The organism is Actinomadura sp. NPDC048955, assembly GCF_040649435.1.
GTDB lineage: Bacteria > Actinomycetota > Actinomycetes > Streptosporangiales > Streptosporangiaceae > Spirillospora > Spirillospora luteofluorescens.
The window spans coordinates 1-56,170 of record NZ_JBEZJI010000014.1 but is presented as its reverse complement, the minus strand read 5'-3'; the positions used below and the strand labels follow the sequence as shown (position 1 = coordinate 56,170).

Below are 56,170 nucleotides of genomic sequence, written 5' to 3'. Positions count from 1 at the left end.
CCTCCTTCAGCGGCGCGAGCCGCAGTTCGGCGACGGCGCGGACCAGTTCCTCGTCCTTGAAGACGACGAGCGCCGGCATGTGCTCGGCGCAGCGGATCAGCCGGTCGGACGGCAGGACGCCGCGGCGCGCGAGCGGCAGCGCCTCCCGGGCCCAGCGCAGCGACCTGGCCGCGTCCTCGGTGCGGACGGTGGGGCCGAGCGCGGCGACCCAGTCGCGCAGCGCCGACTCCAGCATCCGGCCGCGTCCCGGGCCCTCCGGGTCGGGCACGAGGAGGCAGGGTTCGCGGCGGTTGACGTCCGCGAGCACGTCGGGCGGCAGGGACGGGTGCGAGAACGGCTGCCGTCCCCGCTCGTACAGGACGACGGCGGCGACCGTGCGCGGGACGCGCCACTGGGCGAGGCGGGCCAGGTCGGCGACGGCCTGCGGCGCGGCGGGCGGTTCGGCGAGCAGCAGGTCGAGCAGCCTGCGGCGGCGGTGCTCCAGCTCGCCGGCCTCCTGCTCACGGGCCTTGGTGTAGCCCTCGGTGGCGGCGCGGGCGATCTCGTCCAGGAACGCGAAGATCGCCTCGGCGATGCCGGCGAGGGTGCGGCGGGAGACGTCGTAGCGCTCGGACTCGGCGGCGAGCCGCCGCCAGGCGACGCGGGCGCCGAGCCGCAGCGAGGTCTGCAGGATGTCCAGGTTGCGGCCCTCGCGCGCCTCCGCCCAGCCGATCTCCCGGTAGACGGCGGCAACCGGCTCCCAGGAGCTCTCCGGGTCCATGATGAGGTCGACGAACTGGCGCAGCGCGCCCTCGACGGCCAGCCGGACGAGCCGCGCGTACTCCTCGTCCTGCGGGCGGGAGTACTCGGGGATCCCGGCGAGGATCTCCTCGATCATCTCCTCGGCGAGGGCGTCCAGGTGCGGGCGGAACACGGCGGACAGCTCGCGGGGGACGCCGGCCCAGGGTTTCAGCGGCGAGCGCTGCTCAAGGCTCGTGGTCACCGTTCGCACCTCCCGATCCGGAAGCTACCGACGACCGGCCGGGCGGGCTGCACGACGCGATACGCATTGCGCCGCGCCACTTGTAAGCGAATTGACAAACCCACCGCGCCCGGGAGCGCCGGGCGAGTCGGGCATCCCGCACCGCTACGCGCGGCGGGCGCTCGGGGCGGCGAATGCGGCCGCCGCGCCGAGAGCGAGGTAGATCAGCCCGGTCGCGTACCGCTGCCGCCGCGCGAACGCGGGGCGGGCCCGCAGCCACGCGCCGATCGAGCCGGCGGCGACCGCGTACACGATGTCGCTGGCCAGCCCGATCAGCGCCGTCACGGCCCCCAGCACCACGATCTGCAGCGGCACCGCACCCGCGTCCTGGTCGACGAACTGGGGCAGGAACGCGAGGAAGAACAGCACGACCTTCGGGTTGAGGACGTTGACGAGGACGCCGTCCAGGTAGACGCGGTGAAGCGGCCGCGGTTCGAGGCCGGGCCCGCCGGTGTGGTCGCGGCCGCGCAGCGTCCGGTACGCGAGGTAGACGAGGTACGCGGCGCCCGCGTAGCGCAGGAACCCGAACGCGGTCGCGGACGCGGCGACGACCGCGGACAGCCCGGCCGCGGCCGCGGCGATGTGGACGAGCGTGCCCGTCTCGACACCGAGCGCGGACGCGATCCCTGCGCGGCGGCCCTCACCGACGCTGCGCGTGGTGATGTAGAGGTGGTTCGGGCCCGGGATGGCGACGAGCGTCAGGGCGGCCAGCAGGAACAGCAGCGGGTGGGTCATGGGAGCACGCTAGGACCGCAATGGTTCGGTTCCCAGGTCCAATCGGTGCCGAGCGGAGTGGACCAGATCAGGCCTGGGTGGGCGCGGCGAAGGCGCCGGCCAGCACCAGCCGCCCGGCGGTGCGGACCATCGCGGCGACCTCCTCGGCCGGCTGGCGCAGCGACGCCAGGCTGATCAGCGCGGCGAGCAGGATGTGCCCGAGGACGATCTCGACGTCGTCCCGCTCGGGCACCGGGTCGCCGATCGCCGTCGAGAGCCGGTCGCGCAGGAACAGGAACAGCACGGTGCGGGCGTCGTCGACGCTGGAGTCGTCCGAGGTCACGGCCTGGATGATCGCCGACGTCAGGGTCGGCTCGGCCGCCGCCACGTACACGATGCGCTCCAGCAGCGCGGTGAGCCGCTCCTGCGGGGTGTCGCCGACGGCGAGCGCGTCGACGTCGTCGGTGACGCGGTGCGCCCACGTCGCCGCGACCTCGGTGAGCAGGTGGTCCTTGGTGGCGAAGTACCGGTAGACGGTGGCGCGGGCGACGCCGGCGCGGTCGGCCACGTCGTGCATGGTGACGGCCGGGTAGCCGCCCTCCAGCGCGAGCTCGCGGGCCGAGTCGATCAGCCGCTCGCGCCGCGCCTGCTGATCCTTGCTCAGCGTCCGCGTGACGGTGAACCGCGCATCGCCGCTCAATTCGCCCTGCCTTTCCGCATGGCCCGCCTCGCCGTGACCGTCCCCCATTCTTCCGTACATCACCCCCGAACGCTCCCATCCCCGGGCGTATACCCCTTTACCGGCAGCCCGTCCGGAGCCACGATAGACCTACCGCTTGCTTGGGTGAGACGCTAGTCTCGACTCACGTCTCCCTCTCCTGGACCCGGAGGAGCGAGCCCATGGCCATCGACCTTCTCGACGGCGAGATGTACGCCACCGACCCCTGGTCCGTCTACGCGAGGCTGCGCGCCGAGTCACCCGTCCACCACGACGAGGAGAACGGCCTGTGGGGCGTCTCACGGCACGCCGACGTCTTCGCTGTCGAGCGCAATCCCAAGGTGTGGACGAACTCGGGCGGCTACCGCCCGCAGTTGCCGTCCGACCCGTCGATGATCGGGCAGGACGACCCCGAGCACGCGCACCGGCGCCGCATGGTCTACCAGCGCTTCACCCCGCGCGGCGTCTCCCGCTACGCCGACCGCATCCGGTCGACCGCCGTCGACTGCATCGCCACGGCCCTGGAGAAGGGGACCGTGGACGCCGTCCCGGCCCTGGCGGCGCCCCTGCCCGCCCGCGTCATCGGCTGGCTGCTCGGTTTCCCGGAGGACATGTGGCCGCGCCTCGTCCACTGGTCGGCGACGGCCGTGTACGCGGGCGGCGGCCTCCGCTACATCACCGACGACGCGACGATCGCCGCCGGGGAGTACGCCCTCGCGGTCCTGGAGATGGCCGCGGACCGCCGCGCCTGCCCGACCGACGACCTGCTGTCGGTCTGGTCGAACGCGAGCCCTGACCAGCCCGCCTACGACGACGAGCACCTCGCGCACGAGGCCCTGCTCCTCCTGGTCGGCGGCGCGGAGACGACCCGGACGGTCATCGCGACCGCCCTGGACGCCCTGATCCGGCACCCGGCCCAATGGCGGAAACTGCGCGACGACCCGTCCCTCATTCCGGACGCCGTCGAGGAGTTCGTCCGCTGGACGACCCCGATCCTCAACATGTGCCGAGTGGCCGCGCGCGACGCCGAGATCGCAGGCGTGGAGATTCCGGCGGGCGGCCAGATCCTGCTGATGTACGGGTCCGCCAACCGCGACGAGGCCGTCTTCGAGGACCCGGACGTCTTCGACGTGACCCGCCGCCCAGGCGACCACATTGCCTTCGGCCTGGGCCCCCACTTCTGCCTGGGCGCCTCTCTCGCCCGCCTGGAACTCCAGATCTTCTTCGAGGAGTTCATCGCCCGCGTGGACACGGCGGAATGGGCGGACGACGAAGGCCCCCGAATCCTCCGCAACGCCTTCGTCAGAGGCGTCACCGAATTCCCGGTGACTCTCACACCCAGGTGACCGCCGAGGTCGGAAGGGCTATTGGCGAAGCTGCAATGTTCTGCCGAGGACCGCGCGGATGTGCTCCGGATCGGCCTCGGCGTCGTTGAGGAGGAGGGACGTGCACAGGCCGTCGGAGACGGCGACGAAGGCTTCGACCGCGTCCGGGTCGTCCGTTCGCGTTCGGGCGAGTTCCGCGACGTTGTCGCGCCAGCGTCGCGCCACCGGCCGCAGGGCGGGGCGGCGGGCCGCCAGGGTCGACAGCTCCCGTTCGGCGAGGGCGCGCTCCCGGCCCGGGCCCGCGGATTCGGCGATGAGCCGCGCGAGGCCGTCGAGCGGGTCGTCCTCGGACTCGATGAGCCGGCGGATGCGCTCGGTGTACTCCTCCGTGACGCTGCTCAGGGCCGCGATCAGGAGGTCGTCCAGGGTCGCGAAGTAGTAGAGGGTGAGGCTCGTGGTGATCCCCGCCTCCTTCGCGACGCTGCGATGGGTGACACCGGCGGCGCCGTCGCGGAGGACGACCGCCAGCGTCGCCTCGATGATCTGGGCCCGGCGGCGTTCACCGCGTGCCCGCCGCCCGTCGGCGGTGCCGTGCTCGGCCGCCATCCCCTTGCTCACCCGTCGCCGCCGCTCATGCTCGCCGAGGCTATCGGCTCCGCCTCACGGCCGGCGTCGCCGAGGGGCCGGAGACGGCGCAGTGCCGTGAAGCTGAGCAGCGAAGCGGCCGCCACGGCGATGCCCGCCACCGCGGCGGCGGTGTTGAGCCCGCTGGTGAACGCGGTTCTTGCGGCGTCGAACGCCGAGGGCGGCAACCGGTCCGCGAGGGACCAGGCTCCGGAGAGGCTGTCGTTGTAGGCATCGGCCGCGGACGGCGTCAGCCCGGAAGGGGCCTCGACTTCCCTCCGGTAGAGCACGGTGGTGAGGCTTCCCAGGAGCGCGACCCCCACCGCGACGCCGAGTTCCTGGACGGTCTCGGAGAGCGCGGCCGCTGATCCGGACTTCTCCGGTGGCGCCGCACCCACGACGATGTCGGTGCCGAGCGCGGCGATGACCCCGAGCCCGAGGTACACGAACGCGAATCCAGCGATCACGCCCGGCTTGCCGTCCGTCCCCGCGAGGGCGAGCAGCACGTAGCCGATTAGCGACAGGGCCAGGGCGGCCGACATGACGACGCCGGGCGACACCCGGCCCGCCACGAGCGGGGCACCGAGGGCGCCGACGAGCATCGCCAGCGCGGGCGGCCCCATCCACAGCCCCGCCGCCATCGGGGAGAGGCCCTCGACGAACTGCAGGTACTGGGTGACCAGGAACATCACTCCGCCGAAACCGACCAGGCCGATCAGCAGGACGGACAGTGCCGCGCGGAAGGCCCGGCCGGTGAAGAGCTTCATGTCCAGCAGCGGCTCGCTCAGGCGCAGCTGCCGGCGGACGAACACGACCGCGGCGCCACCGCCGGCGAGGGCGGCGGCCGACGCCCGGGCGTCGAGGCCGTGGGCCGCCGCGTGCTTGAGCGCGAAGGTGATCAGCAGCATCGCCGCGAGGGACGACCCGACGCTCAGCAGGTCCGGACGGCCGCCGGGGTTCCGGTACTCCGGCAGCAGTGCCGGCGCGGCGGCCAGCACCAGCACGGCGACCGGCACGGCGATGAGGAAGGCCGCACCCCACCAGAAGCCGGCGACCAGCGCGCCGCCCGCGACCGGGCCCGCCGCCATCCCCAGGGCGAACATCGTCGCCCACACTCCGATCGCCAGCGCCCGCTGCCGGACGTCGGTGAACATGGTGCCGATCAGCGACAGCGTCGACGGCATGAGCGTCGCGCCGGCCACTCCGAGCAGTGCCCGCGCCACGATCAGCCAGGGGGCGCTGGGAGCGAACGCCGCGAAGACCGAGGCCGCGCCGAACGCCGCCATGCCGATCATCAGCATCCGGCGCCGCCCGACCCGGTCCCCCCACGACCCCATCGTGATCAGGAAGCCCGCGATGAGGAAGCCGTAGGCGTCCATGATCCACAGCGTCTCCGTCGCGGACGGATCCAGGTCCGCGGCCAGGCTCGGAACGACGAGGTAGAGCGCCGTCACGTCCAGCCCCAGCAGCATCGTCGGCAGCGCGAGCAACGCGAGCCCCGTCCACTCGCGCCACCCGGCGCGCCCCGGCCGCTCCATGTCCATCACACCTCGCCGTCAAAAGTTGAACGAACGTACTACTTGTACCATGGTTCAACTTATGTCGGCCGAGCGCACCTCCTGGAGCGCGGGGAAGGGCGCAGGCGGACCCTCGCCCGTTCGCCGGCTGGACGGGTCGGCGGGGCCGATGGCATGTCGCAGCCACGTCCCACCACAGGCCATCCCGACTGCGAGGCGACACCGCAGGTCACCACGCCCGGACCGGGGTTTCGGCTCCCGAATGGCCGAAAACGGCTGACGAAGATATCGACTACAGCACGGAGTCGCTATATATAGTGCAAGTGTTTAGCCTCCGGGCGACCGGCAGCCTCGGCTCGCGCGGCACTGTCACCGGCCGGCCGCCCGAACCCGAGGAGGAAGCGCGTGCGTTCAAGACTCGATGTTCGACGAGCGCTGGCCCTGGTGGCCGTGCTCATCCTCGCCACGGGTGGCGCCGTCGCGGATCCCTCCCGCCACCCGAGTGCCGCGGCGAGCGTGATCCGCGTCGGTTCGAGCGTCGTCGGCAGCGACGGCGTCCGGCACTCGGTGACCAACCATCTCGTCAGGACGCGGACTCGCACGAATCGCCACACGCGGCGGGAGTACGTCCTCGCCTGGGCCGGAGCCGCCGATCCGGGCACGGAGGGCTCGCCCAACCCGGACTTTCTGGCGGTCATCGACGCCACCGCCGGCACCCCCGACTACGGGAAAGTGGTCAACACCGTAACGATCGACAATTCGACCGGCAACGAGCCCCACCACATGCAGTACATGTGGCACAAGGGTCAGAAGATCTATGCAGGCGGCATCCTGTCGGACACGGTCTTCGTGTTCGACGCGACGCGGCTGCCGCAGATCGGTTTGAGCGGCGTGGTCCAAGCCTCCGACACTCCGTGTGGATCCGCGCCCGACGCTTTCCAGGTCCTCTCCGACGGAACCGCGTACATGAGCGCCGTGGGCGGTCCGGACGTGACCGGACCGTGCCGCTATTCCGGGGGGCAGGTCCGCGAAGGAAACGGTTTCGCGGGTTCGCCGGGCGAAATAGTCCGCATCGGCCCGAACGGCAAGGTCCTCAGTGAGGCACCCGCCGCGACCAAGGAGGGCGAAGACCCGAAGCTGTGCCCCAACGTCCCGGCGCTCCCTCAGCCGAGTTGCGCCAACCCGCACGGCCTCCAGGTGCGCGAAGATCTCAATCGGCTGATCACCAGCGATTTCGTCGAACTTCGGACTCCGATCGTGGACAACCCGAATCTGGCACGCGACACCGTGCGGATCTTCGACATCTCCGATCGCAACGCGCCTCGCCTGCTGTCGGTGTCACGCCTGCCGGCCGGCCCTCGACACGACGCCGACCTCAACACCGCCGAACCGCGCGGGGCGATGGAGACGGGAGTGACGCACCAACCCCGGCACCGGGGCGCCTTCGTCGCCACCAGCGGCGGCGGCGTGATCTACTACACCCCCGACATCACGGCGAAGAAGCCGCGGTGGCGGGAGGTCTTCGACGACGCCACGGCGTTCAAGTCGCTGTTCCCGAAAGACGCCCCGACCTCCGATGGGGACGCCGGGAGCTGGGTGCAGGTCAGCCCGGACGATCGATTTCTCTTCCACGTCGTGGTCTCGGGCGGTTACACGTCACCCGGAGAACGTGAGACCGGAATGCTGTACGTCCTCGATCTGCGACGACTCCTCGCCGCGGGCGATCGCACACGGTGCTCGATAGATTCTCCCGCGGAAGTCACCGCCGGAGGTGCCGAGCCCGACTGCCCGTCCCTGATCGGCGCCGTTCCGATTCGCGATGTCACCTCAGGTGGTGCGCACTGGGGCTCGTTGGACAACTTCGCGCTCGGCCGTGACGGCTTCTACCACGAGACGGCACAGATTCGCCGGGTGGTGACGTCGAACTACTTCGTCGCGTTCACCGGCGTCGACGGGAACCATCAGATCTGCGTCAGCCAGGTGAGCCCGAGCGGAAAGCCGTCGCTTGACACAGGCTTCGTGGACGAGAACACCCATGCTCCCTGTGTCGAATTCAACCGTGACAAGTGGCCGCACGGCGACCACGGGCCGGCCAGGCCGCACGGAGTGGTGTTCGCGGTCGCCGACGCCGATCTGCGCTGAACGCCGACCCCCTCAAACCAGTTCGGCAGGCGCGTGCAGCCGACTGCTCCGGCGGGGGGCCGCACTCGCAGCCGGTGAGCGAGGCTGCCCCTATCCGAGTCGAGCAACTTAAGTAACCTGTAGTAGCGCATTCGTTAGGCGAGGTGGGGAATGGCGCTCGTCACGTTGCTCCTGACCGCTCCCGGCTGGGACGGGAGCCACACCCACCACACTCCGGCCTCGCCGCCCGTCACAGTCCTGGCCGCTTTCCGTCACCTTGCGGTCGTGGCGATCGCGGTGGCCGCCGGGAGCGCCCTGCTGCGGCCGCTCGCCGGTGCGCCCACGCCGGGTTGCCGGAATCTGACCCGCATGGCGGCGGCCGTGGCCGCCGTCTCCCCGGTGATGGCGATCGGAATCGGAGGCGCCCTGCCGCCGGCGCTCGCGGGGATGGCGGTGCTGACGCTCGCGCTGCCGCCACTGCTCTCGCGCGCTGCCGCGAGTGCCGCCGCGGGCGCCTTGTCCACCGCCGCCCTCGCGACGTACCTGGCCACCACCCTGTCGACCGGAAGCGCCTCGGGTGCCCGCGGCGTCGTCGACGCCGCCGCGGTGCTCCTCCAGGGGGTGGCCGCGGCCGTGTGGACAGGTTCGGCGGGTCACCTGGCGACGGCGCGGGCCGAGGACCGAGACCGGACCGCACGGCGGCTGCTGCCGGCGATCCTGGCAGCCACGGCGGCGCTGACCGCGGCCACGACGGCGCGACTGGCGAACGACGGCCCGCCATCGTCCAGTGCCACCTGGACGGCCGTCCTCGCCGCCGATGCGATCCTTGCCGCGGGCTGTGCCGCAGCCGTGACGGTGGTCTGGCTCAGGCGCTCCGGCCGCCCGATGACGCGGGCGCCGGCCCGTTCGGCGAGCACGGCGGTGGGCCTCGCCCTCACGGGCTTCGCCGGAGCGGCGCTCGTGGCCATGCCGCCGCCGGCCGTACCGCCCGCGCCGGGGGTTCCGTTCATGGACGGTATCGACGCCGGCGGGCGGCTGATACCGGTTCTCGTCACGCCTGCCCGGCCCGGCTGGAACCTCGTCCATGTCGGTGCCGACCGCGCGTACGTCGGGGCCGGGCGCGGCCGGCTCACTGCCGCGGCCGCCCGGCCCGGCACCGGGAACATCTGGGCGCAGGTATGGCTTCCCGCCGGGCGCAGCCGGCTGTGGGTCAAGGTCATGGGCACCCTGAAAGCCGTGGAGGTCGACACCGGCCCCCGTGACGGTGGTGCTCCCGATCTTCGTGGATCGGACGGGCCGGAGTGTGCCAGCGTCGCCCTGGGCCGGATCCTCGCGGGGGCGGCCGGCCCGCTCCGGTCCTGCCCGGCCGACCGGCTCACGGCCGCCGACGCCGCCGCGCTGAGGGCCACGGTCCGGTTCGTGGCCGGCCGCGGTGCGCGCACGTTGGGCCTGGTCGCGGACTCCGCACCCCGCAGCCGGCAGGCGGCCACGATCGTCCGAGCCGCGGCGCGGCGCGAGCACATCACCGTCGCCGCCCCGGGCCGGGCGCGGATTCCACTCATGATCGTGGCGGGCTGGGGGACCGCCTACGGAGTGGTACGTGACGTCGGCACGGGGCACACGGCCTCCCAGGGCACCTACCTCGCGCCCTGGCTGCTCAACACGTCGCTGCTCGTACCGCCGGCCGGTCAGTTGCTACCGCTGCGGTTCCCCACCGGTGATCCGGCGGCGGTGAGGTACATCGCCGAGTTGAGCCGCCGTTTCCCCGGCGAACCGGCATCCGCCGCGGGGTACACCGCGTGGCTGAAGACCGCCCGCGAGGGGCCGGTACGGCTCTACGCGGCCTCGCCGCTTCTCGTACCCGGCGTCCCGGACCATCGTCACCCCACCGGCGCGTGGCTGCCGCACGGCAGCATCACCGCGATCACGAGCGCGCTCGCGGAGTGAGCCGGCACGACGCGTACCGCCGACTCTGTTACGACATCTGAGCACGTGTTCGAGACCGGGACGTCGCGCCCGCGGTCAGAACGTGGCGATCGGGTTGACCGGGCTGCCGGACGTCCCGGCGAAGCGGACCGGGGCGACGGCGAGCTGGAAGTCCCACTGGCCGAGGTCGGCGGCCGTCGTCGCGCACGCCTCCAGGTCGCAGTTGTCGAGCAGCCACAGGCCCATCGCGACGAGACCCACGGCGTGGACCGGCATCAGTACGTCCTCGTACCCCGACGGCTGGACGTCCTGCGGGGTGTCGGCGCCGATCAGCGCGACTCCCCGTTCGTGCAGCCACGGCAGGCAGGACGCGTGCCAGCCCGCCTGCGTGATACCGCCGCTCGCACCGGACCCGTGCCGGGCGCGGCCGTAACCGGTCCGCAGGAGCACCGCGTCGCCGGGGCGCACCCGCACGCCCTGGCGACGCTCGGCCTCTTCGAGATCGTCGGGAGTCACGCCCTGCCCCGGTTCCAGCCATGGCACGTCGCGGACCCTCGCGACGTCCAGCAGGACACCTCGCGTGACGATCCCGTTCGCCGCCGCCGTGACGGCCGCCCACGCCGACCCCGTGGCGGCGTCGACCAGCGAGTGCGGCCGCCCGTTGTACATCGTGCCGTCCCAGTAGATGTGGCACGGCGAGTCGACGTGGGTGAGGGTGTTGCCGTGGAACGTGATGCCGAGCCGCTCGGACGAGTAGCCCCAGCGCCGGTCGTCGTGGAACGCCTTCGGCATGTGCTCGGCGCCCGGCATGTCGGCGGCGCACGGGCACGTCGTCGTCGACCGCTCCATGTCGTCCGGCACGGCGACCTCCCACGCGCACGACACGCTCCGGCCGTGCCGCACGGCCCGCGCCGCCGCCAGCCGGACGTCGTCGGTGATGTGGTTCAGCGTGCCGAGCTCGTCGTCGTCGCCCCACCGCCCCCAGTTCGACAGCGTGTCGAAGTACCCGAGCACGTCGTCCTGAGTCGGCATCGGCCGCCCTGCCGTCATCGATCCTCCGGTCACGCTCTCCCAGGCACCAGGGCCCGCTGGACTGGCATCACCCTAGATCAGAGGTCGGACACCTGGACGGGCTGGCGCAGGACGGTCCTGAACTTGGCGGGCTCGGTGCGGCGGTGGTCGCCGAGGTAGATCTCGTGATGGTGCCCGGACATGCGCAGGCCGTTGGCGGCGAGGTACTCGTGGTGGAGCCTGGCGAGCGCGGGGCCTTCGTCGTCGTAGGGGCCGACGTGCAGGAGCTGGGCGCAGGTGCCCTCGTCCAACGTCTCGCGGCGGACCTCGGCGATGGCGGGAAGGCCCTTCTTCTCCAGTGCCGTCTTCCTGGCCTCGTCGATGAGGTCCTCGGTGATCCAGTCGGGCTGGCTGATGAGCATGCGCCACTGCCAGGCGTCCTTGACGCGGGTGACGAACACCTCCGGGTCGTCGGACCACCACAGCCCTTCGAGCGGCCCGACGACGAAGTCCCGGTCGAGGGCCTTGCTCGCGAACTTGATCGTGTAGGCGACGGCGTAGAGCGCCTCGACGGCGCGGGCGTAGTCGGCGCTGGTGTTGGGGTCGCCGCTGCCCTCCACGGCGATGAACTGCTGCGCGGGCACCTCGACCAGCGCCCAGTCGGTGTTCTTGGGCGCGTAGCACTGCTTGAGCTCGCGCTTGACGTCATAGCGGGTCACGGTCGTCTGCCTTCCGGCCGGAGGGGTTGGTAGGAGATTGGTCGCCGACTTCGGCCGCCCGGTAGTCGTCCAGCCATTGCTGTTCGGCCGCGAGCTGGCCCAGCGAGTAGTCGAAGGTGGCGCGGACGAACCCGGGCGCGTCGGGTTGCGCGTCGCGGGCCGCGCTGACGGCCGCGATCTTTTCCGCCAGCGCCGCGGCCCGCCGGTCGAGCGCGGCCCGCAGGCGGTCGGGCGGTATGACCGGCTGGTTGGCCAGGCCGACCAGCAGAGGCGGGAACACCGGCCGGAGCTCGGCCACCGCGGCCTCGGCCGCCCGCGCGCACACCCGGTACCCCTCGGACGTCGGCCCGTACACCCGCCGGGCCTTCCCCCGCCCACCGCGCGGCGCGTCGACCTCGGCGATCAGCCCACGGTCCCGCAGCCGCGTGAGCAGGTAGTAGATCGAACTGAACCCGATCTCAGTCCACTCCCGCATCCCCCGGCCGTCGATGACTTCGTCCAGCTCATACCCATGCCTGGGCCTCTCCACGAGCAGCCCGAGCAACGTCAGCTCAGCAGGCGTCAGATCAGCAGCCACAGCATTACTCTAGCGCTAGAATAAAGCACCGCACGCAACCACCACTCGCCGAGGCCGCGACCACCTTCGCGATGCGGGCGGCCAGACCCTCGGATCGGCGGGACGGCGGCGGGCGGTGTTCCGTGAGGTGCGGACATCACCCCGTCGTCGCGGACGAGGCATCCGGGACGCCTGCGCGAACCTCAGGCTTGGAAGCCCGTCCACGCGAGCGGGCAAGCGGTCAGGGGCTTCACCGTCGCGGACGACGGCCATCTCCACAGGTAACGGCAGTTTCATGCGGCAACAAAACCATCAGTCTGAGATTCCACAACCGGCTCCTATCGCCCCACCCAGGAAGCCGGATCACTCCTTTGACCAGTGACGGGTCAAAGTTTCTTGAGCGCGGCGGCGAAGCGCCAGAAATCACCGTGGCCGATGACGAGCATGGGACCATCGGGGTCTTTGCTGTCGCGAATGGCCACAGCTCCCGTGATGTCAGCTACCTCGACACACGCACCGCCGTTTTCGCCACTCTTCGTCGCCTTGCGCCACGCGGCGCCACTCAAGTCCATTTCTCCTCGGCCACCTTTCGTATCAAGTCCCGCGACATGTTCGCCGGCAGTGCCCTGCTTCCCAATGCCCTCAGCGTGCGGGCCAACCCGGCGAGATCATTCTCATCGTCGGTGGTGATGCCACGCACCGTCGTGTCAAGGTACGCCACCTCACTCCGGTCTCTCATCGTCGCGACAATGAAGGCTCCGCCAGTCGCGACCGGAACACCGTCATCGTTCACGACCACCTGGATCGTCACGTTCGGCAACTCGCTCACCACCATCAGATGTTCGAGCTGCTCTCGCATGACTTCTTTCGAGCCGATGAAGTTGGTGAGCACACGCTCGCTGATGTACGCGATCAAGCAGACGGGAGCGGGAACCTCGCGAGTGAGGATCTCCTGGCGTGCCATGCGGGCGGCCACGGCCTCGTCGGCGGCAAGAAAGGCGCGAGCATAGCTCTCCTTCTGCAGAAGCCCCGGAATGACCGAGTGCTCCCACCAGGTCAGCACGTCGGCCTCGCCCTCCACATCGGGCCAGTCGAACCACGTCGGGAAGCCCAGCCCTCCGTCACCGTTCAGGTCGTCATAGAGGTTCAGGAGGACGCCTCCCGCCCTGAACTCCGGATCCATGATCTCGACAAAGTCGCGCCTGCACCGTTTCTTCCCGCTTTCGACCTGGGAGACGAAGGACGCGGTCTTGCCGGTGCGCTGCGCCACCCTGGCCTGACTTAACCCTGCGCGCTCTCGGTGGCGCCTGAACTGCCGCCCGAATGCCGCCAGCGCGGGCGACGTCATCGCACGTCGTCGGGGGGACGTCATGATCACCATTCCTTAACCAGGGAGGACGATCATCAACCCTTACTCGCAGATCAACATCGAGTTGTTTCTTCTTTCCGAAGGTTAACAGTAACTCCATGTTCTCGGGGTGCTTACTGGGAGCTACGAGGACCGGACACGAATGGAGGTCAGGCGGATGTCAGGAATCGTTCTTGCGCCAGAGGCCCCGGCGCTCGTTCTGGAGCCGAACAAGGAGGCACCCAGGCGAGCGCGCCGCTATCTCACCGAGCGCTTCACGGCCCTCGGGCACGCTGACGACTTCGTCGGGCGGCTCGTGGTTACCGAGCTGGTTACCAACAGCTACAAGCACGTGGGGGTCGGGCACATCGTCGTGCGGATCTTCCCCGACGTCCGTGAGCCGCTCACCGTCATCGAGGTGTGGGACGAGAGCAGGGCCCTTCCCGTCGTCCAGGGCGAGGACGACGACGCCGAGGGCGGGCGCGGGTTACTCCTGCTGTCCGAGCTCGTCCACGACTGGGGCGTCCGGCCGCTCAACGAGGAGGGAAAGGTCGTATGGGCCCGCTGCGCCCGCTGATCGTCCAGACGAGAGGCCACCTGACGTGGTGGCGGACCCGGCTGAGCCGCGCAACGGCGATCCTCTACCTGGAGCTGCTCGCCGCCGCGATCGAGTCCAAGGGCTACCGCTGCATCAAGCACTACCAGGCCGACGACCTCCCCACCTGGCGGCCGCTCCTCCTGATCCTCGCGTTCAGCCCCGACGACCACGTCCGCCTGACCGTGAGCGTCCGCCCCACACCCGGACGAAACTGGGCCTACTACCAGGTCGGACGCGGCAAGAACGGCTATCTCTCCCCCTGCGACAACACCGAACAGGCCGCCGCCGAGGTAGACACCCTCCTCAAACACCGCATGTTCCCCTCCACCTGGTAACAGCAAGCGTCACCCACAGATAGGCGATGACCCGCCTTCTCGGGGGACACTCCACTAGGCCCCGGCCCACTCGCACAATTTCAGATCGGGCGTGTTGGGTCGACTCGCCTCTACCCCAGGCTATCCATGCGCTTTTGTCCGACCGATGGCCGAACCTCGGGCCGGTCAACGCCCCTGCCCCCACCTCTTTGCAGGCAGCACGCCAAACGAGCACTTCGCCTTAAGCGAGACATCACGCCACAAGCTGCGGTTTCCGGAAGGTGGGTGTGCTTCGACACGACGAATGATTTCCGGTCGCTACGATCGAGGAACGGCAGCACTGTCCGGCCTGCGAGGAGGCGGTATCACCCGGCGGCCTCTTCGGACCTGTTCCATTCTTCGCCCTTTTGCCTCTTCGATCACGTTGGGTCAGGAGTCCCCATGGCATCACGGCAGTTCGACCCCCCGTCCGGCACCCGCGACTTCCTCGCCGGTGTCCTGCGCACCCGCGAGCGTGTGTTCACGCAGATCCGCGAGGTGTTCGAACGCTATGGATTCGAGCCGTTGCAGACGCCGGCGTTCGAGCGGCTGGAGACTCTGACCGGCAAGTACGGCGACGAGGGCGACAAACTGATCTTCAAGATCCTTCGACGTGGTGAGCACGAGGCCACGGGTGAGGCCGATCTCGCGCTGCGCTACGACATGACCGTGCCGCTCGCCCGTGTCGTCGCGAATTACGGGTCCCAGTTGCCCACCCCGTACAAGCGGTATGCGATGGGGCCGGTGTGGCGGGCGGACCGCCCGGGCAAGGGCCGCTTCCGGGAGTTCGCACAATGCGACGTGGACGTGGTCGGGTCGGCATCTCCTCTCGCCGATGCCGAGGTGGTGTGCGCCCTCACCGACGCGCTGGACGCGGTCGGCGTGCGGAACTACCAGGTTCTGGTGAACTCACGCCAGGCGCTGTCCGGACTGCTGGAGGTCTACGGTGTTCCGCCAGAGCTGGGCGGCGGCGTGCTGATCACCTTGGACAAGCTCGACAAACTCGCTCCGGAAAGGGTCGCCGCCGAGCTGGTGGAGGCGCGGTCTCTCCCAGCGCATATCGCCGAGGCGTTGGTGAACGACCTGACCGCCGCCGATGCGGTGGAACGGATGAACACCACGCTGAAGGACAGCGAAGCCGGGCGGGCCGGCCTTGAGGAGATCACTGGGCTGCTGGAACTGGCCGCCGGGAAGGTGGGGCGTGAACGGATCGCCTTCACTCCGAGCCTCGTGCGGGGGCTCGACTACTACACCGGCGTGATCTTCGAGGTGACGGCGGAGGGAATGCCGGGCTCGATCGCCAGCGGCGGCCGCTACGACGGGCTGATCTCCGCGCTCGGCGGCCCGGACGTCCCCGCCTGCGGCGGTTCCCTCGGCATCGAGCGGATCATCGGCCTGCTGAGCGACCACGAAGGCGACGTCCATCGACTCGACGTGGCGGCGACAGTGATCGCCGAAGACACCGCGGCAGAGTTGGCGGGCTTCGCCGCGCGGCTGAGAGACGCCGGGCTGAGCACCGAGATCTATCTGGCCGCAAGCCGCAAGCTCGCCAAACAGCTCAAATGGGCTGCCGACCGCCATGCCCGCTTCGCGCTGATCTACGGCGCGTCCGACAAGGAGGCCGGAGTGGTCACCGTCCGGGACATGGACTCGGGCGAGCAGGCGCAGATCCCGACCAACGAACTCGCCGCGCACCTCATCAGGAGATGCGCGCCGTCAAGGTGACTTCAGAAGGAGCCGAACATGGGTGTCCAAGGAGATCGCATCTTCGCCGCGATCAAGGAGCGGGGGTTTCCGGACCCCTGGTCGGCGTTCGGGGAATGCCTGTCCTGGGAATCGGCCTACGCGGTACTGCTCAAGCAGGCCATCGACGACGCACGGAAGGGCTCGGACGGTTTAGTCCGCGCCACCGTCTCAGACCTCTTCGAGAAGAAGACCGGCAATCTCGCCGCAGCCCGTCGTCTCCTCACTGGAACACTGACGGAATATGACCGGAGCGGCATGTGGCGGCTCCTCGACGAACGCGCTTCCCGCCTTGACATCGACGACGTCTCCGAGCGTTGGGCCCGCGGCCTGGTCGAGCACCCGTTCCCTATCGCGCTGCTGTCCCTCCAGTTCAACTGGCGCTATATGAAAGAACACGGCGTCCGCGCCTTCTACGAGATGACGGCAGGCTACCTCGACGGTCTCAGCGCGAACACGCGCCGCTGGGCGGAAGCCTGGGCTGCCGAAGAGGAAACCGGCGTCGTCGACCGCGTCACCACCGTCGAGTGCGACCTCGCCTCTGAGGAGGCCCCTATGCACTGCGACATCTGCAAAAAGACCATCACGGCACTTCTATACCTGGACGTGTAGGCGTCCAACGAGCTCATCCCAAGCCTCCGGCGTGAAGAGGCTCTCACTCGGTGCCCTGTTCACCGTCTCCGATGAGTTCGTGCGGCTGGGCCCGGCCGGCGCGCAGGCTCCGGATCGAGGAGGCGAGATGACGGGCGTTGGCCGGAATGCCGAGCAGACCTTCGGGGCGTGTTGGTCAGGGCGCAGGCAGGATGCCGTGCTCCAGGGCGACCATCACCGCCGCCGTGCGGTCGGAGACGCCGAGTTTGCCGAAGATGCGCAGGAGGTGGGTCTTCACGGTCGCCTGGCCGATGTAGAGGCGCGCGCCGATCTCGGCGTTGGTGAGGCCCTCCGCGACCAGGGCGAGCACCTGCGACTCCCGCGCCGACAGGACGGGCGGCCGCGCCTCGCCCGCCGCCGCCAACCGCGCGGACACCTCCGGCGACAGCACCCGCCGGCCGGCCGCGACGTCCCTGACCGCCGCGGCGAGGTCGGCCCGCGAGGCGTCCTTGAGCAGGTACCCGGCGGCGCCGGCCTCGATCGCCCGGACGATGCCGGCGTCCTCCTGGAACGTCGTCAGCACGAGGATCCGGTGGCCCGGCAACCGCTCGATCGCGCTCACCCCGTCCCCGGACGGCATCCGCAGATCCATCAAGATGACGTCCGGGCCGACGGACGGCACCACCGCGACGGCCTCGTCTCCGGACGCGGCCTCCGCCGCCACCTCGATGTCCGTCTCCGCCGCGAGCATCCCCCGCAGCCCCTCCCGGACGATCGGATGATCGTCGACGATCATGACGCGGAGCACGGCACCGCCACCTCGACCCTCGTACCCCGCCCTCCCGCGACGGTGAACGTCCCGCCGGCCTGCTCGACCCGGCTCCGCATCCCGCGCAGCCCGAATCCGCGGCCGGCCCGCCCCGGCTCGAACCCGCACCCGTCGTCGGCGACGGTCAGCCGCACCGGATCGCCGTAGACCAGCGACACCCGCACCGACTCCGCCCCCGCATGCTTCCGGACGTTCGCGAGCGCCTCCTGCGTCACCCGCAGCAGGACGACCTCCACCGCGTCCAGCGACCGCGGTTCCCCGTCCACGACCAGATCGACGGGAACGTCGAAGTCGCGGGCCAGCTTCCGCAGCGCCTCCACGAGCGAGCCGCCGTCCAGCGCGGGCGGCGCCAGCGCCGCGACCAGGCCCCGCGTCTCGGCCAGGTTCTCCCTCGCCGCCCGGGCGGCGAGCTCCAGATGCCGGTTCGGGCCGACCTCCGCCTCCGCCGCCTGCAGCAGCATCGTGATGGACGTGAACCCCTGGGCGATCGTGTCGTGGATGTCGCGGGCCAGCCGCTCCCGCTCGGCGAGCACCCCCGCCTCCCGGCTCACCCCGGCCAGCTCGTCCCGCGTCCGGTCCAACTCCTCGATCAGGCGCATCCGCTCGCGGTTCTGACGGCCGAGCCGTCCGATGAACACGGCGAGCAGCACGCTGCACGCGAGCGCCGCCGTGATGATCACGACCGCCACCGCCCGGCCCGCCCCGGACCTCGCCAGCCCGAGCCCGACCGGCCCGGAGAAAAGCGCGACCATCAGCGCGAAGCCGCGGGCCGTCCCGTACATCATGTAGACCTGCGGCGCCAGCGCGGCCAGCCCCGTCGCCGCCACCGGCGCGAGCAGCGTCGCGGGGACGAACATGCAGATCAGCGCGACCGCGTAGGTCCTGCACCAGGGCCGCGGCACCTCCTGCGACCGCAGCGCCTTCCGCCCGGCCGCCGCGTACGCCAGGCTCAGCAGGACGAGCAACCCGATCGCCGCGGCCCGCCTGCCCGGCGGCACCGCGTCGGCGGCCGTCGCGGCGATGGTCCCGACCAGCACCATCGCGAAGTAGGCGTCCCAGAGCGGATACGAGCTCTGCCAGGCGTTCTCCGCCCGCGCCACCCCAGGATCACCGGTCACGCCCCGATCCCCCGCCCGCCCCGCTGTCCACCGACCGGTGGATAGTACTGCCCTCCCAGTCACAGGATCATCGTGACCATGAACAAGAACCCCATCCGGCAGGCCCTCTTCGTCCTCACCATCGTTTACGGCCTCGTCATCGGGCTCCTCGCCGTCCTCGACGTGAACGCCCTCGGCCTCATCGCGGCCGCGGGCGCGGTCCTCCTCGGCCTCGGCTGGGGCTTCTCCGGCATGCTCACCCGCCACAAGCCTCAGAACTGACCAGGGCCGACTCCGCTTGCGTCCGGCCCCCCACCGAGCCCGACCGGCTCGCCGCGCACACAAGCCCGCAACGGACCCAGAACCCGGAAACTCACCTGCCGTCCCGTGGGCGGGCGGTCAGGAGGTAGAGGGCCGCGGTGGCCGTGCCGAACAGCGCCTGGGCGGGGAGCAGGACGGTTCCCGGGCCGTTCAGGGCCAGCAGGAAGGGCGCGCAGCCCAGCGAGGCCAGGTCGGCGCCGGTCAGTGCCCAGATGACCGGGCCCGTCGGCAGAGCGCCGAAGGGCGTGGCGACGACCGGCATCGAATGGTCGATGGGGCGGCGCCGCGCCATGCGCAGTGCGCCGGCGGCGACCGCCGGTGCGCAGGCCGGGCCGAACAGCCACCACGGGCCCGCGCCGAGCACGCCCGTCGCCGACAGGCCCGCCAGCGCCAGGGCCAGCCAGCCACCGCCCACCAGCGCGGGCAGCAGCGACCGGGCGGCCAGCAGGGAGCGGCCCCCGGCGGCCGACAGCCGCATCAGGCTCGGATCCTGGACGTCCCGCCGGGCACCGGACGTGCAGGCCGCCGCCGCGGCGAGCGTTCCGGCGGCGACCGCGACCGACACGACCGGTGTGAGGCCATCGCCCGCGCGGGCCGCCAGTGCGGGCAGCGCGGTACTCGCGGCCAGCAGCGCCGCCCGGCCCGGGCGCCGCACCAGACCGCGCCACTCGGCCCACGCGAGCGTCGGCGAGCCGCGCAACCAGCGCGGCAGCGGCCGCGAACGCAGGATGCGGCGCCGCCAGTGGGCGTCTTCCGCGATCCAGCTCAGCGCGCCGGGATCCAGGACGACCGCCGCGGCCACCACGGTGCCCGTCCGCGTCGAGGCTGCCAGGATCCGGTGCGCCGGGACGTGCCCGAGCGCCGTCCACGCACACCGCACCAGCACGGCGGCGGCGGTCGCCGCCGCGACCGCCGCGGCGGCCCACGCGTCCGCGGAACCTCCCGCCGCGGCGGCGAGCGGCGACGCCCGGCCGCCGACCTGGAGAGCCGCCAGCACCGCGAGGACCGCCACCACGACGATCGCGGCGACCAGCCAGGCGTCCCAGATCTGGGACGCCTGCGCCCTGACGGCCACCGCCATGCCCCCGACGCCCGCCGAGACGCCCAGCACGGCGGCGGCCAGTAGCCGCGGCGCGAACTGGTCGCGCACGCCGACCGCCGACAGCAGGCCCAGGGCGACCGCCAGGCCGGCCGCCAACGACACCGCCGCCAGAACCGCGACCGTCTTGCGCAGCACGTTCCGGCGCGGCAACGGCGACAGCACCAGCCACGCCGCGTCGGCCGCGGACACGGCGACGGGCCCGAACGATCGGGCCAGCGCCAGATAGCCCGCATAAGCCAGCGCGACCAAGGCGACACCGGCCCCCGCTCTGGGCGCGGACACCCGCTCCGGCAGGTTCGCCAGGACCGTGCCCGACAGGGGGGCCAGCAGCACCAGCGCCATCACCGCGCCGAACGCCGCGGAGTACCGGTCCGACCATGACTTCACGTCCCGCTCGCCTCTCCCGCGGGCGCGGCGCCCGCCCGAACGCGGCCCTGTCACGCGGCCTCCAACGTCACCGGACGGGCGCGGGCGGCATCGACGAGCGACAGATCGTGCGTCGCCATCACCACCGTTCCCCCGCCCGCCGCGTACGCGCGGATGCCCGCCGCGAGCCGCTCCCTGAAGTCCGGGTCGAGCCCGCGCTCCGGCTCGTCCAGCAACAGCAGCCGGCTCGGCCTGACCAGCGCCATCGCCAGAGACAGCCGCTGCCGCTGCCCGGTGGACATCGCCGGCGGCGCCATGTCCGCCCGCCCGTCCAGGCCGAACGCCTCAAGGGCCACGCCGATCTCCATCCGCGCCCCGCCGTGCACCGCCGGCATCAGCTCCAGATGCTCCCGGACGGTCAGGCCCGGATACCACGCGGGCTCCTCGGCGACGCACGCGACATCGCGCCAGAACCACGCCGCGTCCACCGGCGCCCGACGGAAGATCCGGATCTGTCCCGCCACGCCGGGTTGGAGACCCGCCAGGCAGCGCAGCAAGGTCGACTTGCCCGCGCCGTTCTCCCCGAGCACGGCCACGATCTCGCCCCGCTCCGCCCGGAGGCCCACCCCGCGCAGAACCGGGCCGCCCCCCAGCGCGATCCTCACGTCCACGGCCTCGACGACCGGTTCAAGCGCCATGCCCCCAGTTTTCCGCATTCGCTGTCGCGATCGGGCGGCCCCCGTTCCCGGTGCGCGGAACGCGGCATGCCGGCTCCGCGGGATGGACTTGCGGAGTCCTGGTTAATATTGCTAACTTCTGGTTATTCCAATTAACCAAGGGGAGAGACGATGACCTCCATCGCCGCCGCGCCACGCCGCGGACCGCTGAACCTTCCGACCGTCGCCGGAGCCGGTTTCCTGGTCGCATGGGTGGCCGGGCTGTCGGTTCCGGTGCCCACGCCCGGGTTCGGGGCGAGCGGCGGCGAGATCGTCGCGGCCTACGCGGGCCACGAAAGCGCGGCGGCCGTGCAGTTCCTGCTCACCGAGGGCCTGCCCCCGGCTGCGCTCGCCCTCGTCCCGCTCGCGCTCGCCCGCGCTGCCGGGTGGTCGCGTGCCGGCCGGGTCGCGGCGGTCGCCGGGCTGGCGGCGGCGGTCGTCTCGTTGGCCCAGTTCCTGTTCGGGATGGCGCTGGTCGCCGCGTCGTCGCCCGGGGCCGCGCACGGCTGGCTGGAGGCGCTCAACCGCGCGGACGGCGTCAAGATGTTCCTGCTCGCCACCGTCGGGGTCGCGGGCGCCCTCGCGGGGGCGCTCCCGCGCTGGCTCGCCGCCACCGGGCTCGCTCTGGCCGTCGCGATCGCCGGGTCCGGCATCGGGTACGCGCTCCTGCTCACCGGCGTCGCTACGCTGGCCTACGTGTCGCTGCCCCTGCTGATCCTTTTCATCACCGGCGCCGGCATCGCCCTCGGCCGGAAGGCGGGGCAGCCGTGCCGCGCGCGGGGCTGACCCCCGAGCGGGTCGTCCGGGCGGCCGCGGACGTGGCCGACGTGGCGGGGCCGGAGAAGCTGACCCTCGCGGCCGTGGCGCGGCGGTGCGGGGTGTCGCTGCCCGGCCTCTACAAGCACGTCGACGGCCTGGACGCGGTCAGGCGCGGCATCGGGATGCTGGCCGTCGAAGAACTGACGGCGCGGCTGGCGGCGGCCGTCGCGGGCGTGGCCGGACGCGAGGCGCTGGTGGAGCTGTCGGCCGCCTACCGCGGCTACGCCGCCGAGCACCCCGGACGGTACGCCCTGAGCGTCCGGGCGCCGGCGCCCGGCGACACCGAGCACGAGGCGGTCTCCGACCGGGCCGTCGCCGTCGTCGCGTCCGCGTTCAAGGGCTACCGGCTCGACGACGGCGGCCTGGTCCACGCGATCCGCATGTGGCGGATCGCCTGCCACGGGTTCGTGACGCTGGAACGGGACACCGCGTTCGGGCTGCCGGAGTCGCTCGACGAGACCTTCGACCGCCTCGTCGACGCGCTCGACCAGGCATTCCGCGAGGCGGCTCCTTAACGGGCGGCGAGCCCGAACGGCCCGCACGGGGCCGACGACCGCGCCGCCCGCAGTGAAGGGCATCTTCACGATGTGTGACTCGTTTGCGGCGGCGCTCATGCTCCCGAGGCGGGGAGGCGGCGGATGACTCGTTTGGTGCCTATCAGGGTGCGGTAGCGCGGGCGGTCCTTGAAGTCTTGCCAGCTCCAAACGGCGGGGTGTCCTACCTCGGCGCACAGGTGCAGGATCTGATCTTCGCCGGCGCAGATTCCCACGTGGGCGCCCCAGGGGTTCTGGGTGGCGTTGAACAGGACCAGGTCGCAGGGGCGGGCCGCATCTACCCGCTCGGTGAACTCGGCATCAGCCCAGAGCTCGCTCGACCGCAGGTCGGGCGGGTCGAATCCGAACCATCTGAGCACCTCGTAGGCGAACAGCTGGCAGTTGGCCCCTTCGGCGAGCCCGGGCGTGGCGGCCACCTGCGGCGAGCCCGGAAAGCGAGCGCCGACATACCGGGTGGCCCAAAGGCCGTCCGGCAGGTTCTCCAGCACGGCCCCCTCCGCTGGCGTCATCGGGTGAGGGTGTTCGACTCGCGGGCTTCGAGGAGTTCGTCCCAGTGCTCCTCCACCCAGGCGCAGGCGAACGCGATCGGTTCGAGCATGCTGCGGCCCAGGGGCGTCAGCTCGTACTCCACGTGCGGGGTGGCCTCGGCGTAGACGGTGCGCTTGACCAGGCCGTCGCGTTCGAGGGACCGCAGCGACTGGGTCAGGACCTTGGGGGTGACGCGGCTGAGCGGCACGCGCAGCTCGGAGTACCGGCGGGGCCCTTGCTCCAGGCAGCGGATGATGAGCCCGGCCCACTTGTCGCCGAACCGGATCGGGTTGAGCGAGGACGGGCACAGCTCGTCGAACATGTCGGCGGGCAGGGGTTCCCTCATGGCCCCAGATTAACCGGTATCCCGGCGGTAACCACGGCCCCTTATAGCGTCCGCACAGCGGTCGGGAATCGGGTTCCGGCCCTGGCGAGAAGGGGTCTCTTCATGAACATCGTGGTCTTCGGCGCGGGTGGACGGGCCGGGCGGCAGGCCGTCGCGGAGGCGCGCCGGCGCGGGCACCAGGTCACCGCCGTGGTGCGCGCCCCAGGGCGTCACGGCGACCTGGCCGACGTGGGTGTGGTGGCGGGCGACGTCACGGACGCGGTGAGCATCGAGCAGGTGGCCGCCGGGCACGACGCCGCCGTCAGCGCCGCCGTGGACCTGTCGGTGCCGCCGCACGACTTCTTCACCGCGTCGTCTCGCGCCCTGGCCACCGGCCTGGCGAAGGCGGGCGTGAGCCGCCTCGTGGTGGTCGGCCTCGCATCGATCATGCCCGGGGCCTCCGGTGCTCCCCTGATGGACGAGCCCGGCTACCCCACCGAGTACCGCTCCTTCTACCTCGGCCACGCGGCGGGCCTGGACGAGCTCGGAACCTCCGGCCTCGACTGGGCGTACGTGGCCCCCGCGGGCGACTTCGACCATGACGGGACGCCCACCGGCCGGTACCGGGTCGCCGACCATGGCGACCCGGCCAGCCGGATCACGTACGCGGACTTCGCGATCGCGCTCCTCGACGAGATCGAGGCGCCCCGCCACCACCGCGCCGCGGCCAGCGTCCGGGAGGCGTGAGGTCCGCGGCGGATCCTTTCCCGGACGTGGAGATGATCTTCACTCTGGCATCGCCGGCGGTTGGCGCGGTGATCGTCACGCTGAGGTGATCACTGATCACCTCAGCGTGGGGAGAGATCCATGCACCGCCGGTCCGTCGCTCGCACGTTAATCGCCGCCCTGCCCGTCTCGGCCGCGCTCCTGGTCGCGCCCGCCGCCGCGCAGACGCCGCCGCGGGTCGTGCTGCCGCCGCCCCCGCCGGACGGGGCCATCGCCCGCGTCCATCTCGGCGAGATCAGGACGGCGCCGGAGGGCTCCATGGAGGGGTACTCCCGCGAGCAGTTCCCCCACTGGGCCACGGTGCAGGGGACGTGCGACACCCGCGAGTGGGTCCTCAGGCGCGACGGCCAGGACGTGGTGACCGACTCCGCCTGCCGGGCCACCTCCGGCCGGTGGGAGAGCCCCTACGACGGCGGAGTGTGGACCGACCGCCAAGATCTCGACATCGATCACATGGTCCCCCTCGCCCAGGCCTGGCGTTCGGGCGCCGACGCGTGGACGACCGCTCGCCGCCGGCAGTTCGCCAACGATCTGGAGAGCAGCCAGCTCTGGACCGTGACCGACAACGTCAACCAGTCCAAGGGCGACAAGGACCCCGCCCGGTGGAAACCGCCCCTGGCCTCCTTCCACTGCACGTACGCCCGGAGCTGGGTGGACGTGAAGTGGCGGTACGGGCTGAGCGCGGACGAGGCGGAGAAGAGGGCCCTGACCGACATGCTCGCGACCTGCTGAACGGCCGGGCGGCTCACCTGAGGAGCCATTTGAATCATAACCCGGCCAGGGCAGAAATACATCAGCATGGAAGTTGATTTCAACGGACGCCCTTGTCTCTAGGTTTGTTCTCGTCCACCAATGCACCATTCACCAGTACGGGGAAGTGGATGAGAAAAGCGTGTTTCATCGGCAAAAATCACCATTTAGGGGCGGCGTTGGTTCTCGCGCCCGTCCTCGCCGCGGGGGTCGGGGGCGTCGCGCCCGCCAGGGCGAACGGGGCGACGGCGGCGACGCCGCGTCCGGGCGCGGCGCATGTGGTGCCTCCGCGCGGGCCCGCTCAGGCGTTCGGCCCCGGTCGTCTCGCGGTGGGGTTCAATCCCACCGTGGGACGCCTGGAGTTCGACGATCCCGTCACCCATGAGCACGGCCTCTGCACGGGGGCCGTGGTCAAGAGCAACAACAGGAACCTGGTCATCACCGCCGGGCACTGCATGTCGAAGGGCGGTGAGAGCCGCAAGTACGAGAACTTCAAGTTCCGGCCCGGCGCCTCCAAGGACGAACCGGCGCCGTTCGGCGTCTTCGAAGGCTTCCGGGCCAACAGCGTCAAACAGTGGGGCGTGGAAGGCGACCCCCGCTACGACTTCGGCTTCGTCAACGTCAAGCCGAATCAGCAGGGCAGACGGCTCGGCGACATGGTCGGCGAGAACGGAATCGCCATCAACGAGTCCTACGCCGCGCCGCGGACGGTCATCTCCTATCTGGGACCGCTCCTCACCCAGAAGGAGTGCTTCGGGGAGACGCGGCTCTTCCTGCCGGCGCCCGAGAGCAGGGTCAGGATCGACTGCGACTACCCCCGTGGGAGCAGCGGCGGTCCGTGGCTGAAGGACTACGACGCGAGCACGCGTCTGGGCCTCATCAACGGCGTCCTCAGCCACATCGTCCACGACCCCACCTACAACCTGTCCCCCTATTTCGACGACGGGGTCTGGGCGCAGTACCAGCGCTCCGCCACCTACTGAGACGCGGTCCGTCCGGTCGCCCCAGCGGAAGTACGGGCGACCGGACGGACCGGTGGGGGCGGGTCAGGCCACGTCGAGGCCGCGGCGGCGGTCGGCCCACTGGAGGGAGTGGCGGATGGCGTCCTCGACGGTGTACTCGGGCTTCCAGGCGAGCAGCTCCCAGGCCTTGGCCGGGTCGACGTAGGCGCCGACCACGTCGCCCGGGCGGGCGGGGGCGTCCTCGGCTCGGAAGGAGTCGCCGACGACCTCGCGGAAGGCGGCGACGAGTTCGCGGACGGTGACGCCGTCGCCGGTGCCGAGGTTGATCACCTCGTAGCGGGCGTGGTCGCCGGCCGGCGGGATGATCGCGTCGAAGCGGGCGGCGGCCTCGTGGAAGGCGCGGGCGATGTCCCAGACGTGGATGTAGTCGCGGATCGCGGTGCCGTCGCGGGTCTCCCAGTCCACCCCGGTGATCTTGAAGGGCACGCCCGTCGCGTAGCACTCGATCATCTTGCCGAGGGCGTGGGTGGGCTTGCTGTTCTGCAGGCCGGTGCGCAGGCGCGGATCGGCGCCGATCGGGTTGAGGTAGCGCAGCGAGATGACGCGCAGCCCGTACGCCTCGCAGAAGTCCTGCAAGAGCAGCTCCGCCATCATCTTCGAGCGGGTGTAGGGGTTCTGCGGTTCGAGCTCGGACGTCTCGGTGACCGACAGGTCGGCCTCCGGGCGGTACATCCCCGCGGTGGACGCGAAGATCATCCGATCGCAGCCGTTGCGGACGAGGTGGCCCGCGAGATCGAGGGTCCTGGACAGGTTGACCCGGTAGTAGCGCAGCGGGTCCGTCATCGAGTCGGGCACCACGATCAGCGCGGCGCAGTGCACGGTGAGCGCGATGTCGGGATGGTCGCGGAAGATCTCGTCGACCAGGTCCCCGTCCCCGATGTCGCCCTGGTAGAAGACCTTGCCGTCGGCGAACTCCCGCCGTCCGGTGATGAGGCTGTCGAGCACCACGGGAGTGGCGCCGCGCTCGGTGAAGGCGGAGGCGATCGTGCTGCCGATGAAGCCGGCTCCCCCTGTGATCAGCACTTTCATGTGGCATCCCTGCAGGCCAGTGCGTCCCCTGAAGTTCCAGCCACAGGATGAGCAGGCGGCGGCGGGCGGTCAATGTCCCGCGTTCGAGGTGACCGGGTCCGGACTCGCGTGAACCGGCCGGGCCCGGCCGCGTCCGCGCACGAGCCTTCTCCGGAGCCTTCGTCCTGCGAGGTCGCAAATCGGGTTCCGGCAATCGGACGGCCGAAACGAAGTACAGCGTTTGCAGGATCCGCCGGGCCCGCGCAGCGGTCATCGTCGGTGCATGGAACCGATCCGTGTCCTCATCGTGGACGATCACGCGCTCTTCGCCGAGGCCCTCGCGGCCCGGCTGGGGCGCGAGCCCGACCTGGTGATCCTCCCGATCGCCGCCGACGTGCGGCGCGCGCTGGCGCTGACCGCCGCCGAGCGCCCGCGGGTCCTCGTCCTCGACATGACGCTGGACACGGAGAACGGGCTGGACGTCCTGGAGCGGGTCCGCAAGCGGTACCCCCACGTCCGGGTCGTCATGCTGACCGCGATGAGCGACGTGGACGCGATGGTGCGGGCGGTCCGGACCGGCGCCGTCGGCTGGGTGGAGAAGACCGAGAGCGCCGACCTCGTCGCCCGGGTGATCCGGTCCGCGGCGCGGCAGGGCGGCTGGATCCCCCCGGACGTGCTCGGCGAGGTGCTGCGCAGGCTGACGGAGGGCGGCGGCGACGGGCTGATCGCCGAGCTGACGCCGCGGGAGCGCGAGGTCCTGCAGTGCATGGTGGACGGCCTCGGCCGCGCGGAGATCGCCGAGCGGCTGGGCCTGTCGGCGAACACCGTCCGCACCCACACGCAGAACCTGCTGGCCAAGCTCGACCTGCACTCCGCCCTGGAGGCCATCACCCTCGCGATGCGCGCCGGCATGCGGCCGACCTCGGACGACTACTGAGCGTGGGGCGCGCTCTGGTGCAAACGGCGTAGAGCGGGGTCGTCATTTGGGTGATTCCTCCGGACAGGCGGCTTCTTACGCTCGGCCATGACGGAGCCGGAGGGGGGATCGTGGAGATCGACGAAGTCGCCGCGCGAGTGGTCCGGAGTTACTGGGCGCTCCTGCTGGTCATGACGCTCCTCCCCCTGGTGCTGGTGGGCCTGGCCATGAACGGGCGGGAGCCGCCGTACACGGCCGCGACGCGGTTGCAGGCGAGCAGCAGGGCGACCGACGCGGCGCCCGGGGACGCGGGCGTGTCCATCGTGGTCAGCCAGGTGAAGGCGTTCGCGACCAGCGAGAACCTGCTGAGCGGGGTCCTGCGGCAGCAGCACGCCGACCGGTCGACGGTGAAGACGGCGAAGGCGATCGGGGTGACCGGTCTCGGGACGTCCACCGTGGTGGAGCTGTCGGTGAAGGACCGCGACCCGGGCGTGGCGCGGCGGCTGGCCGACGCGCTCGGCGCCGCGGTCGTCAAGGAGATCAACGAGTCCAACCAGGGCTCGATCCGGCAGCAGATGGACGACATCGACAAGCGCGTCCGGACGCTGGAGAAGCGTCTCGGCCCGCTGTCGCGGCGGGCGGGCGCCCAGCCGAACCCCGACATCGGCGCCGCCAACGAGCGCGAGCGGGTGCAGGCGGAGCTCACCGACCTGCGGTCGAACCGGTCGGACCTGCAGACGCAGCTGTCGTCGGCCGGGACGGCGTCGGTGGTGCAGCCGGCGGTCCTGGCGCCGCGCACGAACCCGGTCGTGATGACGGCGGCCATCGCGGGGCTGGTCGGGCTGGTCGGCGGCATCCTGATCGCGGTGGTGACGGAGACGGCCCGTCCCACGATCCCGGGGCAGCGGAGGGTCGCGCGGCGGCTCGGGGTTCCGCTGCTCGGCTGGGCCGACCGGGGGCCCGAGCAGCTCGCCGACCTCGGGCGGCGCGTCCGGCTCGCGGTGAAGAAGGAGGGGGTCGGACGGGTCGCGCTGGTCGGTGCGCCCGGCCCGCTGCCGGCCGGCGTGGTGTCGTCGGTCGCGTCCGCCGTCTACGGGGACGGCACGAAGGTCGTCACGGCCCGCCCCGGAGACGACGCCCCGGACGGCGAAGGCGACGGCAAGGGCGGGACGCCGCCGGCCGGCGGCGGGTCCGGCAAGGGGAAGAGCAGCACGTCGGTGGTCCGCGCCGGCACCGCCGTGATGGCGAAGAAGGCGGTCCCGGCGCTCCGGCTCTGCCAGGTGCACGCGTTCGAGGAGATCGATCCGGGTTCGGACGACCTGGTCGGCGTGGTCGTGGTGGTCGGTCCGGTGACGAGGGCGGCGGGGCTGGAGACCGTCCGCGACCTGGTCGCCGCGTCCGGCTGGCCGCTGCTCGGCGTCGTCGCCGCGTCCCGGAAGATCAAGGGGTGACCAGATGAGTACGTCCGTTCCGTTCACGGTTCCGTCGGTGTCCGGTGAGGTGGCCGACGCCGTCGTCAAGGTGCTCGACTCGGGTTGGATCACGACGGGGCCGCAGACGGCCGCGTTCGAGCAGGAGTTCGCCGATCATCTGGGCGCCGCGCACGTCGTCGCGGTGTCCTCGTGCACGGCCGCGCTGGAGCTGTGCCTGCGGGCGCTGGACCTCCCCCCGGGCTCGGTGGTGCTGACGCCGAGCCTGACGTTCTGCGGCGCGATCAACGCGATCCTGCACGCGGGGCACCGGCCCGTGCTGGTCGACATCGACGAGGACACGCTGGTCCCGAGCCCCGCGACGATCGCGGCGGCGGCCCGCCGCGCCGTTCCCGCGGCGATGGTCGTCCAGAACCAGGGCGGCTACCCGGTGGACGTCGCGGCGCTCGCCGCGGCGGCGGGCCTCGACCGGACGAAGGTCGTCGAGGACGCGGCGCACGGGCCCGGCGCCGGACGCGGCGGCCGGCCGGTCGGATCGGAGTCGTTCGCGGCGTGCTTCTCCTTCTACGCCACCAAGAACATGCCGATCGGCGAGGGCGGCGCGGTGGCGTCGAGCGACGGGGAGTTCGCCGACCGGGTCCGCGCGATGCGGATGCACGGGATGAGCAAGGACTCGTGGAAGCGGTACCTGCCCGGCGGCAGCTGGCGGTACGACGTGAAGACGGTCGGGCTGAAGGCCAACATGACCGACGTCCAGGCGGCGATCGGGCGAGCGCAGCTCGCGGCGCTGCCGGGCTGGCAGCGGGACCGCGCCGCGATCACGGCCCGCTACGACGCGGAGCTCGCGGGCCTGCCCGGTCTCGTCCTGCCGCAGCGCGACCTGGACGGCGTGCAGCACGCCTGGCACCTCTACCAGGTCCGGGTGCCGGACCGGGACGCGGTCAGCGCCGAACTGGAGGCGGCGGGCGTCGCGACGTCCGTGCACTTCATCCCGGCGAACCAGATGACGGCGTACCAGCGGATCCTGGGCAATGAAGAGTGCGCTCAGGTGCCGGTGACCGACCGGGTCGGTGAAGAGTTGCTGTCGCTTCCGCTGTACCCGGGGCTGACGGCCGACGGCGTCGAACGCGTCGTCGCCGCGCTCTCCACGGCGCTGCGGAGCCGGAGCGCGTGAGCACCTCGAGGAAGCTCCGAGTCGCGACGGTGATCACCCGGTTCAACGGGGGCGCCGGCCAGGTCGCGCTGAACGGCGCGCTGGCTCTGCCGGACGGCGGCTACCAGCGCACGATCGTCACCGGCGGCGTCGGCATGGACAGCACGGCCTCCTCCACCGGCGACGGCGTCCTCTACGGGGAGGAGGCCGTCGCGAACGCCGCCGCCGGCGACCTCACCGGGCGGGCGCACGCGGCCGGGATGGAGATCGTCCAGGTGGGGCCGCTGGTACCGCAGGTGTCACCGCGCGACGACCTCGCCGCGCTGAGGACGCTGACCGGCGTCCTGGCGGAGGGACGGTACGACGTCGTCCACACCCACAGCGCGAAGGGCGGCGTGCTCGGACGGATCGCGGCGGCCCGCGCGGGCGTCCCCCGCATCGTCCACACGTGGCACGGGTTCCCGTTCAACGAGTTCCAGTCGCGGGCGCGGCGGCACCTCTACATCCGCCTCGAACAGATCGCGGCGAAGCGCACCGACGCGTTCCTCGCGATCGGGTCGGAGACGGTGACGACGGCGCTGCGGCTCGGGCTGACCACGCCGGAGCGGGTCCGGCTGTCCTGGCCGGCCGTGGACGTGGACGCCTACGCGGCCGCGCCCGGCTCCCGCGCCCAGGCCCGCCGCCGCCTCGGCCTGCCGCTCGGCGTGAAGGTCGTCGGGTCGGTCGGGCGGCTGACGTTCCAGAAGGGACCGGAGATCTTCGCCAGGGCGATCGCCCGGCTCCCGGACGACGTGTTCGGCCTGTGGGTCGGCGGCGGCCCGATGGCGGGCGAGATGGAGAGGCTCACCGCCGGGCTCGGCATCGGCGAGCGGATGCGCTGGCTCGGGCACCGCGGCGACGTCGCCGACGTGCTGCCCGCCTTCGACGTGATGGCGATGGCGAGCCGCTGGGAGGGCCTCCCGTGCGTGCTGGTCGAGGCGATCGGGGCGGGGATCCCGCTGGTCGCGACGGCCGTCCCGTCCAACCAGGACCTCGTGCTCGCCGGGGAGACCGGCGTGCTCGTCCCGCCCGGGGAGCCCGCCGGGCTCGCCGCCGGGGTGTCGGCGCTGCTGAACGACCCGGCCGCCGCCGCGCGGATGGCGGAGCGGGCCCGGGCCAGGGTCGGCGAATGGTTCTCGCCCGGATACCTCGGGACCGTCCTGGACGAGACCTACCGAGGCGACTCCCGCCGGCCATGACCACGGTGATCGAGGCCCCGCCCGCGCCGCCGCCGCTGAAGCGCGGCCCGCGGCCGGCGGCCGCCGTGCTCGTCGCGGGCATCGCCTCGCTGCCGATGCTGATGCCGGCCGGGCTCCCGCCGGGCCCCGGCAACACCGGGCTGCCCGACCTGGCGCTGGTCGGCCTCATCGCGACGACGCTGGTGTGGGCGGGCACCCGCGCGCACCCGGTCCGGTGGCCGTTCCTCGTCCCGACCCTGCTGACGATCATCGCGGGCGGGATCGCCGCCATCGTCAACGAGGCGGGCGCGCTCACCCTGCTCAAGGACATGTTCGTGCTGCTGTGGGCGGTGAGCGTCGCCAACCTCGGCCGCGACCCGGCGCTGCTGAGGGTCGCGCTCCGCGCGTTCGTGTGGATCGGGACGAGCTACGCCGCCGTCATGATCGCCGGTTTCGTGCTGGGCATCGAGGCGCTGTCCGGCAAGCAGGTCGACGGCGAGCGCGCGATGTTCACGTTCGGCGACGCGAACTACGCCTCCAACTGGTTCATCTGCGTCTTCTTCATCGCCCGCGCGACCCGGTATCCAGGGGCCAGGGGGAAGAGGTGGGCGGTCTGCGGGATCCTGCTCGCCGCCGAGATCCTCACCGGCTCCAACGGCGGGCTGCTCGCGCTCTGCGTCGCGGTCCTGCTCGGCCACCTGTTCCGGCTGTTCCGCGAGGGCAGGGCGCACCACGCGCTGGCCGTCGGCCTGTTCGCCGTGTTCGTCGGCGGGGCCGGCGTCGCGGTCGTCACCCAGGTCGACGTCCAGCCGTACCTGGACCAGGCCAGCCAGGCGTCCCCGATCCTGCGCGACTCCATCGGGCGGACGACCGGGGAGAGCACGAACTCGCGCGGCACGGTCCTCAGCACCACCCTCCAGATGATCGACGACCAGACGCACCCGTGGGGCATCGGACCCGGCCAGACCGAGCGGCAGATGCTGGTGCGGCAGGAGACCTACGTCCGGGAGGCGCACAACGACTACGTCGCCGCCGTCCTGGAGCGCGGCTTCCTCGGGGGCGTCGCGCTGGTCGCGCTGGTCTTCGTCCTGCTGCTGAAGTGCGTGCGGATCGCCCGCCGGAACGCCCTGACCGGCGAGTACGCGCGGCTCGTCCCGCGTCCCGAGCTGTTCGGCGCGCTCGTCGCCGTCTTCCTCGTCTCCGGCCTGTTCTACGAGACGCTCCACTACCGCCACGGCTGGGCGATCTTCGGGCTGATCGCCGCGCTCGACCTCTTCGGACGCCGCGGCGACGCACCCGCCCGGCGGCGCCCCCGGCCGCGGGCGAGCACGCCCGCCGTTTCCTCGGCCATGCCCGGTCCCCCGGCGAACCGGAACGGTGCGGCGGTCGCCGTGCCGCCGCCCCGGGCGCCCGAGCCCGAGGGCGGCGGGGGCGGCGGACGAAACGCGCGGCGCAGGTTGCTGGCGCTGGTCGCCGGGAACGTGGCGGGACGGGTCGGCGCGCTCGCCTCGCTCGGCGTGGCGACGATCCTGGTGGCGCGGATCGGCGGGCCCGAGCTCGTCGGCGCGTTCACGCTCGTCCGGATCCTGCCGGGACTGCTGTGCCAGCTGTCCAGCGCCGGGCTGCCGGGCGCGGCGCCGTACTTCCTCGCCCGGAGCGACTACGACCAGAGCCGGGTGCGGCCCACGCTGGCGTGGCTGACCGTGATCGGCGCGACGATCTCCAGTGCGGGCTGGCTGGCCCTCAGCCCGCTGGTCTACCTGGTGTTCTTCAAGTCGTTCGGACCGTGGGTCGCGGTCGCCGCCGCCGCGCCGTCCTTCACGCAGGGCTTCGTCTCGGTCGGCAAGGGCCTGCTGCAGGGGACCGGCGACCAGCCGGGCGCGAGCCTCGCCATCGCCGTCGAGGAGTTCGTGTTCCTGCCGATCTACCTCGTGCTCCTCACCGGCTGGTACGGGCCCGGCGCGCTGATCACCGGTCTGGTGCTCGCCGACGTCGCCGCCGCCGCGTGGATCGCCCGGCGGCTCGCGCGGCGCGGGTTCTTCGCCGGGTGGGGGCGCCCCGACCGGCGGCTCGGCGGCTCCATCGCCGGGTACGGGCTCCGCGGCTACCTCGGCCAGCTCATCGACCTGCTGCAACTGCGGTTCGACATGGCGCTGCTCGGCGCGCTCGCCGGGCCGAAGGTGCTCGGCGTGTACACGGTCGCGAGCAAGTTCGCCGAGCTCGTGCAGCTTCCCGGGCTCGCGGTCAACTACATCCTGTATCCGGACTTCGCCAAGGACGACCGGGACACCGCGGTGCGACGGACGGCCCGCCTGATCCTGCCCGCGCTCGCCGTGTCGGCCCTGACCGCGCTGCCGCTCGCCCTCATCGCCGGGACCGCGCTGCCGTGGATCTTCGGCGACGTGTTCGACGACGCGGTCGTGCCCACCTACATCCGGCTCGCGGGCGTCGTGACGTTCGGGGTCACCGGGCTCGTCATGGCCTGCCTGTACGGGGTCGGGCGGCCGGGCGCCGCGTCCGCCGGGCAGGGCATCGGGCTCGCGGTCGTCGTCGCCCTCGGCGCGGTGCTGATCCCCGCGCACGGCGCGGTCGGCGCCGCGGTCGCCACGTCCGTCTCCTTCGTCGCCACGACGGCGGCGCTGCTCGTCCTGTTCCGGCGCGTCGGGAAGTCCGCGCCCGCGTCCCCCGCACCCGCGTCCCCCGCGCCTGTATCCCCCGCACCCGAAGACAAGGGGTGATCATGTCCGAGTTCGCGAGCCGTCCCGTCGACACGTCCGACGGCGTCCCTCCGTCCACGGCGCGCCGCGTGCTGGACGTCGCCGGAGCGGCCGCCGGGCTGCTGCTCCTCAGCGTCCCGCTGCTGGTCGTCTACCTGCTGGTGCGGCTGTCCAGCCCGGGGCCGGGCGTGTTCCGGCAGACGCGGGTCGGGCAGGGCGGGAGGCCGTTCACCATGTACAAGTTCCGGACGATGCGGCAGGGCGTCGGCGGCCTCGCCGTCACCGCCAACTGCGACCCGCGCCTGACGCGGACCGGGATGATCCTGCGCCGGTGGTCGCTGGACGAGCTGCCGCAGCTGGTGAACGTCCTGCGCGGCCAGATGACGCTCGTCGGGCCGCGCCCGGAGACCTACGACCTCGCCGTCCACTACGACGGTCGGCACCGCTGGATCTTCGACCACCGGCCCGGCCTGACGGGCGTGTCGGAGGTCCGGTTCCGCGACTTCGACGTGCTCGGCCCGGGCGAGGAGGTCGACCTCGCCGGCTACATCGAGCGGATCGTCCCGGCGCGGGTCGCGGTCGACGCCGTCTACCTGCGGGACCCGTCGATGCGGGCCACGTTCGGCGCGCTCTGGGACACCGTCCGGCACCTTCTCGGTTTCACGGTCCCGCCCCTGCGGGTGGACGCCGCCGGGGCCGTGCACGAGACCGCCGCCGAGGAGGCGCGGGACATGCCGGCGCTCGCCGCCGAGGAGCCCGGTTCCGCCGCCTGACCATCGCCTTCGGGGAGTGACGCGGGATGGACGTCCAGGACGCCCGATTCAAGATCGCGGCCGTCGCCACGGCGGTCGTGCTGGCGGCCGGATTCCTCTTCCACCTGCACCGGCGGGCGCCGGACCAGCGGCCGTACCGGGGGCCGTCGGCCACGCCGGGGACGCCCGCCACCGGGCCCGGGCAGACCCGCCGGATCGCGCTGAACACCCGGCCGTCGGACTATCCACGGCTCCGGGAGCTCGGCTACGACCTGGTGGACGTCGAGGCGGACCCGTCGCTCGTCGCCGGGGTCCCCGCCGGGATGCGGGCGCTGCTGTGGGTCGGCAACTTCACCTGCGGCGGCTTCCAGCTCGGCTGGGACGGGTTCCAGCGCGCCGTCCAGCGGTTCGGGCGCGACCCGAAGGTGTACGGGTGGTACCTGTCGGACGAGCCGAACACCGGCGACTGCCCAGAGGTCGCCGGTGAGATCCGCCGCCGCGCCCGCTACATCGAGCGGAACGCGCCCGGGCAGGTCTCGTTCATCTCGCTGACCGACTGGCCGATGGGACCGCTCACGCCGCGGCGCGTCGGCGTCGACCTGGTCGGCCTGGACCCCTACCCCTGCAAGGGCTCCCCGAAGGCCCGCGAGCACTGCGACATCGGGGCGATCGACCGGATGGTCCGGATGGCGGACGCCGCCGGCATCCCGCGTGCCAAGGTCGCGCCCGTGCTGCAGACGTTCGGGCAGGGCTGCACCGAGGGCGACAAGCAGTACTGGCTGCCGACGCGGGCCCAGTTCCGCGCGATCCTCGCGCGCTGGGACCGGCTCGCGCCGCGGCCGCCGCTGGAGATCTCCTACTCCTGGGGGCACCAGGAGAAGTGGGCCTGCCCCACCCTCGCGGACGCCTCCGGCGGCGCCCATCCCGACCTGCAGAGCCTCATGCGGGCGCGCAACACGGCGCGCTGAGAGGCCTGAACGGGCGCGGAGGTCAGTTCCCGCCGGGCTGGTCGGCGACGGCCGGATGCCGCGACTTCGACGGAACCTGGAACTCCAGCGATCCGAGCCTCAGGGCCAGGACCTCCATCACACCGACGGCCAGAATCAACGCGACGGCCACCAGGCCGAGCTTCCTGCGGTTCAACCGCGCACCCCTTTGAAACCCCCGAACGAGCAGGTCAAGAACTTAACATGCAGTGATCTTTCTTCTGTTCCGGAACTGCCCGTTTCTAACCCTTTGTAACGCCTTTGTGATCCTGTGCAGCCCTGCCCCGCCCCCCGCCCCGTCCCCCCCCGCGCCGTCCCCCGCGCCCCCCGAGGCGCCCCCGCGGCGCGGTCAGAGGGCCCGGCTGGTGAGGTTGGCGGCGCGGGCGTTGAGGCACTCGCCGGTGGCGAGGTCGAAGGCAAAGTTGTGGGCCAGGCAGTGGATCTGCCCGTCCCGGACGACCGCCCCGACCGACAGGTCCTCACCGGCGTGCGGGCAGTAGCGCGGGATGTCGTAGCGGGCGCCGGCGTCGGCGACGACGATGCGCTCGCTCTCGTCCCGCCCGGTCTCGTACGCCTCGACGGCGTTCAGCGCCGGCGCGTTCGCGTGCTTGAGCAGCCCGACCAGGTGGTCGTTGTAGACGTCGGGGTCGCGGTAGAGGCTGAGCCGGAACGAGATGAGCAGGTCCTCCCACGCCATCCGGCCCGTCAGCACGCCGTCCAGCCAGCGGGCCGCGGTGGTGATCCGGTAGTGCGGGCGGACGTCCGGTGACGCCTGCGCCACCGTGAGGCCGCCGGGCGAGAAGTCGACGTCCCAGCAGCCGCCGTTCGGACCGGTGACGTCGAACCGGACGATCATCGAGATCCGCCGGAGGAAGTAGTCGCTGAGCCCGCCGAGGCGCGCGAAGTGGGCGGTGAACCGGTCGAACAGGTCCGGGCCCGGCTCGGGGTGCTCCGCCAGCACGCCGGCGATGGCGCCGGCCCGGTCGGCGGCGTACCGCCTGAGGTAGCCGGCCCGGGCGTCGTCGGCGAAGGAGAACTCCGCCGAGACCGGGTCACGGGTGATCTCCCCGGTGTCCAGGTCGACGGCGTCGCCCGGCTTGAAGCACTCCCAGCGCTGCCCCGGCAGATGCTCGCGCAGCCAGCCGGTGGCGACCTCCGGGTCGCAGAACGCGCCGTCCGCCTGGTCGAGCACCCTGTTGAGGTGCTCGACCTCGGCGTCCAGGAAGCACGGCGGCCCGGCGAACGGGGCCGCCAGCACGGGCTCGGTCTGCCGGACGAGCCGCTGCGCCGCGCGCAGCTTGGAGACGCGCTTGGCCGCCGAGACCTCGGCCATCTCGGCGGCGGAGTACTCGTAGCAGATCGGGTGCCAGGACGCCCCGGACGTCTGGAGCGCCATCAGGTCGAGCCGGCCTCCCGCCATGTGCTTGGCCCGGCGGGCCTGCGCGGCGGTGAGCCTGGCGTCGTTGCAGTGCAGGATCGAGCGGCCGTCCGCCACGATCAGAAAGGCGGCGTCATGGCACATGGGCGACAGTTCCGGAATGACGGTGATCCAGGCGCCGCGATTGTCGAGCGTGAATTTCTCCCACGGCCGTATTTCGATTACCTGACGCCCGCCCGCGGCGGCCGTGATGCGTTCCCGGAAGGCGGGTCCGGGATAACACGGAATGAGGATCCGGGTCCGCACGGGAAGGCGCTCGATGACCCACGGGTCGAAATGGTCGAGATGCTCGTGCGAGACCGCCACCCAGTCCGCGTCGAGCAACGGAGCGAGATCCAGATGATCGTTTCTCGGGTACTGGTGCCAGGCGCCGAGAAAGGCCCCGGTTGGAGCGAGCCACGGGTCCGCGAGCAGATGGAACGCGGCCGCGTCCACCGACACCCCCGCATGTCCGATAAATGTGACAGTCGGCATGTCCAGACTGTCGCTCTCCGGCCCCGCCGGCACACCCGCCGGAGTGCGTAAAGCGGCTACGCCGTCAGCATGAAAGCGATATTTGCACGGTCTTGATAGGTCGGTGGAGACGCCCGGAAACAGATCGAGTTTACGCTCTGCCGGGCAATGACCGCTTCTGGACAAAAGGTACATATCGCGGACGATCTACTGGACATCCGCGGGGCCGCCGGGCGATCGTCGGCTGGGGTGCTGGAATAGCGGGCGGTGGTCGTCATGAACAACGGGCGGGCTCGGTCTTCCCGAGCGGACACTGCCGCGGGCGCGCGAGCGCTCGCGGGCACGGGCGTCCGGGAGGGCGTGCGTCACGAACACCGCGACCGGACGGGGGCGTCCGAGCGCGGCGGGCGGCAGCTGTGGCGCAGGCGGCTGCGGCACGACATCCGCCACGAACTCGGCACGATCATCATGCTGGCCTCGGCCGTCGCCGTCGCGGACGACATCGGCGAGACCAGCCGGGCCCGCATCGACCAGCTGCTCGGCGAGACCCGTTGGCTCGACCACCTGCTGCGCCGGCTCGACGAGGACGACGACCGCCCGGCGCCCGCCCCCGAGCGGATCCGGGTGGACGACCTCACCGCCGAGGTCGTCACCGGGATGCGGCTCGTCACCCCGCACGAGTTACGCCTCACCACCGGGGAGGCGTGGGCGCACATGGATCCGGTGTCGTTATGGCGCGCGGTGCGGAACGTCCTGGAGAACGCGTGCCGCGTCGCGGAGGGACGCGTGGACGTGCACGTCGAGGCCGCGCAGGGCCGGCTCGTCATCCAGGTCGACGACGACGGCCCGGGGTTCGGCGCGGGCCTGGGGGCACCGGCGGGGCGAGGACCGGCCCGGCCCGGCCTGGCGTCCTTGGGGCTCGGCATCGTGCACGACCTCATCTCCGGGTACGGCGGGAGCCTGGAGATCCGTACCAGCGAGATGGGCGGCGCGCGCGTCCGCATGCTGCTGCCCGCGGCGCCGCCCCCGGAGGACCGCGCGGCCGGCGCCCTCGCCGACGCCTGCTCCGACGACTGGCGGCCCTACCCATGAGGATGGTGATCTGCGACGACCACGCGGTCTTCGCCGAGTCGCTGTCCCTGGTGCTGGCGAACGCCGGGCACAGCGTCGTGGACGTGACCTACTCCCCCGCCGAGGCGCTGCCCGTGCTCCGGGCGGGGCGGCCCGACCTGTGCCTCATCGACCTGCACTTCCCGTCCGGCACCGCGCTCGAATGGATGCCGCGGCTGCGCGGCTCGTCCCCGCGGACGAGGTTCGTGGTGCTGACCGGCTTCCTGGAGCGGCCCGTGCTGGAGGCGGGCCTCGCGGCCGGCGTCCGCGGGTTCGCGCACAAGGGGCAGCAGGCCGGCGACATCCTCGCCGTGCTGCGCCGCGTCGCGGACGACGAGATCGTCGTCGACCAGGAGATCCGCCGCGGTGACACCCGGGGACGAGACCAGGCGCGCAGGTTCGCCCGGTTCCTCACGCCCCGGGAACGCGAGGTGCTGACCCGGCTGGCGCGCGGCGAGTCCACGCAGACGCTCGCCCGGGCGATGGGGGTGACGCGCAGCACGGCGCGCAGCCACGTCCAGAGCGTGCTCAGCAAGCTGGGGGTGCACTCGCAGCGCGAGGCGGTGATCGAGGCCGCCCGGCACGGTCTGGTCAGCGTGGAGACCGGAGAGTGGCTCGCGGGATAGCCGCCGCGTGTTTCGGCGGGATTCTCGGCGGGGACGGCCGAACCTGGCCCTTCAACGGGCGACCGTGACGCGTTAGCGTCTGCCTGGTAGAGGAGGTTCCCATGCCTCAACGGCGAGGCACGCCGCCCATCTCCGACACGGGGGTTCTCGACTGCCCGGACGCCTACGCGCGCGGGGTCCCCCACGACAGGCTCGAACGGCTCCGGACGCGGACGCCGGTGGTGTGGCTGGACGGGCGCACGGCGGGACGGCCGGGCGCCTGGGCCGTGCTGCGCCACCGCGACGTCCGGTACGCGCTCGCGCATCCCGAGCTGTTCTCCCCGCAGGTGGACGGCGTCGTGCACGGGCCGCTGAGCGCGGACGAGCCGCCGGGCGAGGCCGCGCTGATCGACATGGATCCTCCGGTGGAGGCGATGCTCGCGCGGATCCCGCCGCGGGAGAAGGTCGACTTCGTCCGCGACGTCGCCCGCGACCTTCCCGAGACGCTGCGCAACACCCTCGCCGGCGGCCTGCACGCGCTGCTGCGCCACCCCGCCGAGTACGCCCGGCTCCGCGAGGGGCGGTGGGACGAGCGGCTCCTCGACAGCGCGGTCGAGGAGATGCTGCGCTGGTGGACGCCGGTCCTGAACGTCCGGCGCACGGTGCAGCGCGACACGGTCGTGGCCGACGTGCCGCTGCTCGCGGGCGAGGAGGTCATGCTGTGGCTGGTCTCCGCGAACCACGATGACGGGGTCTTCACCGAGCCGGGGCGCTTCGTCCCCGACCGGTTCCTGGGGGACGCCCCGCCCCATCTGTGCTTCGGGTTCGGCCACCGCGCCTGCCTGGGCGCGCGGCTCGCGCGGGTGCACCTGCGCGCGCTGCTCACCGCACTGCTCCAGCGGCCCGGCCTGCCGCGGCCCGCGGGCGAGCCGGTGATGCTGCGGTCGAGCGCCCGGCACGGGTTCGCGCGCCTTCCCGTCCGCTGGACGCGCTGAACTTTTTCCGCCCCTCGGTCGTAGTAGATGCGTGGGACTCACGAGCGCGGGGACGCTGAGCCTGCTCTTCCTGCTGGCCTTCGGCTGCATGGCCGCGACCGTGCGCGCCTGGCCGCGTGCCGCGGCGCCCGGACCGCGCGCCGTGGGAGCCCGCGCGCTGATGCTGCTGGGCTGCCAGTTATCCGTCCTGCTCGCGCTGGTCACGGCCCTGAACGCGCACTACCTGTTCTACGGGTCGTGGACGGACCTGCTGAGCGCCGCCGGCGGAGGCGCCCAGGCGCACCGGCCGGCCGGAGGGAACGCGGCCGCCGCGACGAGGGTCGTCCGGACGGTGCAGGCGGGCCTGGACCCCGGACCGCGCGCCGAGCACGTCCCGGCGAAGGACGGCCAGGTCGAGCGCCTCGACATCCGCGGCGTCCGGACGGGTCTGTCGTCGCAGGCGTACGTGTACCTGCCGCCGCAGTACTTCCAGCGCGCCCACGCCGCCCGCCGCTTCCCGGTGGTGATCCTGCTGGCCGGGTACCCGGCGGCCGACCGGCTCGTGTGGATCCACCAGGGGCACGTCCCCGAGGACGCGGCGCGGGCGCAGGCGCGGGGGCGGATCCAGCCGATGATCTACGTGATGATGCGGCCGACCGTGGTGCGGGGCTGGGACACCGAGTGCGCCGACGTGCCCGGCGGGCCCCAGGTCGAGACGTTCTTCGCCCAGGACGTCCCCGAGGCGGTCGCCGAGACCTACCGGGTGCCGCGCGGCCGGGACGGATGGGCGCTCGCCGGGTACTCCACCGGCGGGTTCTGCGCCGCGAAGCTGGCGATGCTGCATTCCGACCGGTTCTCCGCCGCCGTCAGCATGGCCGGGCACTTCGACGCGCTGATGGATCCGACGACCCGCGACCTGTACGGCGGGAGCCGGGCCGTGCGGATGGGCGACGACCTGGTCTGGCGGCTGCGGCACCTTCCCGCGCCGCCGGTGTCGATCCTGGTGGCGTCGGCGGACGCGGGCGAGAAGACGTTCCCGTCGGCGCAGCGGTTCATGAGAGCGGCGCGCCCTCCGCTGGTCGTGGACAAGGTGCTGCTGCGCAGCGGCGGCCACAACTTCAAGACGTTCCGCAAGTACATCCCGCCGTCCATCCGGTGGCTGAGCGCGCGGCTGCGGGGCGAGTGACATGGAACCGGTGAGCTGACATGGAGCCGGTGAGCTGACATGGAACCAGTAAGCGCCGCCCTCATCGGCCCGGTGTGCCTGCTGGCGCTGGGCTGCGCGGTCGCGACCGTCGTCCTGTGGCGGCGGCTCGCGGGAACGGGCGTCCGGGCCGTGCTGGCGCGCTCCGGGCTCCTGGTGGCCGCGCAGGCCGCGCTCACCGCGTCGGTCGTGCTGCTGGCCAACCGGTACTTCGTGTTCTACGCGACGTGGAGCGACCTGCTCGGCAACGATCCCGCGCACCTCCAGGTCCAGCACGTCCAGCCGCAGCGCGCGGCGGGACGGCTCGTGGAGCGCACCGAGACCGGGCTCGTCCCTGGACGGGCGGGCCACAGGCCGGACCCCGCCAAGGACGGACGGGTCGACCGCCTGACGATCCACGGCGCACGCAGCGGCATGGACGCCGAAGCGTACGTCTACCTCCCGCCGCGCTACTTCCAGCGGGCCGAGCGGCTGCCCGTGGTCGTCCTCATGGGCGGCGGCGCTCCCACGGACTGGCTGCGGGACGCCGACCTGCCCAGAGCCGCCGGGAGAACGCAGCCGATGGTGTACGCGATGGTGCGGCTCCACGGCCCCGCCGACTGCATGGACGTTCCGGGACGGCACGCCACACTCGGCGCGACCTACCTCACGCAGGACCTTCCAGAGGCCCTGGCGTCGCAGTACCGGGTGACGGAGGCCCGCGAGGGATGGGCCGTGGCGGGGACGGGCGACGGCGGGTGGTGCGCGGCGCGGCTCGCGATGCTGCGCTCCGACCGGTTCGCCGCCGCCGCGAGCCTCGGCGGCGGGTTCGGTGCGCCGGACGGCGACCTCTACGGCGGCAGCGAGCGCTACCGCCTCGGCAACGATCTGCTGTGGCGGCTCCAGAACGTCCCGCCGCCCCCGGTGGCGGTTCTGGTCACGGCAGGGAAAGGCGACGAGCAGGCCCGGCGGTTCGCCGCGCTGGCGCGCCCGCCGATGCGCGTCGAGACGTCCCTGGTGGACGGCTCCCCCGCGTCCGCATCAGAAATACCGCCCGCCCTGGCGTGGCTGGGGGCCCGGCTCCGGATACCTCCCGCGGAGTAGGCGCGGTGACTCCCCGGGGGCGACGTGGCGCCGCGGGCCCATGACTTAACGTGCAGGAATGAGCTCTTCGCCGCCGCGTTGGCCGCGGCCCGCCGCGTGGCCGGTGTGGATCGTCCCGCTGCTGGTCGCGGTCATCCAGGTGGGCGGCTCGCTGGGGGCGCAGAGCGACCGGTCGTCGGGAGGGCGGCCCGGGGGCCCGCCCTGGGAGCACGGGAGCGACTCGCTCGGGCACACGGACCTGGACGGGCTCGGCTTCGCGCTGCTCCTCGCCGGGCCCGTCCTGCTGCTGTTCCGGCGCCGGTACCCGGTGTTCACGGTGTGCTCCACCGCGGCGGTGACCGCCCTGTACTTCCTGCGCGCCTACACCTACGGCCCGGCGCCGCTGGCGCTGGTCGTCGCGATGATGGCCGCCGTCTTCGCCGGTCACCGGCTGCTGGTCTGGGCGGGGACGGGCCTCGGCCTCGCCGCGTTCTTCGGGCTCACCGCGCTGATCGGCGTCCCGGCCGCCGAGCGCGGCCAGCGCGGCCCGTTCCCGGTGGAGGAGCCGACGCTCGGCGGGTCGGCCTTCGTGGTCGGCTGGGCGCTGGTGGTGCTGGTCACCGCGGAGCTGATCCGGATGCGCGCGCAGCGCGCCGCCGAGAGCGCCCGCACGCGCGCCGAGGAGGAGCGCCGCCAGGCCAGCGAGGAGCGGCTGCGGATGGCCCGCGAGCTGCACGACGTCCTCGCGCACAACATCTCGATGATCAACGTGCAGGCGGGCGTGGCGCTGCACCTGCTGGACGAGAACCCCGAGCAGGCCCGGACGGCGCTCGCCGCCATCAAGGACGCCAGCAAGGAGGCGCTCACCGAGATGCGCGGGGTGATCGGCGCGCTGCGGGCGCAGGGCGAGACCGCGCCCCGCGCCCCGACCGCCGGACTGGACGGGCTGGAGGACCTGCTGGCGCGGGCGCGGTCCGCGGGGCTGGAGGTCGAGACCGAGATCACCGGGGAGCGGCGGCCGCTGCCCGCCGGGGCCGACCTGGCCGCGTTCCGGATCGTGCAGGAGTCGCTGACCAACGTGACCCGCCATGCCGGCCCCGGCCCGGTGACGGCGCGGGTCCGCATCGCCTACGGTGAGCACGAGATCGTGGTGGAGGTCGAGGACGACGGCCGGGGCGCGTCCCCGCTGGACGACCGGCCGGGCGGCAGCGGGATCCGCGGCATGCGCGAGCGGGCCGCGGCGCTCGGCGGCGCGTTCGACGCCGGTCCCCGGCCGGGCGGCGGGTTCGCCGTGCGGGCGCGGCTGCCGCTGGACGCCGGCCCGGGCGCCGGGACGGCCGGGCCGCAGGAGGGTGCGCGATGATCAAGGTGGTGCTGGCCGACGACCAGGTTCTGGTGCGGGCCGGGTTCCGGGCGCTGCTGGACGCGCAGCCGGGCATCGAGGTCGCCGGGGAGGCCGGCGACGGCGAGGAGGCGGTGGCGCAGGCCCGCCGGCTGCGTCCCGACGTCATCCTGATGGACATCCGCATGCCCGGCCTGGACGGCCTGGAGGCGACCCGGCGGATCGCCTCCGACGAGCGGCTGGACGGCGTGCGCATCGTGATCCTCACCACGTTCGAGCTCGACGAGTACGTGTTCGAGGCGCTGCGCGGCGGGGCGAGCGGGTTCCTGGTCAAGGACACCGAGCCGGTGGAGCTGATCCACGCCGTCCGCGCCGTCGCGGACGGGGACGCGCTGCTGTCGCCCGGCGTCACCCGGCGGCTGATCGCCGAGTTCGCCGCGCGGGCGAAGGAGCCCGCGCCCTCGCCGCGCCTGAACGCGCTCACCGACCGGGAGCGGGAGGTCATGGCGCTGGTCGGCGAGGGACTGTCGAACGAGGAGATCGCGGCCCGGCTCGTGGTGAGCCCCGCCACGGCGAAAACGCACGTCAGCCGCACGATGGTGAAGCTCGGGGCGCGGGACCGGGCGCAGCTCGTGGTGTTCGCCTACGAGTCGGGGCTGGTCAAACCGGGCTGGCTGCCCTAGAAATTTTACTCTGCGGGGATTCACTGTCGTCGCCCGCAGGACCATGACAGGGTGGACGGCGCAGGCCGCCACCGACGTGAGGGAGTCCGGTGCCGCACGACGCGAGGATTCTGGCCGTCGACGACCGCGAGGAGAACCTCACCGCCCTCGCGGCCGTGCTTGACGCGCTGCCGGTCGAGGTCGTGCCGGTCACCTCCGGCCAGGCCGCCCTGAAGGAGCTGCTGAACGACGACTTCGCGCTGATCCTGCTCGATGTCGTGATGCCGGACATGGACGGGTTCGAGACGGCCGAGCACATCAAGGCCCGGCCGCGCACCCGGGACGTCCCGATCATCTTCCTCACCGCGGGCGGCAACACCGGCGAGCAGGCGTTCCGCGGCTACGCCGCGGGCGCGGTCGACTACCTCACCAAGCCGTTCGACCCGTGGCTGCTGCGCGCGAAGGTGTCGGTGTTCGTGGAGCTCCACCGGCGCAACCAGCAGCTCCAGCAGCAGGCCCGGCTGCTGCGCCAGACGCGGGAGGAGGGCGAGGGCGGCGCCGCCCCGGCGGGATGCGACCGGCTGCTGGCGGCCCTCGACCAGCGGGTCGCGCGCATCGAGGCCGACGTCGCCCGGCTGCGGGCCGGCGAGCCCGCCGACGAGCTGGACGCCCATGTCGCCGATCTGAGGACGGCGCTCGACACCCTGGCCGCGGGCGGCTGAACCTCTCCGCATCCCCTGCGGGGACGGGGTTCCCGCATCCATCAGTGACTACTTACTGTAGCCGTTCCGCGCTTCGCGGCCGCCCGGCCCGGACGGCACCGCAAGAACATGATCTTGCAGGTCAGCGAACCGGAATCTTTTACCTTTGAGGTTCCTTGTCCGGTTTGTCGCAAGTAAGTACTTGAGGGTAACTTGCACTCTGCGTCACACCAGTGACCAGCGTCACCGCGGTCCCCCCGGACCACGAACCCCCCGGAGGCCCCATGTCCCCCTCGTCCGACGCCGCGCTCGGCCGCGTCCGCTGGAAGCGGTTCGCCGCCATCGCCGCCCCCGCCGCGATCGGCGCGGGCGCCCTGGTCTTCATGACCGCGCAGGGCGCGATCGCCTCCTCCTTCGCCGTCTCCGGCGGCAGCTTCAAGGTCAGCGCCGACTCGCTGAGCGGGCAGGGCTTCGTCCAGTACGGCGGGGTCGACGCGAGCAAGGACGGCGCCAAGCACCCCGTGCAGGTCTCCGCCATCAGGTCCGCGCAGATCCGCGACATGTGCCAGTCGGTGAAGGTCGGCCCGTTCACCCTGCGGCTCACCGCGGGCACCGGCGCCAAGCCCGTCGAGGCGAGCGACCTCGTCCTGGACGTGGAGCAGCTCAACGCCGACGCCACGTTCTCCAACATCGAGATCGGCCGGGACGCCAGCACGCTGGACAAGGGCCCCGGCGGCGCGCAGGGCCCGGCGGGCATGTTCGGGCAGCAGGCGTCCTCGATCGAGCTCCGCAACGTCAAGCAGGTCGCGTGGGCGACCACCGCCGGCACCTTCAAGCTGAACGACCTCAGCATGAAGCTCGGCGCCGAGTGCTTCTGAGGCCATGACCTTCACCGACCCATCCGCCTCCCGCGCGCCGCACGGGTTCCGCCGCTGGCGGCGGACACGCCCCTTCTGGGGAGGCGTGTTCGCCGTCCTCGGCGGCGTCGAGCTGGTCGCGATCCCGCTGGCCCCGATGCCGCTCGTCGTCCACCAGGGCCTGGCCGGGGTGGCGAGCTGGCTCATCGGCGCGCTGCTCGTCACCGCGGGCGCGCTGATGTGGCTGCAGCCCGCCCAGCGCAGCTTCTACGGCATCCTCGCGGTCCTGCTGTCGCTGGCGTCGTTCCTCACGTCCAACTTCGGCGGGTTCCTCGTCGGGATGCTCCTGGGCCTCCTCGGCGGCGCGCTCGGCTTCGCCTGGTCGCCCGCACCCGACGGGCCCCGGCCGGACGCGGCGCCGCGGGACGGCCGCCACGGGGCGCACGCGGCGCCGCGCGGCGGGCGGCTCACGGCCCTGGCGATCCCCGCCCTCCTGGGGTTCCACCTGCTCGCCCCCACGCCCTCCCCGTCGCCGTCCGCCGCCTCGACGCCCGCCCCCTCGGCGACGCCGTCCGCGCAGCCCGGCACCGCCGCGGCGGCGGCACCCACCGCCACGCCCACGCCCACGCCCTCCGCCACGCCCAGCGCCACGCCCTCACCCAGCGCCACGCCCACCCCGACGGCGACGCCCGGCCCGGCCAAGGACGCGGGCACCGGGCCGCGCGTCTACACCGACGCCGGGACGCTGCGCGCCGACTCGCTGACGATGTCGGGGCTCAGCTACGACGGCGTCGCGTCCCTCCCCTCGGCGGGCGGGACGGTGAAGGCGCTGAAGTTCAGCATGTCCAAGGCCGTCCTGAAGAACGTCGACCAGACGGCCGCGCACGGCGGCGCCACCGCGCGGACCCGGACCGGCGGTCTCACGCTCACCGGCGACGTCGTCATGTACACGACGAAGATGTCGGCCAAGCTGCTCGGCCTCCCGGTGACCTTCACCCCGGCGGCCCCGCCGCCGCTGACCCTGCCCTACATGGTGATGACGGACGTGGTCTCCGAGCAGCCCTCCGTCACCGCAGGCGGAGCGCAGATCAGCGGCCTCGCCGCCGGCTGACCGGGCGCGCCGCCCAGCGCGCCGCTCCCCACCTTGCCGCGCAGGATGAACGCGCCCAGCAGCACCGCCGCCACGACGAGGACGACCGCGACCGTGACGAACAGCACCGTCCTGCGGCGCTCCCGGCCACCGGCCGGCCGGTCGTGGACGGGCGGCGGCGGGGGCTGCTGCCAGTTCGCGTACTGCTGCGGCTGCTCCCAGGGCGGAGGCGTCTGCGGCGGAAGGCTCGGATGCGGCTGCCGCACGGACGGGTGCTGCACGGGCTGCACGGACGGGTGCTGGGACGGGGGCGGCGGCACCCACTCGCTCTCCAGCACCGTGCGCGGCTCCGGATCCGGCCGGGGAGGGGACGGCGCGGGGGCCGGCGCGAGAGACGGCGGAGGGCGGTGCGAGGCGCCGCGGTCCTGGAACCGGCCCGGGTCGCGGCGGGTCACCGGTTCGGGCTCGTCGCGGGCGCCGGGGTCGCTGCGGGCGCCCGTCCCCACGTCGCGGCGCGTGACCGGGTCGAGGTCCTCGGGGTCGAGGACGGTCCTCGAAGCGGCCTCGGGCAGGTAGCGGACGGACGGCTCGTCCGCCAGCGTCTCGTTCGGGAGCAGCGGCGCGGGAGGCCGCGGCGGGGACGGCTGCGGCATCGCCGCGACCTGCGTGAGCAGCGGCAGCGCCTGCACCGCCGTCATCCGGCCGACCGGCTCGCGCGCGAGCAGCCCCTCCAGCACCCGGCCGAGCGGCCCCGCGTTCCGCGCGGGCGGCACGGGCTCGGTCAGCGCGGCCTGCAGCGACGACATCGCGTCGGACCGCTCGTAGGGGGAACGGCCCTCCACGGCCGCGTACAGCGTCGCGCCGAGCGCCCAGAGGTCGGAGGCGGGGACGGCGCGCTCGCCCTGGACCCGCTCCGGCGCGATGTAGGCGGGCGACCCCATCACCAGGCCCGTCTGGGTGAGGGTCGAGTCGCCCTCCATCTGCGCGATGCCGAAGTCGGTGAGCACGGCCCGCCCCGCGTCGGTGACCAGCACGTTGCTCGGCTTGACGTCGCGGTGCAGGATGCCCTTCTGGTGGGCGTGCTGGAGCGCGCCGAGCATCTGCAGCCCGATGTCGGCGACGCGGCGGTGCTCCAGCGTGCCGCGCTCGATGATGTCCTGCAGCGACGGGGCGAGGACCAGCTCCATCACGATCCAGGGCCGGTCCGACTCCTCGACGACGTCGTGGACCGTCACCACCCCGGAGTGGTTCAGCCGCGCCGACGCGCGGGCCTCGCGGAACGTCCGCTCGTACAGGACGGCGCGCTCGGCCTCGCTCAGCCCGGGCGGAAGCACGACCTCCTTCACCGCGACCTCGCGGTCCAGCATGGTGTCGACGGCCCGCCACACGGTGCCCATGCCGCCTCGGCCGACCACTGAGTCGAGCCGGTAGCGGTTACCGAGCAGACGTGCCTGTGCCATCTCTAGAAGGTCCCCCCACTGGTCATCCCACCCCGGAGGGCTGGAACGTGTCGAGCACATTGTTCACGAGTGTCATGTTCTCGATCCAGTGGGAGGTGGGTACCGCCACCACGACGGCGTAGGGCTGACCGTTCACCATCACGCCACGGTCCTTAGCGCGCGTGCTGCCCGAGCGGGACCAGGTGAACTCGATGTCGGCCGCGGGGTGCCCGGCGACGGTCGTGCGGGTGATCTGTCCGATGCGCTGGAAGTCCTTGAGCTTGCCGTCGGCGATCGCCTCCTGCTCCCAGGTGACCCAGTGCTCGTAGGGGTCGCCGGTCCACACCGTCCGGTCGACCTGCACATAGGCGCTGGACGCGGGGTCGGTCCAGACGACGCTGTTGCCCTGCACCGAGCGCCGCCAACCGCGCGGGACAGCGATCGTGTAGCCGGGCCCGCGCGCGGGGACGAGCCCTGCAGGGATCTGCCGCTCGCTCGAACTCGGCTTGGGCGCGGGGTCGCCCGAGGGCGTCGTCGGCTTCGTCTGCCCGGTCGGCGTCGTGTGCCCGGCGGCCTGCGGCGGCGGCGACGTCTTCGGATCGCCGCCCGAGGAGCCCTCCGGCCAGAGGGCGAACCCGGCGACGGCGAGGACCGCCACCGCCACGACGACGCCGGCGAGGACCGGCAGGACCGGGGACTTCTTCCGCGGAGACGCCGGCGTGTGCGCCTGCGTCCACTGCGTGCCCGTTCCGGGCGGGTAGTGCTCCGTCGACTCGGGCGGGACGGGCACCTGGACGGAAGCCTGCGTGTACGCGGACGACTGCGCCGGAGAGGTCGACCCGCCGGACGGGAGCGTCGCGGTCCAGGTGGCCCCGGCGGCCGCGGCCGCGGCCTCGTTCGCGGCGATCTGCGCGGCGGCCGCGTCCGCGGCGTGCCCGGAGGCGACCGCCCTGAGCGCCGCCTCGGCCCGGTCCCCGGTCATCCGCCGCACCGGGTCGCGCTCCAGCAGCCCGGTGAGGACGGGCGCCAGCGGCCCCGCGTTCTTCGGCGGCGGGACGTCCTGCGTCATCACGGCGGCGAGGACCGCCATCGCGTCGCTGCGGTGGTGCGGCGCCCTGCCCTCCGACGCCGCGTACAGGGTGGCGCCGAGCGCCCACAGGTCGGACGCGGGGATCGCCGGGTCGCCGTTCACCCGCTCCGGCGACATGTACGCGGGCGACCCCATGATGAGCCCGGTGCCGGTGAGGGTGGCGTCGCCCGCCACCTGCGCGATGCCGAAGTCGGTGAGCACGGCCCGGTCGTCGCCGGTGACCAGCACGTTCGCCGGCTTGACGTCGCGGTGCAGGACGCCGATCGCGTGCGCCGCCCGCAGCGCGCCCGCGATCTGCGCGCCGATGGCCGCGACCCGGCCGGGCGGCAGCGGGCCGTCCTCCTCCACGACCTCCTGCAGGGAGCGGGCGCGCACCAGCTCCATGACGATCCACGGCCGGCCGTCCTCGTCCACGACGTCGTGTACGGTCACGACGCCCGGATGGTTCAGCCTGGCCGAGGCGCGGGCCTCGCGCAGCGTCCGGCGGTGCCGGTTCTCGCGCTCCTCGTCGCTCAGGCCGGCGGGCAGCACGACCTCCTTGACCGCGACCTCGCGATCGAGGGTCTCGTCGGTGGCGCGCCACACGGTGCCCATGCCGCCGCGCCCGACGACCGATTCGAGCCGGTACCGACCGGCCAGCAGCCGCCCGTCCATCAGGCGTCCGCGGGCTTGAAGGACCGGTAGACCGGCTGGAGCTCGGAGTACGTCTCGTCCCAGTCGCCGGCGGGGGCCCGCAGCAGGATCGCGTAGCCGTGCCCCTTCGTCACGAACCCGCGGTTGAGGATGTGCACCCGGCCTCCGTCGCCGTCGTAGGTGAACTCCCAGTCCGCTGACTTGTCGCCGTTCCCGGTGTCGGGCACCGGGGGGTGGTCCCCGGTCGCCGCGATCTTGAGCTTCTTGTAGCCGGGCCAGCCGGAGCCACCCCGCTCCTGCCGCCGCCAGTCGTCGATGGCGCTCGGGCCGGGGTCATCGGTCTGGTCGATCTGGATGTAGGTCTTGCGGCCGGGCGCGTAGAAGAAGTCGCCGCCGTTCTTGCGCTCGGGTCCCTTCCACTCCTCCGGGACCTGGACGGAGTAGCCGCTGCTGTCCTTGTGCGTCCTGAACCCGGCGGGGACGGCCGGGCTCGGGGTCTTGGACTTGACCGGGGAGGACGAGGACGCCTTTCCCGTGGCCGGCGGCGTCGACGCGCTCTTCTTCGCGCCCTTCCCGTCGTCGCCGTCGCCGCCGCTGCTGGCCAGCGCGATCCCCGCGACGACCAGGATGACCAGCAGCACCACCCCCGCGATGATCAGCACGTTGCGGTTGGAGGCGAGCGCGGGACGCCCGGCGGACGGGTGGTGGGTGGTCGGCGGGAAATGGGTGTCGGGCCCGGGCTCGGGCCCCCCGCTCGGAACCGTGACCCGCCCGGCGGGCTGGGTGCCGGGGCCGGGCCGCCACGAGCGGACCCGGTCGGGGTCGGGCGCGGTCTCGGCGGGGTTCGCGGACTCGCGCGCGCTCGGCTTCCCCATCGGGAGGTCGAAGCTGGTCAGCTGGTCGGGGCGAGCGCCCGCGTCCGCCGGGCGCGGCGCCTCCTCGGGGGCCTCCGGCATGGTCGTCTGCGTGCCCGGAGACTCCTCGACCGGGTACTCGACGGCCATCGTCCGCTGGGTGTCGACGGTCTCCTGCCGGACGATCTCGTCCAGCATCCGGCCGGCCTCGATCGCGTCCATCCGCTGGTCGGGGTTCTTGCGCAGCAGGCCCTCGATGACCGGGACGAGCCGGCCGCCCTTCTCCGGCGGGTCGGGCTCGTCGGAGATCACCGCGACCAGCGCGGCCATCGGCTCGGGACGCTCGAAAGGCGACTTGCCGTGCAGCATCGCGTACAGGGTGACGCCCAGCGACCACAGGTCGGAGGCCGGCCCGGCGACGCGGCCGCGGGCCCGCTCCGGCGCGATATAGGCGGGCGAGCCCATGACGAGCCCGGTCTGGGTGAGGGTGGCGTCGCCCGAGGCGGTCGCGATGCCGAAGTCGGTGAGCACGGCGCGCTCGCCCATCCGCCCCGTGCCGGTGATCAGCACGTTGCTCGGCTTGACGTCGCGGTGCAGCACCCCGGCCTCGTGGGCGGCGTGCAGCGCGGCGAGCATCTGCCGGGCGATCTCCGCGGCGCGGCGGGCCTCCATCGGCCCCTCCGCCTTGATCACCTGGTCCAGGGAGCGCGCCCTGATGAGCTCCATGATGATCCAGGGGCGGTCGTCCTCCTCGACGACGTCGTAGACGGCGACGACGCCGGGGTGGCTGAGCCGGGCCGCGGTGCGGGCCTCACGGAACGTGCGCTTGTGGTGCACGGCGCGTTCCTCATCGGTGAGACCATGCGGGAGGATGACCTCCTTCACCGCAACGTCACGACCGAGGACCTCATCGTGCGCCTGCCAGACCGTCCCCATGCCGCCTCGGCCGACCTGGGTCACCAGGCGGTAGCGGCGGGCGAGCAACCGCTCACCGGTGGGTTCATTTGGCATATCCGCGACCATATCGACTTTTGCTGACAACCTTGGACTGAGAGTGCAAGCCACATCCCCCTACCCGTACGACGCCCGAGATCACCACGCGGTTCGCCGCCGTACGGGAACACGGGGGCAAGGGCGTGATCGACGTGCGACCCGGTAGAAAGGGGACCATGACCGAGCAGGGCCAGCAGCGCGGCCTGCGGGGCGAGTGGGGGCGGCTGATCCAGGCCGCGCCGACGATCTTCTTCTGGTACACCCGACTCTCCGGGATCCTGTCGCTGCTCGCATGGGTCTCCTATGGTCTCATCCTTGAGATAGCCGATATCTGGGCGTTGCGATGGATCGGTTATCTCGGCTGGTTCCCGAGCGTCCCGATCGGCCTGCTGTGGATCCTGTTGTCGATGGGCGTCCGGCGGCGCAAGAAGGCCGCGTGGCGGATCCTCGTCCTGATCTTCTGCCTCCCCACCGCGCTCGGCGTCACCGCCGTCCTGACGACCCTGTTCAACCCGGACAGGCCCACCCCCGTCGGCCTGATCGTCACCGCCGCCGTGTACCTGGCGGTGCTCGGCCTGCTGATCTCCGCGCGCGGCCAGTTCACCACCCTGCCCGACCGGGGCAACCGCCGCCTGGCCACCGTCGTGTTCACCAGCCTCCTGGTCGTGACCTGCGGGATCGGGACGTTCCTGGTCACCGTGACCGACCGCAACTCCCGCGGCGACTTCTGGACGCACCCGCTCTACGCGATCTCCCAGACCGTCCTCGGGCCGCGCGTCACCGGCAAGCCGATCGACGTGTCGGTGCCGTTCTGGGTGGACGTGATCCTGTGGGTGCTCGGCACCGGACTGCTGATCGCCACGTTCTGGGCGCTGTTCCGGCCGGGGCGGCGCGACCCCGTCCTCAGCCCCCCGGAGGAGCTCGCAGCGCGCGCGCTGCTCGCCGAGTACGGCGACCAGGACTCCCTCGGCTACTTCGCGCTGCGCCGCGACAAGGACGTCATCGTCGCGCCGAACGGTAAGGCGGCCATCGCCTACCGGGTGGAGGGTTCGGTCTCGCTGGCCAGCGGCGACCCGCTCGGCGACCCCGAGTCGTGGGACCAGGCGATCGAGGCGTGGCTCGGCGAGTGCCGCGCGCACGCCTGGATCCCCGGCGCCGTCAGCGTCGGGGAGCGCGCCGCCCGCATCTACAAGCGGCACGGCTTCGACGCGCTGGAACTCGGCGACGAGGCCGTCGTCGACCTCACCGACTTCAACCTGGACGGACGGGAGATGCGGCAGGTCCGCCAGGCCGTCCGGCGCGTCGAACGGGCCGGGTACACCGTGCGGATCCGCCGCCACTCGCAGATCCCCGGCTGGGAGATGGCCAAGCTCATCCGCAGCGCCGACGCCTGGCGCGGCGAGGAGACCGAGCGCGGCTTCTCCATGGCGCTCGGCCGGCTCGGCGACCCCACCGACGGGCGCTGCGTCATGGTCGAGGCGTTCGACGCGCACGGCGAGCTGCGCGGCCTGCTCAGCTTCGTCCCGTGGGGGCGGGCCGGGCTGTCGCTGGACCTGATGCGCCGCGACCGCCTCGCCGAGAACGGCCTCAACGAGTACATGGTCGCCAAGCTCGCCGAGAAGGCCGCCGCCGTCGGCGCCCAGCAGCTGTCGCTGAACTTCGCGATGCTGCGCTCGGCGTTCGAGCGCGGCTCCCAGATCGGCGCGGGCCCCGTCGCCCGGCTCTACTACCGGTTCCTGTCGTTCGCGTCGAAGTTCTGGCAGCTGGAGTCGCTGTACCTGTCGAACGCCAAGTACATGCCCGAGTGGCGTCCCCGCTTCATCTGCTACGAGCACGGGCGGCACCTCGTCCGGCTGGGCCTCGCCTACGCCCGCGCCGAGGGGTTCCTGCCGAGCCTGAACCGCCCCAAGCTGGACCGGGCCGCCGCGATGGTCCCCTCCGACGACCTCGTCGACAGGATCAGGGAGATCGAGGAGGCCGCGGAGGCGGCCCGTGCCCCGCAGCGCCGGCTGTCGGAGCAGGAGCGGGTCCGGCACGCCAAGCTCGACCAGATCCGCGCCGCCGGGATGGAGCCGTACGCGCTCGGCTGCGAGCGCACCGACGTCGCCTCCGGCATCCGGGAGCGGCACGCCGGCCTCGCCCCCGACACCCGCACCGGCGACACCGTCGCGATCGCGGGGCGCGTCGTCCTCGCCCGCGAGCACGGCCGGCTGATCTTCGTCACGCTGCGGGACGAGACCGGCGACCTCCAGATCATGCTGACCGCCGACGCCCTCGGCGAGGACTCGCTGCGCCGCTGGAAGTCGCTCCTCGACCTCGGCGACCAGGTCGGTGTCCGGGGCGAGGTCGTGACGTCCCGGCGCGGGGAGCTGTCGGTCCTCGCGTCCTCGTGGACGCTCGCCTCCAAGTGCCTGCGCCCGCTGCCGAACAAGAGCTCCGGGCTGGCGGACCCGGAGGCCCGCGTCCGGCAGCGGTACGTGGACTTCATCGTCAACGACGACTCCCGCCGGATGCTGCGGATGCGCGGCGACGCCGTCGCCGCCGTCCGGGACGGCCTGCGCGCCCGCGGCTACCTGGAGGTCGAGACGCCGATGCTCCAGCCGGTGCACGGCGGCGCCACCGCCCGCCCGTTCACCACCCGCATCAACGCCTACAACATGCAGCTCTACCTGCGGATCGCGCCCGAGCTGTACCTCAAGCGCCTCCTCGTCGGCGGCGCCGGCCGCGTCTTCGAGCTGAACCGCAGCTTCCGCAACGAGGGCGTCTCACCGCGGCACAACCCCGAGTTCACGATGCTGGAGGCCTACGAGCCCTACGGCGACTACGACACGATGGCCGAGCTGACCCGCTCCCTCGTCGTGGACGCCGCCCGCGCCGCCCTCGGCACCACGGTCGTCGTCCGGGGCGGCGTCGAGTACGACCTCGCCGAGCCGTGGCAGGAGATCACCGTCTACGAGTCGGTGTCCAAGGCGCTCGGCGAGGAGATCACCCCCGGCACCTCACCCGAACGGGTCCACGCGTTCGCCGAGCGGGCGGGTCTGAACGCCGACCCGCAGTGGGGGCAGGGCAAGGTCGTCCAGGAGCTGTTCGAGGCGCTCGTCGAGGAGAAGCTGGCGGCGCCGACATTCGTCCGGGACTACCCGGCCGAGACGTCCCCGCTGACCCGCCCCCACCGCGACGACCCGCGGCTGGCCGAGAAGTGGGACCTCATCATCTTCGGCCTCGAACTCGGCACCGCCTACTCCGAGCTGATCGACCCGATCCTCCAGCGGCAGCGGCTGACCGAGCAGTCGCTGCAGGCCGCGGGCGGCGACCCGGAGGCCATGGAGCTCGACGAGGACTTCCTGCGCGCCCTGGAGTACGCGATGCCGCCCGCCGGGGGCA

General features: G+C 72.4%; 53 protein-coding genes (1 of these 53 cut by a window edge). 31 read left to right on the top strand and 22 right to left on the bottom strand.

Translation table 11 applies throughout. The annotated features are described in order from the left end of the window. From AB0C84_RS16390 to AB0C84_RS16380, 3 genes are all read right to left on the bottom strand, one after another. Nucleotides 1-982: the 5' portion of a helix-turn-helix domain-containing protein gene (locus AB0C84_RS16390; protein ID WP_361066413.1), read on the bottom strand. The gene continues 248 nt to the left of window position 1, outside the view; 982 of the gene's 1,230 nt are visible here — the first part of the coding sequence; its start codon is at nt 980-982; its stop codon lies off the left edge, out of view. Nucleotides 983-1,126: 144 nt separating this feature from the next. Further along, nucleotides 1,127-1,756 carry a LysE family translocator gene (locus AB0C84_RS16385; RefSeq protein WP_361066410.1) on the bottom strand — a complete coding sequence of 210 codons (630 nt, stop codon included), beginning with the start codon at nt 1,754-1,756 and terminating at the stop codon, nt 1,127-1,129. Between the two features lie 67 nt (nt 1,757-1,823). Continuing rightward, a complete protein-coding gene (locus AB0C84_RS16380) occupies nt 1,824-2,435 on the bottom strand; it encodes a TetR/AcrR family transcriptional regulator (protein ID WP_179846316.1) in 612 nt (203 codons plus the stop codon). 200 nt (nt 2,436-2,635) lie between these two features. Here AB0C84_RS16380 and AB0C84_RS16375 point away from each other — a divergent pair, with 200 nt between their 5' ends. Beyond that, a complete protein-coding gene (locus tag AB0C84_RS16375; protein ID WP_361066407.1) occupies nt 2,636-3,799 on the top strand; it encodes a cytochrome P450 in 1,164 nt (387 codons plus the stop codon). Between the two features lie 18 nt (nt 3,800-3,817). On the opposite strand, the gene AB0C84_RS16370 is transcribed toward AB0C84_RS16375, so the two are convergent. Together AB0C84_RS16370 and AB0C84_RS16365 are read right to left on the bottom strand one after the other, a co-directional pair. After that, on the bottom strand, nt 3,818-4,384 hold the full coding sequence (locus tag AB0C84_RS16370; protein WP_361066658.1) for a TetR family transcriptional regulator: 567 nt from the start codon (nt 4,382-4,384) through the stop codon (nt 3,818-3,820). Nucleotides 4,385-4,392: 8 nt separating this feature from the next. Next, complete coding sequence (locus tag AB0C84_RS16365) at nt 4,393-5,940, bottom strand: MFS transporter (RefSeq protein WP_361066404.1); 1,548 nt, start codon at nt 5,938-5,940, stop codon at nt 4,393-4,395. Between the two features lie 384 nt (nt 5,941-6,324). Between AB0C84_RS16365 and AB0C84_RS16360 the strand changes: the two genes are divergently transcribed. Together AB0C84_RS16360 and AB0C84_RS16355 are read left to right on the top strand one after the other, a co-directional pair. Then, on the top strand, nt 6,325-8,061 hold the full coding sequence (locus AB0C84_RS16360) for a hypothetical protein (RefSeq protein WP_361066402.1): 1,737 nt from the start codon (nt 6,325-6,327) through the stop codon (nt 8,059-8,061). 264 nt (nt 8,062-8,325) lie between these two features. Continuing rightward, entirely contained in the window at nt 8,326-9,987 is a 1,662-nt protein-coding gene (locus AB0C84_RS16355; protein ID WP_361066400.1) for a hypothetical protein, read from the top strand. Between the two features lie 75 nt (nt 9,988-10,062). Here AB0C84_RS16355 and AB0C84_RS16350 read toward each other — a convergent pair whose 3' ends face one another. From AB0C84_RS16350 to AB0C84_RS16330, 5 genes are all read right to left on the bottom strand, one after another. After that, nucleotides 10,063-10,998 (bottom strand): cyclase family protein, encoded by a 936-nt coding sequence (locus tag AB0C84_RS16350; RefSeq protein ID WP_179846312.1) that lies wholly within the window; start codon nt 10,996-10,998, stop codon nt 10,063-10,065. Nucleotides 10,999-11,075: 77 nt separating this feature from the next. Continuing rightward, the gene (locus AB0C84_RS16345) at nt 11,076-11,696 is read right to left on the bottom strand and encodes a GyrI-like domain-containing protein (protein WP_361066396.1); all 621 of its coding nucleotides are present in this window, start codon (nt 11,694-11,696) and stop codon (nt 11,076-11,078) included. Beyond that, nucleotides 11,683-12,273 carry a PadR family transcriptional regulator gene (locus AB0C84_RS16340; protein ID WP_361066393.1) on the bottom strand — a complete coding sequence of 197 codons (591 nt, stop codon included), beginning with the start codon at nt 12,271-12,273 and terminating at the stop codon, nt 11,683-11,685. The genes AB0C84_RS16345 and AB0C84_RS16340 overlap by 14 nt, the downstream gene beginning before the upstream one ends. 365 nt (nt 12,274-12,638) lie before the next feature. Continuing rightward, on the bottom strand, nt 12,639-12,824 hold the full coding sequence (locus tag AB0C84_RS16335) for a DUF397 domain-containing protein (RefSeq protein ID WP_361066390.1): 186 nt from the start codon (nt 12,822-12,824) through the stop codon (nt 12,639-12,641). Beyond that, a complete protein-coding gene (locus AB0C84_RS16330; protein WP_361066387.1) occupies nt 12,815-13,624 on the bottom strand; it encodes a helix-turn-helix transcriptional regulator in 810 nt (269 codons plus the stop codon). Before AB0C84_RS16330 ends, AB0C84_RS16335 begins: the two co-directional genes overlap by 10 nt. Before the next feature lie 154 nt (nt 13,625-13,778). Here AB0C84_RS16330 and AB0C84_RS16325 point away from each other — a divergent pair, with 154 nt between their 5' ends. The 4 genes from AB0C84_RS16325 to AB0C84_RS16310 all read left to right on the top strand — a co-directional run bounded on the left by AB0C84_RS16325 (nt 13,779) and on the right by AB0C84_RS16310 (nt 16,906). After that, the gene (locus AB0C84_RS16325; protein ID WP_361066384.1) at nt 13,779-14,177 is read left to right on the top strand and encodes an ATP-binding protein; all 399 of its coding nucleotides are present in this window, start codon (nt 13,779-13,781) and stop codon (nt 14,175-14,177) included. Further along, entirely contained in the window at nt 14,156-14,533 is a 378-nt protein-coding gene (locus AB0C84_RS16320; RefSeq protein ID WP_258942098.1) for a hypothetical protein, read from the top strand. The genes AB0C84_RS16325 and AB0C84_RS16320 overlap by 22 nt, the downstream gene beginning before the upstream one ends. A 420-nt stretch (nt 14,534-14,953) precedes the next feature. Next, nucleotides 14,954-16,276 (top strand): histidine--tRNA ligase, encoded by a 1,323-nt coding sequence (gene hisS, locus AB0C84_RS16315; RefSeq protein ID WP_361066380.1) that lies wholly within the window; start codon nt 14,954-14,956, stop codon nt 16,274-16,276. Nucleotides 16,277-16,294: 18 nt separating this feature from the next. Next, nucleotides 16,295-16,906: a hypothetical protein gene (locus AB0C84_RS16310; RefSeq protein ID WP_361066377.1), complete on the top strand. Its 612-nt coding sequence runs from the start codon at nt 16,295-16,297 to the stop codon at nt 16,904-16,906. A 175-nt stretch (nt 16,907-17,081) separates the two neighbouring features. Here the strand turns inward: AB0C84_RS16310 and AB0C84_RS16305 are convergent, their stop codons facing one another. Together AB0C84_RS16305 and AB0C84_RS16300 are read right to left on the bottom strand one after the other, a co-directional pair. Then, complete coding sequence (locus tag AB0C84_RS16305; protein WP_361066374.1) at nt 17,082-17,693, bottom strand: response regulator transcription factor; 612 nt, start codon at nt 17,691-17,693, stop codon at nt 17,082-17,084. Further along, nucleotides 17,678-18,832 (bottom strand): sensor histidine kinase, encoded by a 1,155-nt coding sequence (locus AB0C84_RS16300; protein ID WP_361066371.1) that lies wholly within the window; start codon nt 18,830-18,832, stop codon nt 17,678-17,680. Before AB0C84_RS16300 ends, AB0C84_RS16305 begins: the two co-directional genes overlap by 16 nt. Before the next feature lie 78 nt (nt 18,833-18,910). Between AB0C84_RS16300 and AB0C84_RS16295 the strand changes: the two genes are divergently transcribed. Beyond that, the gene (locus tag AB0C84_RS16295) at nt 18,911-19,093 is read left to right on the top strand and encodes a hypothetical protein (RefSeq protein WP_361066368.1); all 183 of its coding nucleotides are present in this window, start codon (nt 18,911-18,913) and stop codon (nt 19,091-19,093) included. A 91-nt stretch (nt 19,094-19,184) separates the two neighbouring features. Here AB0C84_RS16295 and AB0C84_RS16290 read toward each other — a convergent pair whose 3' ends face one another. After that, entirely contained in the window at nt 19,185-20,621 is a 1,437-nt protein-coding gene (locus tag AB0C84_RS16290) for a DUF6297 family protein (protein ID WP_361066365.1), read from the bottom strand. Nucleotides 20,622-20,671: 50 nt separating this feature from the next. Further along, nucleotides 20,672-21,298 carry an ABC transporter ATP-binding protein gene (locus AB0C84_RS16285; RefSeq protein ID WP_361066362.1) on the bottom strand — a complete coding sequence of 209 codons (627 nt, stop codon included), beginning with the start codon at nt 21,296-21,298 and terminating at the stop codon, nt 20,672-20,674. A 150-nt stretch (nt 21,299-21,448) separates the two neighbouring features. On the opposite strand from AB0C84_RS16285, the gene AB0C84_RS16280 reads away from it, so the two are divergent. Next, nucleotides 21,449-22,102 carry a hypothetical protein gene (locus AB0C84_RS16280; protein ID WP_361066359.1) on the top strand — a complete coding sequence of 218 codons (654 nt, stop codon included), beginning with the start codon at nt 21,449-21,451 and terminating at the stop codon, nt 22,100-22,102. After that, a complete protein-coding gene (locus tag AB0C84_RS16275; protein ID WP_361066356.1) occupies nt 22,084-22,650 on the top strand; it encodes a TetR-like C-terminal domain-containing protein in 567 nt (188 codons plus the stop codon). Before AB0C84_RS16280 ends, AB0C84_RS16275 begins: the two co-directional genes overlap by 19 nt. Before the next feature lie 95 nt (nt 22,651-22,745). Here AB0C84_RS16275 and AB0C84_RS16270 read toward each other — a convergent pair whose 3' ends face one another. Continuing rightward, nucleotides 22,746-23,198 (bottom strand): hypothetical protein, encoded by a 453-nt coding sequence (locus tag AB0C84_RS16270; RefSeq protein WP_361066353.1) that lies wholly within the window; start codon nt 23,196-23,198, stop codon nt 22,746-22,748. Beyond that, nucleotides 23,195-23,563, bottom strand: a complete 369-nt coding sequence (locus AB0C84_RS16265) for a helix-turn-helix domain-containing protein (protein WP_258942090.1) — start codon at nt 23,561-23,563, stop codon at nt 23,195-23,197. The genes AB0C84_RS16270 and AB0C84_RS16265 overlap by 4 nt, the downstream gene beginning before the upstream one ends. Before the next feature lie 102 nt (nt 23,564-23,665). Here AB0C84_RS16265 and AB0C84_RS16260 point away from each other — a divergent pair, with 102 nt between their 5' ends. From AB0C84_RS16260 to AB0C84_RS16250, 3 genes are all read left to right on the top strand, one after another. Next, complete coding sequence (locus AB0C84_RS16260; RefSeq protein WP_361066349.1) at nt 23,666-24,289, top strand: NAD(P)H-binding protein; 624 nt, start codon at nt 23,666-23,668, stop codon at nt 24,287-24,289. Between the two features lie 120 nt (nt 24,290-24,409). Then, complete coding sequence (locus AB0C84_RS16255; protein WP_361066346.1) at nt 24,410-25,060, top strand: HNH endonuclease family protein; 651 nt, start codon at nt 24,410-24,412, stop codon at nt 25,058-25,060. A 197-nt stretch (nt 25,061-25,257) separates the two neighbouring features. Continuing rightward, nucleotides 25,258-26,061 carry a hypothetical protein gene (locus tag AB0C84_RS16250; RefSeq protein WP_361066343.1) on the top strand — a complete coding sequence of 268 codons (804 nt, stop codon included), beginning with the start codon at nt 25,258-25,260 and terminating at the stop codon, nt 26,059-26,061. 63 nt (nt 26,062-26,124) lie between these two features. Here AB0C84_RS16250 and galE read toward each other — a convergent pair whose 3' ends face one another. Next, nucleotides 26,125-27,129: a UDP-glucose 4-epimerase GalE gene (galE, locus tag AB0C84_RS16245; RefSeq protein WP_361066340.1), complete on the bottom strand. Its 1,005-nt coding sequence runs from the start codon at nt 27,127-27,129 to the stop codon at nt 26,125-26,127. Between the two features lie 262 nt (nt 27,130-27,391). On the opposite strand from galE, the gene AB0C84_RS16240 reads away from it, so the two are divergent. From AB0C84_RS16240 to AB0C84_RS16210, 7 genes are all read left to right on the top strand, one after another. After that, a complete protein-coding gene (locus AB0C84_RS16240; RefSeq protein ID WP_179846292.1) occupies nt 27,392-28,045 on the top strand; it encodes a response regulator transcription factor in 654 nt (217 codons plus the stop codon). 110 nt (nt 28,046-28,155) lie between these two features. Then, entirely contained in the window at nt 28,156-29,475 is a 1,320-nt protein-coding gene (locus tag AB0C84_RS16235) for a hypothetical protein (RefSeq protein ID WP_361066337.1), read from the top strand. 4 nt (nt 29,476-29,479) lie between these two features. After that, the gene (locus tag AB0C84_RS16230; protein WP_361066334.1) at nt 29,480-30,628 is read left to right on the top strand and encodes a DegT/DnrJ/EryC1/StrS aminotransferase family protein; all 1,149 of its coding nucleotides are present in this window, start codon (nt 29,480-29,482) and stop codon (nt 30,626-30,628) included. Continuing rightward, the gene (locus AB0C84_RS16225) at nt 30,625-31,845 is read left to right on the top strand and encodes a glycosyltransferase (protein ID WP_361066331.1); all 1,221 of its coding nucleotides are present in this window, start codon (nt 30,625-30,627) and stop codon (nt 31,843-31,845) included. Before AB0C84_RS16230 ends, AB0C84_RS16225 begins: the two co-directional genes overlap by 4 nt. Next, entirely contained in the window at nt 31,842-34,562 is a 2,721-nt protein-coding gene (locus AB0C84_RS16220) for a lipopolysaccharide biosynthesis protein (RefSeq protein WP_361066328.1), read from the top strand. Before AB0C84_RS16225 ends, AB0C84_RS16220 begins: the two co-directional genes overlap by 4 nt. A 2-nt stretch (nt 34,563-34,564) precedes the next feature. Continuing rightward, nucleotides 34,565-35,314 (top strand): sugar transferase, encoded by a 750-nt coding sequence (locus AB0C84_RS16215; protein ID WP_361066325.1) that lies wholly within the window; start codon nt 34,565-34,567, stop codon nt 35,312-35,314. Nucleotides 35,315-35,340: 26 nt separating this feature from the next. Continuing rightward, nucleotides 35,341-36,261: a hypothetical protein gene (locus AB0C84_RS16210; RefSeq protein ID WP_361066322.1), complete on the top strand. Its 921-nt coding sequence runs from the start codon at nt 35,341-35,343 to the stop codon at nt 36,259-36,261. A 22-nt stretch (nt 36,262-36,283) separates the two neighbouring features. Here AB0C84_RS16210 and AB0C84_RS16205 read toward each other — a convergent pair whose 3' ends face one another. Both AB0C84_RS16205 and AB0C84_RS16200 read right to left on the bottom strand, forming a co-directional pair. Beyond that, nucleotides 36,284-36,436, bottom strand: coding sequence for a hypothetical protein (locus AB0C84_RS16205; RefSeq protein WP_179278664.1), 153 nt, complete (start codon nt 36,434-36,436; stop codon nt 36,284-36,286). Between the two features lie 192 nt (nt 36,437-36,628). Beyond that, nucleotides 36,629-38,191 carry a Rieske 2Fe-2S domain-containing protein gene (locus AB0C84_RS16200; protein WP_361066317.1) on the bottom strand — a complete coding sequence of 521 codons (1,563 nt, stop codon included), beginning with the start codon at nt 38,189-38,191 and terminating at the stop codon, nt 36,629-36,631. Nucleotides 38,192-38,530: 339 nt separating this feature from the next. Here AB0C84_RS16200 and AB0C84_RS16195 point away from each other — a divergent pair, with 339 nt between their 5' ends. The 10 genes from AB0C84_RS16195 (at nt 38,531) to AB0C84_RS16150 (ending at nt 47,798) form a co-directional block, all read left to right on the top strand. Further along, complete coding sequence (locus tag AB0C84_RS16195) at nt 38,531-39,262, top strand: ATP-binding protein (protein ID WP_361066314.1); 732 nt, start codon at nt 38,531-38,533, stop codon at nt 39,260-39,262. Further along, nucleotides 39,259-39,906, top strand: coding sequence for a response regulator transcription factor (locus AB0C84_RS16190; RefSeq protein WP_361066311.1), 648 nt, complete (start codon nt 39,259-39,261; stop codon nt 39,904-39,906). The genes AB0C84_RS16195 and AB0C84_RS16190 overlap by 4 nt, the downstream gene beginning before the upstream one ends. 101 nt (nt 39,907-40,007) lie before the next feature. Further along, nucleotides 40,008-40,880 (top strand): cytochrome P450, encoded by an 873-nt coding sequence (locus AB0C84_RS16185; protein ID WP_361066307.1) that lies wholly within the window; start codon nt 40,008-40,010, stop codon nt 40,878-40,880. Nucleotides 40,881-40,911: 31 nt separating this feature from the next. Beyond that, nucleotides 40,912-42,045 carry an alpha/beta hydrolase-fold protein gene (locus AB0C84_RS16180; protein ID WP_258942076.1) on the top strand — a complete coding sequence of 378 codons (1,134 nt, stop codon included), beginning with the start codon at nt 40,912-40,914 and terminating at the stop codon, nt 42,043-42,045. 39 nt (nt 42,046-42,084) lie between these two features. Beyond that, complete coding sequence (locus AB0C84_RS16175) at nt 42,085-43,146, top strand: alpha/beta hydrolase-fold protein (protein ID WP_361066304.1); 1,062 nt, start codon at nt 42,085-42,087, stop codon at nt 43,144-43,146. A gap of 58 nt (nt 43,147-43,204) precedes the next feature. After that, nucleotides 43,205-44,488 (top strand): sensor histidine kinase, encoded by a 1,284-nt coding sequence (locus AB0C84_RS16170; RefSeq protein WP_361066301.1) that lies wholly within the window; start codon nt 43,205-43,207, stop codon nt 44,486-44,488. After that, nucleotides 44,485-45,150: a response regulator transcription factor gene (locus AB0C84_RS16165; protein ID WP_179846279.1), complete on the top strand. Its 666-nt coding sequence runs from the start codon at nt 44,485-44,487 to the stop codon at nt 45,148-45,150. Before AB0C84_RS16170 ends, AB0C84_RS16165 begins: the two co-directional genes overlap by 4 nt. Nucleotides 45,151-45,239: 89 nt before the next feature. Further along, nucleotides 45,240-45,851: a response regulator gene (locus AB0C84_RS16160; protein ID WP_179846278.1), complete on the top strand. Its 612-nt coding sequence runs from the start codon at nt 45,240-45,242 to the stop codon at nt 45,849-45,851. A gap of 263 nt (nt 45,852-46,114) precedes the next feature. Further along, complete coding sequence (locus AB0C84_RS16155) at nt 46,115-46,708, top strand: DUF6230 family protein (protein WP_179846277.1); 594 nt, start codon at nt 46,115-46,117, stop codon at nt 46,706-46,708. 4 nt (nt 46,709-46,712) lie between these two features. Beyond that, nucleotides 46,713-47,798, top strand: a complete 1,086-nt coding sequence (locus tag AB0C84_RS16150; protein ID WP_361066296.1) for a DUF6114 domain-containing protein — start codon at nt 46,713-46,715, stop codon at nt 47,796-47,798. Here AB0C84_RS16150 and AB0C84_RS16145 read toward each other — a convergent pair. Genes AB0C84_RS16145 through AB0C84_RS16135 form a run of 3 tightly spaced genes read right to left on the bottom strand, consistent with a single transcriptional unit; the run spans nt 47,714 to nt 52,804 of the window. Next, a complete protein-coding gene (locus tag AB0C84_RS16145) occupies nt 47,714-49,237 on the bottom strand; it encodes a serine/threonine-protein kinase (protein ID WP_361066293.1) in 1,524 nt (507 codons plus the stop codon). The genes AB0C84_RS16150 and AB0C84_RS16145 overlap by 85 nt on opposite strands. A 22-nt stretch (nt 49,238-49,259) precedes the next feature. Continuing rightward, on the bottom strand, nt 49,260-50,960 hold the full coding sequence (locus AB0C84_RS16140) for a protein kinase (protein WP_361066290.1): 1,701 nt from the start codon (nt 50,958-50,960) through the stop codon (nt 49,260-49,262). After that, on the bottom strand, nt 50,960-52,804 hold the full coding sequence (locus AB0C84_RS16135) for a protein kinase (protein WP_361066287.1): 1,845 nt from the start codon (nt 52,802-52,804) through the stop codon (nt 50,960-50,962). The genes AB0C84_RS16140 and AB0C84_RS16135 overlap by 1 nt, the downstream gene beginning before the upstream one ends. Before the next feature lie 158 nt (nt 52,805-52,962). Here AB0C84_RS16135 and lysX point away from each other — a divergent pair. Next, a partial coding sequence (gene lysX / locus AB0C84_RS16130; protein ID WP_361066284.1) for a bifunctional lysylphosphatidylglycerol synthetase/lysine--tRNA ligase LysX occupies nt 52,963-56,170 on the top strand: 3,208 nt, incomplete at its 3' end.

Bases quoted from the DNA above. Each gene is read 5' to 3' on its own strand.
- AB0C84_RS16385 (WP_361066410.1), bottom strand. From the start codon at position 1,756: ATGACCCACCCGCTGCTGTTCCTGCTGGCCGCCCTGACGCTCGTCGCC.
- AB0C84_RS16375 (WP_361066407.1), top strand. From the start codon at position 2,636: ATGGCCATCGACCTTCTCGACGGCGAGATGTACGCCACCGACCCCTGG.
- AB0C84_RS16370 (WP_361066658.1), bottom strand. From the start codon at position 4,384: ATGGCGGCCGAGCACGGCACCGCCGACGGGCGGCGGGCACGCGGTGAA.
- AB0C84_RS16365 (WP_361066404.1), bottom strand. From the start codon at position 5,940: ATGGAGCGGCCGGGGCGCGCCGGGTGGCGCGAGTGGACGGGGCTCGCG.
- AB0C84_RS16350 (WP_179846312.1), bottom strand. From the start codon at position 10,998: ATGCCGACTCAGGACGACGTGCTCGGGTACTTCGACACGCTGTCGAAC.
- AB0C84_RS16335 (WP_361066390.1), bottom strand. From the start codon at position 12,824: ATGGACTTGAGTGGCGCCGCGTGGCGCAAGGCGACGAAGAGTGGCGAA.
- AB0C84_RS16330 (WP_361066387.1), bottom strand. From the start codon at position 13,624: ATGACGTCCCCCCGACGACGTGCGATGACGTCGCCCGCGCTGGCGGCA.
- AB0C84_RS16325 (WP_361066384.1), top strand. From the start codon at position 13,779: ATGTCAGGAATCGTTCTTGCGCCAGAGGCCCCGGCGCTCGTTCTGGAG.
- AB0C84_RS16320 (WP_258942098.1), top strand. From the start codon at position 14,156: ATGGGCCCGCTGCGCCCGCTGATCGTCCAGACGAGAGGCCACCTGACG.
- hisS (WP_361066380.1), top strand. From the start codon at position 14,954: ATGGCATCACGGCAGTTCGACCCCCCGTCCGGCACCCGCGACTTCCTC.
- AB0C84_RS16310 (WP_361066377.1), top strand. From the start codon at position 16,295: ATGGGTGTCCAAGGAGATCGCATCTTCGCCGCGATCAAGGAGCGGGGG.
- AB0C84_RS16295 (WP_361066368.1), top strand. From the start codon at position 18,911: ATGAACAAGAACCCCATCCGGCAGGCCCTCTTCGTCCTCACCATCGTT.
- AB0C84_RS16285 (WP_361066362.1), bottom strand. From the start codon at position 21,298: ATGGCGCTTGAACCGGTCGTCGAGGCCGTGGACGTGAGGATCGCGCTG.
- AB0C84_RS16280 (WP_361066359.1), top strand. From the start codon at position 21,449: ATGACCTCCATCGCCGCCGCGCCACGCCGCGGACCGCTGAACCTTCCG.
- AB0C84_RS16270 (WP_361066353.1), bottom strand. From the start codon at position 23,198: ATGACGCCAGCGGAGGGGGCCGTGCTGGAGAACCTGCCGGACGGCCTT.
- AB0C84_RS16265 (WP_258942090.1), bottom strand. From the start codon at position 23,563: ATGAGGGAACCCCTGCCCGCCGACATGTTCGACGAGCTGTGCCCGTCC.
- AB0C84_RS16260 (WP_361066349.1), top strand. From the start codon at position 23,666: ATGAACATCGTGGTCTTCGGCGCGGGTGGACGGGCCGGGCGGCAGGCC.
- AB0C84_RS16255 (WP_361066346.1), top strand. From the start codon at position 24,410: ATGCACCGCCGGTCCGTCGCTCGCACGTTAATCGCCGCCCTGCCCGTC.
- galE (WP_361066340.1), bottom strand. From the start codon at position 27,129: ATGAAAGTGCTGATCACAGGGGGAGCCGGCTTCATCGGCAGCACGATC.
- AB0C84_RS16240 (WP_179846292.1), top strand. From the start codon at position 27,392: ATGGAACCGATCCGTGTCCTCATCGTGGACGATCACGCGCTCTTCGCC.
- AB0C84_RS16230 (WP_361066334.1), top strand. From the start codon at position 29,480: ATGAGTACGTCCGTTCCGTTCACGGTTCCGTCGGTGTCCGGTGAGGTG.
- AB0C84_RS16220 (WP_361066328.1), top strand. From the start codon at position 31,842: ATGACCACGGTGATCGAGGCCCCGCCCGCGCCGCCGCCGCTGAAGCGC.
- AB0C84_RS16215 (WP_361066325.1), top strand. From the start codon at position 34,565: ATGTCCGAGTTCGCGAGCCGTCCCGTCGACACGTCCGACGGCGTCCCT.
- AB0C84_RS16210 (WP_361066322.1), top strand. From the start codon at position 35,341: ATGGACGTCCAGGACGCCCGATTCAAGATCGCGGCCGTCGCCACGGCG.
- AB0C84_RS16200 (WP_361066317.1), bottom strand. From the start codon at position 38,191: ATGCCGACTGTCACATTTATCGGACATGCGGGGGTGTCGGTGGACGCG.
- AB0C84_RS16190 (WP_361066311.1), top strand. From the start codon at position 39,259: ATGAGGATGGTGATCTGCGACGACCACGCGGTCTTCGCCGAGTCGCTG.
- AB0C84_RS16185 (WP_361066307.1), top strand. From the start codon at position 40,008: ATGCCTCAACGGCGAGGCACGCCGCCCATCTCCGACACGGGGGTTCTC.
- AB0C84_RS16175 (WP_361066304.1), top strand. From the start codon at position 42,085: ATGGAACCAGTAAGCGCCGCCCTCATCGGCCCGGTGTGCCTGCTGGCG.
- AB0C84_RS16170 (WP_361066301.1), top strand. From the start codon at position 43,205: ATGAGCTCTTCGCCGCCGCGTTGGCCGCGGCCCGCCGCGTGGCCGGTG.
- AB0C84_RS16165 (WP_179846279.1), top strand. From the start codon at position 44,485: ATGATCAAGGTGGTGCTGGCCGACGACCAGGTTCTGGTGCGGGCCGGG.
- AB0C84_RS16155 (WP_179846277.1), top strand. From the start codon at position 46,115: ATGTCCCCCTCGTCCGACGCCGCGCTCGGCCGCGTCCGCTGGAAGCGG.
- AB0C84_RS16150 (WP_361066296.1), top strand. From the start codon at position 46,713: ATGACCTTCACCGACCCATCCGCCTCCCGCGCGCCGCACGGGTTCCGC.
- AB0C84_RS16145 (WP_361066293.1), bottom strand. From the start codon at position 49,237: ATGGCACAGGCACGTCTGCTCGGTAACCGCTACCGGCTCGACTCAGTG.
- AB0C84_RS16140 (WP_361066290.1), bottom strand. From the start codon at position 50,960: ATGGACGGGCGGCTGCTGGCCGGTCGGTACCGGCTCGAATCGGTCGTC.
- AB0C84_RS16135 (WP_361066287.1), bottom strand. From the start codon at position 52,804: ATGCCAAATGAACCCACCGGTGAGCGGTTGCTCGCCCGCCGCTACCGC.